We start from the raw sequence: 57,671 nt of genomic DNA on the forward strand, positions 1-57,671 counted from the left end.
AAAAAGCTGGTGATTGGCGATCTGGACAATCCTGGCGATCTGGACAATCCTGGCGCAATGGACTCCATGGCCGGTACCGGCGAAATTATCAAAAATGGCGACGGGGAAGTGGTGCTTAATGCTGATAACAATAGCTTTACCGGTGAGATGAACGTGGCGGATGGCACGCTGACTATCGGGCGCGATAACTCGCTGATGAACGTCGGCGAAACCCAATGTCAGAACGATCCGCAAAACTGCTATGGCCTGTTTGTGGGCAAAGAAGATATGCCGGGTAACGCGGCGCTGCTGAATGTGGGCAGTACACAGCAGACATTCGTTAACTCGCTGACCGGTTATACCAACGGCACGCTGAATATTGATGCGGGCGGTAATGTTACGGTGAATAGCGGAAGTTTTGACGGCACCATTCAAGGCGCGGGCGATTTTACCGTGGCTGCCAATGGAAGCTACAGCCTGAGCGGTGCCGACTCAATGGCGTTAAGCGGTGACATTATTGTTGAAGATAACGCGTTGCTGAGTTTATCCGGTGATGTGGATGATTTGCAGGCGCTGGAAGCTGACCCGCAGTCCATCGTGCTTAACGACGGCGTGCTGGATTTGTCAGATATGGCGATGGCTCCGGGCGCAACGAGCGACCCTGCGCTGAATATCTCCGGCGCGGGCGGCACGGTAATTGGTAACGACGATGTGGCGCATTTGACGGGCGGCACCGATATGCAAATTGGTGGCGATTCCCCTACGGCAGCCGACCAGAACGGTGTGTATGTGGTGGTGGATGCGGGTAGCGGAAGCGTCTCGCTTGCCGACGATAACCACTATCTGGGGGATACGCAGATTGCCTCCGGAACCTTGCAGCTTAGTAACAATTCTCAACTCGGCGACACCACCTACAACCGCGCGGTTATTTTCACCGATCCATCACAGGCCAGCGTGCTGAATGTGACCGATGATGTGAATACCTGGACCGATGAAAGCGGCCATGCGCGTGATTTAGAAATGCGTGCCGATGGGGACTTGAGCGTTGATGACGGCGTGACCACTCAGTGGGGCGCGTTGATGGAAGACTCCACGGGCAACGCGGGGGACCTCAACAGTACCTTCAGCAAAACTGGCGGCGGCACGCTGGAACTCACTGCCAGCGGCACAACCCATTCAGCGGTGCGCGTCGAGCAAGGTACGCTGAAAGGCGGCGCGGTGGATATCTTCCCGTATGCTTCTTCTTTATGGATTGGTAGTGAAGGCACTTTCGAAACCGGTGCGGACCAACACATTCAGTCAATAGATGCCTCGTCGCAGGGCGATATTGTGATTAGCGACCAGACGTCGTTAACGCTCACTAACCAGGATACTCAGCAAGCGCTGGATGCTTCGCTGTTCAGCGGTGACGGTACGTTGGTGAATGAGACGGCAGGATTAACGCTGACCGGCACGTTGGACACCAATCTGACTACCGACAGCGAAACGAATCTGGCTGGCGTAACGGTGAACGGCGACGTCACCAACAGCAGCGGAACCATCAGCATGGCGAATGGTTATGCGGGTGACACTTTCACGGTGAACGGCGATTACACCGGCGGTGGCACGCTAGTGATGGACACCGAGTTTGACGGTGATGACTCGGCAACTGATGAGCTGCTGCTAAATGGCAATACTTCTGGCACGACGACAGTGCAGTTTAACCCGATAACCGGTATCGGCCAGCCAACCCAGGCCGGGATTAAAGTAGTGGATTTCACCGCAGATTCGGCACAGTTTTCCAATGATGCCCAATTTACTATGGCAGGCGATGGCTATTTAAATATGGGGGCGTATGACTACACGCTGGTGAAGGACGACCAGGATTGGTATTTGCGCTCTGAGGTGCTCAAGCCAGAACCGACACCGGAGCCAGAGCCGACTCCAGATCCTGAACCGACCCCAGATCCCACTCCAGCACCGGAACCAACACCAGCGCCAGAACCTGCGCCGGAACCAACACCAGACCCTGTTCCGACACCAGACCCTGTTCCGACACCAGAGCCTGCGCCAGCCCCGCAGCCTGCTTCACAGCCGGTACTTAATCCGAAAACAGGCGGCTACTTTAATAATATTCATAGCGCCAACGATGCTTTTGTTATGCGGCTGAGCGACCATGCGGGCGGGCAAGATCAACAGAAGTTACACCTACGTTTACTGAGCAACCGTACCACCTCAACGTTTGCCGATCAGCTTGATCAAAGCCAAGACCAGAACGTGGTGCAACTCAGCGGTACGCTGGCGGATTTGGCATACGGAAATGATAGTGAGTGGTTACTGGGGGCGGTGGCGGGTTACAGCAATAACAGCGGCGATAGCCATTCAAGCGTGACCGGACGCAAAGCCGATAACGACAGCCAGGGCTACAGCGTGGGGCTGACTTCAACCTGGTATCAACACGGTGCGGGCAACGGCGGAGCCTGGATCGACAGTTGGGCGCAATATGTGTGGTTCGATAACCACGTGAGCGAAAAAGACAGCGGTGACGATAACTACCGTTCGTCAGGTTTACTGGCATCGGTAGAAGCTGGTTACAACTGGCAGGCAATCAACACCGACGCGCTGCGTTGGGAGATTGAACCGCAGGCGCAACTGGTTTATCAGGGCGTTCAACAAGACGCCTTTACTGCCGCCAATCACTCGCGGGTCGAACAGCAATCGCCACACAATATTCAGAGCCGACTGGGTTTGCATAACCAGCTAACGTTTGGCAAAACTTATGAGATCTCACCGTTCGTTGACCTGAACTATCTGCACAATAGCGAAAACACCACTATGAGTATTGATGGCGTCAATTTTAGCGATAACACGGCAAAAAACGTGGGTGAAGTCAGCGTGGGCGTGACCAGCAAGTTAAGTAAAAACGCCAGCCTGTGGGGGAAATTTACCGGCCAAAAAGGCTCAGAGGGTTATCAACAGATGGCGGGAAGTGTCGGCTTTAGCCTGACGTGGTAAACATGCGATTATTCTGCGAAAACAGTGCCGTAGGGTGGATAAGCGTTAGCGTCATCCACCATTTTCGCCTGTTGTTACCGATAAAAGTGTCGGCTGACGCTGCGCTTATCCGACCAGGGAAAAGTCTGACATTGAGTATTAGTCAGCACAAACGGTATGCAGCATATAGTTAACGTCAACGCCCGGTGCCAGTTTGAACACGTTGGTCAGCGGGTTGAAATGCAGGCCTGTCATGTGGCGCTCGCGCAGTGGCGTCTCATCAACCCAGGAGAGTAATTCTGCCGGTTTGATGAACTTCTTAATGTCATGTGTGCCTTTTGGCACCATGCGCAGGATGTATTCCGCGCCAACCACGGCCATCAGCCAGGATTTACCGTTACGGTTAAGCGTGGAGAAAAAGACGTGACCGCCAGGTTTCACCAGTTTTGCACAGGCGTGAACCACTGATTGCGGGTCCGGCACGTGCTCGAGCATTTCCATACAAGTGACGACGTCATACTTTCCGGCAAATTTATCCGCGTGCTGTTCCACGGTTTCTTGCACGTAATCGACCTGAATGCCACTTTCCAGCGCGTGAAGTTTCGCGACTTGTAACGGCTCAAAACCCATATCCAGCCCGGTTACATTAGCGCCTTCGCGCGCCATGCTTTCAGCCAGAATCCCGCCGCCGCAGCCGACATCAAGCACCGTTTTACCAAATAACCCATCCGCACGTTGGTTGATATAACCCAAACGCAGCGGGTTAATACGGTGCAGCGGCTTAAATTCGCCTTCTAAGTCCCACCAGCGTGAGGCAACGGCTTCGAATTTGGCGATTTCATCATGGTCAACGTTGTGGATTACCGGTTGGTTTTCGGCATTCATGGGGCTAGTTACTCCTTACTCATTTCGTGGCGGGAGTATATCAGTCAATTCTCTGCTGGCGAATGTGTTCTGGTTTCCCCACTGTCGGGCGATTGTGTTATAATTTGCGACCTTTGAATCCGGGACACAGTAGAGGGATAGCGGATACATGAGCGACCTTGCCAGAGAAATTACACCGGTCAACATTGAGGAAGAGCTTAAGAGCTCATATCTGGATTACGCGATGTCGGTTATTGTCGGCCGCGCACTGCCAGATGTCCGCGATGGACTCAAGCCGGTACACCGTCGCGTACTTTACGCCATGAACGTATTGGGCAATGACTGGAATAAAGCGTACAAAAAATCCGCCCGTGTTGTTGGTGACGTAATCGGTAAATATCACCCTCACGGTGATACCGCTGTCTATGACACTATCGTGCGTATGGCGCAGCCATTCTCATTGCGTTACATGTTGGTAGATGGCCAGGGTAACTTTGGTTCTGTGGACGGTGACTCCGCCGCGGCGATGCGTTATACGGAAATCCGTATGTCGAAAATCGCTCACGAACTGATGGCCGATCTCGAAAAAGACACAGTAGATTTCGTCGATAACTACGACGGAACCGAGCGTATTCCCGATGTAATGCCAACCAAAATACCTAACCTGCTGGTGAACGGTTCGTCCGGTATCGCAGTCGGTATGGCAACTAACATCCCGCCTCATAACATCACAGAAGTGATCAACGGCTGCCTCGCATTTATTGAAGACGAGGACATCACCGTTGAAGGGCTAATGGAACACATCCCAGGTCCTGACTTCCCGACAGCGGCAATCATCAATGGCCGTCGTGGCATTGAAGAAGCGTACCGTACTGGCCGTGGCAAAATTTACATCCGCGCGCGCGCAGAAGTAGAAGCTGATGCCAAAACAGGCCGCGAAACTATCATCGTTCACGAAATTCCATACCAGGTTAACAAAGCACGCCTGATTGAGAAAATCGCTGAGCTGGTGAAAGACAAACGCGTTGAGGGCATTAGCGCTCTGCGTGACGAGTCCGATAAAGACGGCATGCGCATTGTTATCGAAATTAAACGCGATGCAGTGGGCGAAGTTGTCCTGAATAATCTTTATTCTCAGACTCAGCTTCAGACTTCCTTCGGTATCAACATGGTTGCTCTGCATCAGGGCCAACCGAAGATCATGAACCTGAAAGACATTCTTTCTGCGTTCGTGCGTCACCGTCGTGAAGTGGTTACGCGTCGTACTATTTTCGAACTGCGTAAAGCCCGTGACCGTGCACACATCCTTGAAGGTCTGGCGATCGCCCTGGCGAACATCGACCCAATCATCGAACTGATTCGTCACTCACCAAATGCCGCAGAAGCAAAAGCTGGCCTGATTGCCCGTTCATGGGATCTGGGCAACGTTTCTGCCATGCTGGAACGTGCGGGTGATGACGCTGCGCGTCCTGAGTGGCTGGAGCCAGAGTTCGGTATTCGCGACGGTCAATATTTCCTGACCGAGCAACAAGCACAGGCAATTCTGGATCTGCGTTTGCAGAAACTGACTGGCCTTGAGCACGAAAAACTGCTCGACGAATACAAAGAGCTGCTGGAGCAGATCGCTGAATTGCTGCACATTTTGGGCAGCGCTGAACGTCTGATGGAAGTGATCACCGAAGAGCTGGTTGCGATGCGCGATCAGTTCGGCGACAAACGCCGCACTGAGATCACCGCGAATACCTCTGATATCAACATTGAAGATCTGATCAACCGCGAAGATGTGGTTGTGACGCTCTCGCATCAGGGCTATGTGAAATATCAGCCGCTGACCGACTACGAAGCACAACGTCGTGGTGGTAAAGGTAAATCCGCAGCACGTATTAAAGAAGAAGATTTCATCGACCGTCTGTTGGTTGCCAATACTCATGACACCATTCTGCTGTTCTCCAGCCGTGGCCGTCTGTACTGGATGAAGGTTTATCAATTGCCGGAAGCGAGCCGTGGTGCGCGTGGCCGTCCAATTGTTAACTTGCTGCCACTGGAAGCGAACGAACGTATTACCGCGATCCTGCCGGTTCGTGAATATGCCGAAGGTGTTAACGTATTCATGGCTACCGCCAGCGGTACCGTGAAGAAAACGGCGTTGACCGATTTCAGCCGCCCACGTTCAGCGGGCATCATCGCCGTTAACCTGAACGAAGGTGACGAACTGATTGGCGTTGATTTGACCGACGGTAGCAACGAAGCCATGTTGTTCTCGGCTGCGGGTAAAGTGGTGCGCTTCAAAGAAGACGCCGTTCGTACCATGGGCCGTACTGCAACAGGTGTTCGCGGTATCAAACTGGCGGGTGAAGACAAAGTCGTTTCCCTGATCATTCCACGCGGTGAAGGTTCTATCCTGACCGTGACGCAGAATGGTTATGGTAAACGTACTGCGGCTGATGAGTATCCGACTAAGTCTCGTGCAACTCAGGGCGTTATCTCCATCAAAGTAACCGAGCGTAACGGCAGCGTCGTTGGCGCGGTTCAAGTTGAAGATACCGACCAGATCATGATGATTACCGATGCCGGTACTCTGGTTCGTACTCGCGTTTCCGAAGTGAGTGTCGTTGGCCGTAACACCCAGGGCGTTATCCTTATTCGTACTGCGGATGATGAAAACGTGGTGGGCCTGCAACGTGTTGCAGAACCGGTTGATGAAGAAGAACTGGATGCTATTGATGGCACCGTTGCTGAAGGTGATGATGAAATCGCACCAGAAGCAGACGTAGATGACAACGCTTCCGATGAAGCGGACGATGAAGCAGACGAATAATCTGAATTTTGTTGTTTGAAATAGCTCATAACGCCCGGTGCATTTATTGCATCGGGCGTTTTTTATTTTAATATCAAGTTAGGCTTGGTTTAACTCATAAAGGTAAAACAATGGCAATTCCTGAGAAGTATGAAGATGTAGAACGCTGGGCGTTTGGTGATACAGAAAAACAGGCTGATGAACTAGTTAAATTAGTGCTCGATGGCGTGAAAACGGCGACCTGCGCTAACCTCGATGGTGAAGGTATTGCTCAGGTTGGCGATGTTTTTGTGGTGGTGGATGGCAAAAATAAGCCGGTTTGTGCGATTGAACTGACCACCACAGAGATGACCACTTTTGAACAGGTAAACGAAGCCCATGCTCTGGCAGAAGGTGAAGGTGACCGGACGCTGGCATACTGGCGCAACGAGCATAAACGCTTTTTTGAAGAGTACGATCTGTTCTCACCAGATATGACGTTAGTACTGATGCATTTTAAGGTTATCGAAAAGTTCTAGTTTTATCGCGATAAACCTTACCGGTTTGCCGTTGCGGGCTGCCATTTTTGCGGCTACCTTAACGGCATCCAAAGTTTTGCAATTTCCACGACCAGGCTCAATTTGAAATATCTTGTCTCTTTTCGCACCACACTAAAAGTCTCCCGCTACCTGTTTCGGGCACTGGCTTTATTGCTTTGGCTGTTGATTGCACTCTTTTCCGTGTTCTACATCGTAAATGCACTGCATGAAAAAGAGTCGGAAATTCGTCAGGAATTTAATATCAGCTTTGACCAGGCGCAGCGTTACATACAACGTACGTCTGATGTGGTGAAAGAGCTTAAGTACATTGCGGAAAATCGGCTTTCTGCGACCAATGGCGTGTTGCCTGCCATGGAAAATGATGACAACAAAATCGATCCGCCCAATTTCATGCCGTTATTCCCGGATTCTGACTGTTCAGCCGTCAGTGCTTCCTGGCGTACTTCGCTGCAATCTCTGGCGTGGTTTTTACGTTACTGGCGTGACAATTTCTCTGCCGCCTACGATCTCAATCGCGTCTTTTTGATTGGTGGCGATAACCTGTGTATGGCGGATTTCGGCCTGCGTGAAATGCCGCTCGAGCGCGAAAAAGCGCTGAAAAATCTGCATGAACGCATCATGAAATATCGCAGCGCCCCGCAGGATGAGCACAGCAATAGCATTTACTGGATTGGCCCTGGCGCGCGCCCTGGAGTCGGTTACTTCTATACACTGACACCTGTTTATTTGGCTAACCGCCTGCAAGCTCTGCTGGGTGTTGAGCAAACCATCCGCATGGAAAACTTCCTGTCGCCGGGTTCTATGCCGATTGGTGTGACGATTCTGGATGAAAATAGCCGTCCGCTGATCTCCCTTACTGGCCCCGAAACGCGTATTCAGCCTGAAGAAAAATGGCTTCAGGAGCGCTCGTGGTTTGGTTATACCTCGGGCTTTAAGCAATTCATTCTCAAGAAAAATTTACCGCCTTCATCAATGAGCGTGGTGTATTCAGTACCGGTGGATATGGTTCTGGAACGCATCCGCATGCTGATCCTCAACGCTGTACTGCTCAATATTCTGGTGGGCGCAGTGCTGTTTACCCTGGCGAGGATGTACGAAAAGCGGATATTTATCCCGGCAGAAAATGACGCCCAGCGCCTGGAAGAACACGAGCAGTTCAACCGTAAAATTGTCGCTTCAGCACCGGTCGGCATCTGTATTCTGCGTACTCAGGACGGAACAAATATTCTGAGTAACGAGCTGGCGCACAACTATCTCAACATGTTGACGCATGAAGACCGGCAACGGCTGACGCAAATCATCTGTGGCCAGCAGGTTAACTTTGTCGATGTGCTGACCAGCAGCCATACCAACTTGCAGATTAGCTTCGTACATTCTCGTTACCGCAACGAAAACGTGGCGATTTGCGTGCTGGTGGATGTCAGCGCGCGCGTCAAAATGGAAGAGTCGCTCCAGGAAATGGCACAAGCCTCCGAGCAGGCGAGCCAGTCAAAATCCATGTTCCTTGCCACGGTCAGTCATGAACTGCGCACACCGCTTTACGGCATCATCGGCAACCTGGATTTATTGCAAACCAAAGAGTTGCCGAAAGGGGTGGATCGCCTGGTGACGGCGATGAACAACTCTTCCAGTCTGTTGCTGAAAATCATCAGCGATATTCTCGACTTCTCAAAAATTGAATCCGAGCAGTTGAAAATTGAGCCGCGAGAGTTCTCACCACGTGAAGTGATGAGTCACATCACCGCCAACTATTTACCGCTGGTGGTGCGTAAACAACTCGGCTTGTACTGTTTTATCGAACCCGACGTGCCACTGACGCTGCAAGGCGACCCGATGCGCTTGCAGCAAGTGATTTCCAACTTGCTCAGTAACGCGATCAAATTCACGGATGTTGGCTGTATTGTCCTGCATGTCAGCGTAGCGGGGGATTATCTTTCTTTGCGTGTGCGCGATACCGGCGTGGGGATTCCCGCAAAAGAAGTCACGCGGTTATTTGATCCGTTCTTCCAGGCTGGTACCGGCGTGCAGCACAATTTCCAGGGCACCGGTCTCGGTCTGGCTATCTGTGAAAAGCTTATCAGTATGATGGATGGCGATATTTCGGTTGATACCGAAGTGGGAATGGGTAGCCAGTTTACGATTCGCATTCCTTTATACAGTGCAAATTACGCCGAGCCAGCACAGGTTGAAGGTTTACTGAATAAGCGTTGTTGGCTGGCGGTTCGGAATGCTTCGCTGAGTAAACTCCTCGAGTCGATACTGGCAAGAAACCACTTTGAAGTTTTGCAGTATCAGGGCCAGATACCTGATAACGATGATATTTTAATCACCGATGATGAACTGGAAAAAGTCTGGGAAGGGCGCGCAGCGATTATTTTCTGTCGTCGTCATATCGGTATCCCGATTGAAATCTCCCCTGGTTGTTGGCTGCACAGCCTGGCTGCTCCTCATGATTTACTGTTGTTACTGGGGCGCATTTACAGCGTGACGGTTAACCAGCCAGGCGTTGATTCTGAATCACCTGCGCCATCGGGTAGCAATGAACACAACGATGACATGATGATACTCGTCGTCGACGATCATCCAATCAACCGGCGCTTGCTGGCAGATCAGTTGGGATCATTGGGCTATCAGTGTAAAACAGCGAATGACGGCGTCGATGCATTGAATGTGTTGAGTAAAAATCACATTGATATTGTGCTCAGCGACGTCAACATGCCGAATATGGATGGTTATCGTCTGACGCAACGCATTCGTCAGCTAGGTTTGACACTGCCAGTCGTGGGCGTGACAGCCAATGCGTTGGCTGAAGAAAGACAACGTTGTCTGGAGTCGGGAATGGATAGTTGCCTGTCAAAACCGGTGACGCTGGATATTCTTAAACAGACAGTCGATCTTTATGCGGCACGCGTGCGTAGCGGCAGATAAAAAAATGGTGGATGTCGCTTACGCTAATCCACCTTACAAATGCTTTCTTGTAGGTCGGATAAGCGCAGCGTCATCCGACATTGATTTATTCTTTGTCGGCCGGAGACAGGCTAACGGAAGAAAGATAATTCAGCAGGGCGATATCGTTTTCTACGCCCAGTTTCATCATGGCTGATTTTTTCTGGCTACTGATGGTTTTAATGCTGCGGTTCAGTTTGCGGGCAATTTCGGTGACCAGGAAACCTTCAGCGAACAGGCGCAGCACTTCGCTCTCTTTCGGAGACAAACGTTTGTCGCCGTAACCGCCAGCGCTGATTTTTTCCAGCAGGCGAGAAACGCTCTCTGGGGTGAATTTTTTGCCTTTCTGCAATGCGGCCAGCGCTTTTGGTAAGTCAGTTGGCGCGCCTTGCTTGAGTACAATCCCTTCGATATCAAGTTCTAACACTGCACTCAAAATGGCAGGGTTGTTATTCATCGTCAACACGATGATCGACAGATGAGGGAAGTGACGCTTGATGTATTTGATAAGCGTAATGCCGTCGCCGTATTTGTCGCCAGGCATTGAGAGATCGGTTATCAAAACATGGGCATCAAGTTTTGGCAGGTTATTGATAAGCGCTGTGGAATCTTCAAACTCACCGACAACATTCACCCACTCGATCTGCTCGAGAGATTTACGAATGCCGAACAGGACAATCGGATGGTCGTCGGCAATAATTACGTTCATACTGTTCATGTAATAGGCTACCTTGCTACAGCAAACTCTTGACGTAAGCGTCAATATCGCTGGTGTATTTTTGTATGTTGGCAGCATCACTTTCACGAATGTGATGCTCTAACGTTTCACATAACTGTTTGCCGTGTACCAGGTTGAGCATTGCAAACACCCCTTTCAAGCGGTGAGCTGTCTGCGCTAACGCCACAAAATCGTGCGCTGCAGATTCAGTATACAATCTCCTAACATCTTCCGGTACTGTGTCAACAAACAGCGCGTAATAACCGCTGGCGTGAAGCTGCGCATTTTCATCGCCGCCTAACGGTGACTCAGAAATGCCTTCCTGCGCCAGTTGTTCTTCTATCAGTTGTAGCACTGCATCCTGCATCGCATTGCTGATATTAAAATTAACCCGGAACTGACCTGGGCCGAGTTTACGCATTCCGTTCTCATCATCGCTTAAAAGCAAACCCGAAGATGTAAGATTAGACGGATTATCTGTCAGGAATATATCAAACTCTTGACTTGCTAGTCTTTCATCTGGGGTGACGCATTGTGCACCCCAGTTTTCCAGCAGACGCGTGACGATATTCCGTACTTCATTTGAGGTGATATCGATCATCGCCACCACATCATCAAGCAATTTCTCTTCTTGCTCTTCATGCTGCGGTTCTGCGGTCATCTTTATATGCAGATTGTAGCGGGTACCAATCTCTTCGCGGGTTTTGATATTCAAATGCCCGCCCAATTTGCGTGACAGTTGATCGCACAAATAGAAGGTTAACCCATTCGCGCGCCCGTAACGATCTTCACTGGTTTCGTTCAGGAACGGGAAGTGGAGATTGTCGACTTCACCGCTGCTAATCCCTTCGCCGGTATCCAGAATACGGAATAACAAACGGTCAGTGCCGGACTCTTCTTGCGTGATATCGAGAGTAATTTTGCCAATCTGCGTCGTGGTGACAGAATAGTGCAGCAACAGGAGTAGCACTTTGCGCAGTGCTTCCCGGTCACCGTGGCGCTCTTCATCTGCAGCTAACTGGTTGTTGATAAGCAACTGCAGGCCTTTGCGTTTGATAATCGGCAGCATTTCCAACGCGACTTCATCAATCAATGGCTGAATGGCGAATTGTGTCGCATGGGTTTTCCAGGCGTCAGACTCCAGCGTATTAAGCAGCTGAATCTCATCGACCAGACGCACAATAATTTGCGCTTCATTGGCGATACCACCTGCTTCTGGCGCATTTAGTACACTCACTTGCTCGGCGATATTCTTCACCGGTTGCTGTAGCGCTTCGCCAATATGCTGCATGAACGTTATCCGTCCCTGCTGATTTTTCTCATACAGACGTTGAGCTTGTTTAAGCTTTTTATTGACGAGGATTTCACGATCCTGATCGCGAATCACAAAGATTTGCGTGCGTGGGGCAATCTGGCTGCGGAACTGGCGTATTTCATACAGTTCATTATTGATGGTTGCCTGAATCACGCCCTGATGCTGATCGGCCATCGCAATAATATTTTGCAGATTCAGATGCGGCAGCAGGTGGTCGGCAATTTTATTGCTGATAACGGTGCGGTTTGAGTCCAGGTCATGCACCAACAGGCCAAGCGGCAACTGCGCAACAATCTCTTCATTTAATGCACGCAAAGTTTGTAATTCGGCATTGCCACTTTGAACTTCGGCAGGGCGCGCCGTATGTTGGCGGAAGGTAGTGAAACCGAACAGCGCCAGCGCCAGCAGACCAATATTGAGCAGCAGCGGGAATAAAATATTTTGCAAAGTGTCCATCAGCAAAGTGCCGAGCGATACTTGCCAAACCAGGCGCAGATTAGTGGTGGCGAGAGGGGAGGCTATGTCAATTTTGGCACCATTAAAATTAATGGTGACGCTATCCGGGCCATCTTTCTGTGCGCTGTTAATCGGCTTCTGCGCATCGTTATTTTCCAGACGGAAGTTATCCAACGGCAAGGTCGGCGGAATCAAATCATTAATCGGTAAATCAAATGCCACGACAGTGGCCAAATGGCCCGGCTGATTAAAGGTAGTACGCAGCGTAAAGTAGTGTCCGTTTTGCCAGGCCAAAGTACGCAGCAGAGAAAAGCTTTCGCGTTCGTCCAGGGCGTTTGCCTGCTGGAGCATTTCAGCGCGGCGGGAATCAACAATGGAACTGACGCCACTGTCTTTGAGGCCTGTGGAGAGGTCTTTTAGTGGCAAGGTTGAGACCAGAATCATGCTGTTGTCCTGGCCGTTTAAATAGTACATCGACCAGGGGCTGGTTTCGGCACCCCATAACGTATCGAGGTAAGTCGAGATACGTTGTGTCGTATCCAGTGTTGTACTGTCGTGAGAGCCAAAAATCAGGGCTTCAGTTTTACTGCGCGGCTTATCTAAATAGTAAACATCCTGGCGCAGGCGGGTTTCTTGCAGACCGTCACTGGCAGGGGAAGTGGAGACCGCAATGTTGTCGTAAATTTGCCAGGTCGCGTAACGGTAAACATCAACCCTTTTATGTAGCGCATGGGTGATATCGACAATCTGATAGCTCTTATCTTTCAGCCAGGTGTTGACGGCGCTTTGCACCATGACACCCATGGTGACCAGCAGCACGACAATCAATAGCAGAAAGAAGCGCGTGATATTGCCGGGGATAAGCGAAAATTTATTAGGGATCATACTGTCTGACTGACTCATTGTTAGCGCGCAACCCGGCGAGCATTCGCCACTTAAAAATATCCTCTGCTCTGCAAGGCTAGCAGGCAGGCGTTAAAAGCTGTTAGTAAGATAACCAACGCGCCCTGGGTAAGAATACCTGCAACCAGCGTTGGCGTCATCGTCTGTCTGTCAAAACTCAACGAGTATAATTCGAAATCGCCGCATTTCCAGGTTGTTGATAATTCGCCAAAATAACGACATTAAAAGGTGGATATTTTAAGCAACAAGGTGGGCTATTTTTGTACAAAATAATTTAGGGGGTACAACTATTTTTTCTGAAACGATTGTTTGTCGGGATTATTTTTAGAAGAATATTCCCGCTTCGCTTGTATGATTTTAGGTCAAAAAATGAATGATTTATTAATAGTTGTTACTTTTTGAAGGGAGTAGCACAGAATGATTAAAGTTACGTAAAGAAGCGTAAAAAAAACCGGATGCAAGCACCCGGTCCAAAATAGGTATTAAACAGACATTCAAAGCTGAATGACGGTAATAAATAAAGTTAATGATGATAGCGGGATGTATTTTATATATAAATCATCGCTATGTTTTAACATTCAGTGCTAAGAACGTGTTTGTTGTTTATGTTGTTGATTTTTTATGTGTATTTTATTTTTTTTGATAATTAGTGCTTATATCATTGTCTTTTTGTGCGAAAAAAAGTTCCCTCATATTTACATTTTGCAACACCTATGTGGATAAATGAAACATCTATAGGGTTTTAGTATCATATTCGGATTGGATTAATCTGTATTTGTTTTACACAATGGGTTAGCCGACTGATTAGTAAATTAATCAGTAAGCAGTGGCATATAAAAAGGCATATAACACCTATAACAGAGGGTTAATAACATGAAAGTTAAAGCACTGTCCCTCCTGATTCCAGCATTGCTGGTAGCAGGCACCGCTCAGGCGGCTGAAATTTACAACAAAGACGGCAACAAATTAGATCTGTACGGCAAAGTAGATGGCTTACATTACTTTTCCGACAACGCTGGCGATGACGGCGACAAGACCTATATGCGTATCGGTTTCAAAGGTGAAACTCAGGTTAATGACCAACTGACCGGTTACGGCCAGTGGGAATACCAGATTAATGGCAACACCACTGAAAGTGAAAACAACGCATGGACTCGTCTGGCGTTCGCTGGTGTGCGTGTTAGTGACTACGGTTCTTTCGACTATGGTCGTAACTACGGCGTCGTTTACGACGTAACATCCTGGACCGACGTTCTGCCAGAATTTGGCGGTGACACCTACGGTTCTGATAACTTCCTGCAATCCCGTGCTAACGGTGTTGCAACTTACCGTAACAGCGACTTCTTCGGTCTGGTTGATGGCCTGAACTTTGCTCTGCAGTACCAGGGTAAAAACGGCAGCGTTTCTGGCGAAGACGAATTCGGTGGCCGTAGCGTTCTGAAACAGAACGGTGATGCTTACGGTATGTCCGTAACTTACGATCTGGGTGAAGGTTTCGGTGTTGGTGCAGCGATGTCCTCTTCCAAGCGTACAGCTGACCAGAACGGTGAAAGCGCTGGTACTGCCGACATTTATGGTCACGGCGAGCGCGCTGAGACTTACAGCGGCGCTCTGAAATATGATGCGAACAACATCTACCTGGCCGCTCAGTACACCCAGACTTACAACGCAACTCGTTTCGGCGGTGACTCTGATTCCGCAGCTTACGGTTATGCTGATGAAGCTAAAAACTTCGAAGTGGTTGCACAGTACCAGTTCGACTTCGGTCTGCGTCCATCCATCGCTTACCTGCAATCTAAAGGTAAGAACATCAACAACGGTACCACCAACTACGGTGACCAGGACCTGTTGAAATATGTTGATATCGGTGCGACTTACTACTTCAACAAAAACATGTCCACCTATGTTGATTACAAAATCAACCTGCTGGACGAAAACGAGTTCACTCGTGCATCTGGTACCGCCACTGATGACATCGTAGGTGTTGGTCTGGTTTACCAGTTCTAATTCCTGCTTTTGCAGTGTTAGTGCTAAAAGGCGCCTTAGGGCGCCTTTTTTACGTCTGGACTCTCAACAACTCTGCACTTTTCACCACATTGTTTGCCAGTTGGTGTACCCTTTTGCGCTCAAACAGGAGAGAGAAACAATGGATTTACGTTTATTACGCTATGGCCTGTTTGCCATAGTTTTGGGCGCGTTAGCGGGTTGTGATAACCCAACGGCAAAAGGCAACAGCGGCATGGTGCTGGAAGGTAAAACCATGGGCACGTATTGGCGTGCAAGCCTTGCTGGTGTGGACGATGCACGGCAGGTAGAGCTGCGTGAAAAAATTCAGGCACAACTAGACGGCGACGATCGTTTGATGTCGACCTATAAGTCAGACTCTGCATTATCGCGCTTCAACCAATCCCGCTCGACTGAGCCTTATGCTGTTGATGAAGCAATGAGCGATATCGTGACGCTGGCTCTACGCATTGGTGCGAAAACTAACGGTGCGATGGACATTACCGTTGGGCCGCTGGTCAACCTGTGGGGATTTGGCCCGGATAAACAGCCGGTCAAAACCCCCAACCAGGCGCAAATTGATGCTGCCAAAGCATTGACCGGTTTACACCATCTGACGGTGATCAACCAGGCGGGGAAACAGTGGTTACAAAAAGATCTTCCCGGTTTGTATGTTGATCTTTCAACAATGGGCGAAGGTTACGCGGCCGATCATCTGGCACGCTTAATGGAACAAAACGGCATCAGCCGCTATCTGGTTTCCGTTGGCGGGGCCGTTGTGACGCGAGGGACTAATGCTGACGGTAAAGCCTGGCGCGTGGCGATTCAGAAACCCACCGATCGTGAAAATGCCGTGCAGGCTGTGGTTGATCTCAATGGTCATGGCATAAGCACCTCAGGTAGTTATCGTAATTACTACGAACTGGATGGCAAACGCCTTTCGCATGTTATAGATCCGCAAACCGGGCAACCGATTCAACACAAATTAGTCTCCGCAACCGTGATAGCACCCACGGCTATGGAAGCTGATGGTTGGGATACTGGCCTGATGGTTCTCGGCACTGAAAAAGCCAAACAGGTCGCTCAGAAAGAGGGATTGGCGGTCTATTTGATTACTAAAGAAGGCGATAGTTTTACGACGTGGATGTCGCCGCAATTTAAGACGTTCTTACTCAGCGAGTAATCCTCGTTCACCCAGTCACTCACTGGCGTCAGTGACTGGGTGACTCCAGACCCAAAAGTCGCTCAATTTCTGGCTTCGCCTGCACAAGCGAACGCAGCCCACCTTTTATCCAGATACCTTTACCCGATGCATCCAGCCGGGCAGCATGGTCAAACTGATCAAAATCAACCGGATAAACCAGCGCTGGGATGTGATTTTCCAGGCAGTAATACATGATGCCCGCCCCGCCATGATGAATCACCACGTCGTAATGCCGAATACACGTTTCATAGTTTATCCACGGGACACGAATGAAGTTCTCAGCCTGCTTAAATGTATTTGCTACTGGGTCACCATCGGTGAAATGAAAAATGGTGTCAGGCATGGTACGGGCTAACTGGAAAATGGCATTCGCCACTTCATCCTTATGCCAGGCCAGATGCGTGCCAAGTGTGACTAATACATGGCGGCGACCCGCTGCAAAATGAGGTTCGATTCCTGAATCCGGCGGGGTATATAACGCGGGGCCAATGAAGTGAACACTGGCTGGCCAGCTACGATCAAACTCAATAGATTTGTCACCCAGCGCCAGAATACATTGCGCGGAGTAGGCACTTTCTGTGCCGTCATGGCGATACAATTGGGTGATTCCGGTCCGCATTATCGTCTTGCGGAACAGCCAGAAAATAGTGCTTTTAAACCAGCGTACTTTTTTACGGGCAATCAAATGCTTCAGCCGCTGAAAACGATTTGTGGCAGGCATTAACCCGCCACAGTAGGCTGGCGGTCCATCTGGCGTTTCCAGCACACAAGGTGACGGCAAACTCGTCCACCATTCAATCCCCAATGTTTCTGCCACTTTGCCCACTCCAGGTAACGTAAAGTCAGCAATAACCAGATCGGGGGCATCTCCCTTGCGGTACAAATCTTCCAGTTGGGAGGCAAAATCAACCAGCAATCCGACTGCCTCTTTGAACTGCCGATACAGCTTGAGAGGGTTATTTTTCACGGCGTAATCTGGATTAGCGATCGCCAACAGCGGGCGGTCGAAATCCCCCGGTAAAGCGATACCCCGTAAACCTGCTCCAGTGATACGTTCTTGAGCTCCCTGAGTGCTGATAATGCGCACGTCATAATGAGTGGCGAGCACACGCCCTAGTGCGAGCACAGGATGCAAATGCCCCGAGAATGGCGGTGCCAGTAGATCGATTCTTCGTGTTGCGGGAGGGATTATCGACAATAAGGTATTCATGGCATCGCCTGGTTTGATTCAATACTTGAAATAAAGTGCTCGCACAGCGTGAGTAACTCAGGGTTCACCAGATAGTTCATGTGCCCGCTACGAACTTTGCTGTCAACGTTGCGGAACCATATTTGGGAAATCCGATCGTTATCTCCCTGCACCAGAAAATGGTGACAGACCGGCCGCTTTCGGGCAACCGGCCCATAGGCAAAGACGCTGGTGGTTTTTAACAACGTAGCAGGCAAATTAAGGTTGTTGAATAACTCCAGGCCACAACTCCCCGCAAGGAAAACAGTATGCTGCGCGCGCGCCAACAACCCAGCTACCGGCATTTGATAATTTTTTTCAAATACCGGACGGCGAGAAGCTAAATAGTCGCGGCTGTTATTGAGGCTCGCTGTGAATAAACCCACTGCTTCGAAGGTAGTTGAATCGCTTGCGCCTGTGAAATAAGGGAAATTCAACTGAGCAAGCGTGCGCCCAGGCTTTGCCAGTCGGTTAATAAATGCCGACTGTACCGGGCTTAAATCAGCGCGTCCGGGAAAACTCCGCCCGGTAATATAGGCTATCTGTAACGGAGGTTTATTCATCGGAGATAAATCTTTTGTTGTCTAACACTCGGTAGCGCCGGGTGCGCCATACGATGGTTCGATTACATAAGGCATGAAACAAATGCAGTGGCTGAAGCAACTCAGAAAGTAAGGAAAGAACAGGCCGCGCGCGAATATCTGCCGTCATTTTTTGCTGAACTTTAGCAATAGCAAATTGCCGTATTGCCAGGCAACCAATAAAAATCAATGGATGAGAAAAAGCATTCAATAACATCAGCCATAGCAGCAGGGGATGTAAACCTTGCAGCAAGAAAATGAGAACATTTATTTTCAGTGGTTTTTCGCGCAGCAGTAACGTGGCGAACAAGAACCAGCGGTGCATTTGCTGAATGTATTTTTTACCGTTGGATAAATGGGTCTGGATCTTAACCAGCGCTGTAGATTGAATCAGGCGAATCTGATGCTGATTCAATAAAGAGGCCATTGCCAGGTCATCGGTCAGATGGTGTTGAATAGGGGCAAACCCGCCCACGCTTGCCAGCGTTTTGGTTGTTAACGCATAGCACATGCCATTAATGGTTAATGGCGGCAACCAGGGTAACAGGGGTAAGTAGGTTAGTGCGGAATTATCGTTTACAAATTGAGCCAATAATGCCGAGTAACGGCTTCCTGTTTGTGTGTAATAAGGGAGTGCGGTGACCAGGGTATCTTCACCCATTTCTGCCAGTAATTGCGCCAGGGCAGCCGCCGACAGCATGGCATCGTCGTCCAGCACCAGAATGTCCTCATTGTCGGCCTCGCGCCAGGCGTGCTCGAGTTTAAAGGCTTTAGGATTGATGCCCTCAGGAGCCTGGGGGAAAGAGCGCACCGTGATTTTTTTATCTGGATAGCACTGCTGAATATGATTGACGATATTTTTGGCAACCGCGTCATTATCATCAATGAGCCACATAAAACTCGCTTGTTCGAGAGCAATCACATTGGTTTCCAGAACGCTGGCTAATGTCGGATCACCGCTCAAAATGGGCTGAATAATAGTCACTTTTCCAAACAAAGGTTGATATTTCTGGCGCCGTTCTCGCCGAATAACGTTGAGTGTTAATACCGTTTTCACAAGCAAGATGAGCAGCCAGGCTGTGGCGAGAATAATCATCGGATAGCCTTTGAGTATTGCTGAATAAAAGCATTAAGCCCTGCGGATAACGAACAACAAGGGGCACCAAAATCTTCCAGCGCTGCGCGAATATCCAGGGTTTTGCTATAGCCGAATACGCCAACGCCAAAGCGCGTAATGGGGGGTTCTTTAGTGATTTTTAACAATCGCCAGACTCCTTCAACCACGTTTGCAATAAGCATGGCGTGATTAACCGACAGATGTATTGTGGGGGCAGGCAAGTCGAAACGCTTGAGGACCTGTTGCAAAAAGGTATTTATCTCAACCGGCTCGCTATTCGAAAGATTATAAATCGGGCGCAGTTGCGGCAATGTTGCAGCGCGCAGCAAATATTCACACAGCACGTCAATGTACATAATGTCGCTGCAAGCAGGCGTTGCGTCAGCGGTGATTAATGGCAGCATTTTTTTGCGGGCGGCATTCAGTAATGGCGGAAAGAGTAATTTGTCTCCAGGCCCAAATACCGCACAGGGGCGTAAAATAGTTTTCTCTCCCCGATAAGTCTGCACGCGCTCCTCGCCGCAGAATTTCGTTCGCGCATATTCATTGGCGAAATCAGGCCCAATTTTGCTTTGTTCCGTGAGCCCCAACTGATGTTGATAACGGTAATAAACGGCGGCGGATGAAAGATATATCAGCCGGGGATTTCCCCGATGACGGCAAAACTTTATCGTGTCCTCAGTGGTTAACACATTATCGCGCCAGTAATCTTCGGGCGTTCCCCACGGGCTGGTTCTGCCTGCCGCATGAATCACCACATCGGGAGCAAAATCGAGATCGTCAAGCCTGGCTAAATCGAGCCGCGAGTAGCGAACCGTGTCGGGAAAGTTGTGCACTTCACGTCTTCCCACGCCATACAGTTCCAGGCCATCAACATCTGCAAAATGCCGCAGGAAGGCATTGCCTATAAAGCCAGAGGCGCCGGTTATCAGGATTTTTGTCATGGTTGTTGTCGGCTCAGCCAGTAGTATCCCAGGCAAATCTGGTGTTTCATATAACGACCCTCGCGATTTTCATGCCGCTTCCTTGCGGGTGATACGCCGCCGTTTGCTATCGAACTGTGGGATTAGCGTGGTGGTTTCCAGCTTCCAGCTGAGCTTTTGTGTCTCAATGCCTTGTTGTTGCAGCATCGCCAGTAAAGCAGTTTTGCACTGTTCAAGCTCAGCCGCAGAACAATCGGCTATCAAATGCAGCGTGGCTTCACCGTGCTGAATCAGCCGGTAATCCGCGGTCACAGGCAGCGAAATCGCCAGAACCCGGCTACAGAGATCGGCGAAGACGATTTGTAAATCCCCCTGGCAATTCACCAACTGGAGCTGATCGTCCCAACGGCCTTCAATATGGCTGATAGCCCGCGCGGGGTTACCGCACGGGCAAATTTCGTTGCTGGCAACCAGCACATCATCTAGCCGATAACGCACGATGGGCTGAGTCTGGCGGGTGAAATCCGTGATAATCGGTGTGAAGCGCCGCTCGTCAATCCACTGTGGCTCTATGTGCAGGAATTCTTCATTGAGATGCAGCGTTCCGTGGGCGCAGGTGGCAGCCAAAAATCCTTCTGTGGCCTGGTAGACTTCGCCCACGTCAGCAAAGACTTCGTTAAGCAGCAGGCGGTCTTGTTGCTCCAGCACTTCCGCTACAGAAATCACTTTTTTCACCTGCAACTTCAGTTCACCGCGTTTTACGTTCAATGCCAGTTCGCGCAACACCTGTGCGGGTGCGACAATAATCGTCGGGGACTGTTGCTCAAGTGGGGCGTAATGAGAGCGCATCGGCTGAAACAGATCGTAAAAAGCCAGGCTCAACCAGCGGTTATTCACGCTCTGGTAAAGGTTGTTATTGGCGCGCAGAAACAGCGCCACCCGTTCACCCGCAAACAAACCGTCCGGCAGCATTTTCGCCAGCATGCCTCCCGCCCAAAGTTGTTGTTCCTCTGGGCTGACGACAAACACCCCACGCTGGCCCGATGTTCCTGATGAAAGCCCCACGCTGAATCTGCCACTCTTGCGGGAAAAATCTCGATCCTTTTCGCATTCCAGCGCACACGCCAGCAGTTTTCTGCAGCGCAGCCCCTGGGTGTTCATTTCGTCAAAGTTATTCATCATCAGCGCCTTATCCATCAAAGGCCAGCTGCTGATAGGTTGCGAAACAAAGCGGCTAAACCACAGGCTTTTTGCCTGGAGACGACGGGAAAAGCGCCTGAGCTGTAGCTGCTGGTATTTTTCCAGCGCCTCGCGATTGGAAAAACGCCGGTGGCGGATGCGGAAATAGTGCCAGAGGGTACGAAACGGGATCATAAATCCCCCTCATGACATAACCGAATGTCGCACTTTCCACCCCGCCAGAGTTGGTTGAGTTTTTCTAACGTCTGGTAATACGCAACTGAATTGTCCATCACGATATTGGCGATACGGGATGGGCCACGCAGCGTCTGGTAACTCACTGGCGACCAGGCCGCATCACTGGCAAGCAACACCCAGCCATCATCGGTTTGCACAAACGCCCCTGTGTGGCCGACTGCGTGACCAGGCAGCGGCACCAAAATCACTTGCCCCTGGCTACCCGGCAACTCAAAGCCCTGTTCAAAGGGGGCTAATTCTGCGGGCAATGCAACGCTTGCGAAACCTTCAAAAAATTGTACTGAATCCTCAAACGACTCGGGGATCAGCCCCGGAATAAATGCCTGTCGCAATGCCGTAATCCCCCGTAAACCACGGGTCTTTTGCCAGCCTTCACCGGAGCAAATAAAAGTGAGTTCGGCAAAATCGCGCAGCCCGGCAACGTGGTCGGCATGAAAATGGGACAGGATCACTCCATGAATATCTCCACGGGCGTAGCCTTGCTCGCGCAACTGGGCAGCCAGCGATTCGCGTGGGTCAAAATAAACCGGCGTCACCTGGCGATACAGCCGGAAAATACCCGAACGGGTGTAGTGTTCAAACCAGGTTGCGTAGCCGGTGTCCCACAGCCAGCGCTTATCTCCCGCTTCAATTAAATAAGCGCGAGCCGGAAATTTACAGACCCGAAAACCCGCCCCTTTCAACGCCATACATCCAACATGGGTACAGTAGCCCACTTCAAACGTCGTGATATTAGCCATGGCGGCCTTTTCCTTGTGCCCGCCACCACTCACCGGTTAGCGCAATGCCTTTTTCCAGAGAGTAAAGAGGGTGGTAACCCAGCTCATCTATGGCAAGTTGGGAATTCAGTGTCATATCAAAATAGACTGCACCAACACTGTATCGTGTCAGTAAAGGCTCTTTGCCGGTCACTTTCGCCACCAGTTCCATACCTAAAGCCGCGACATACAGCAGCCACCAGGGTAGTGCTCGCACCGTAAGATTATAATTAAGTTGCTGATTTAATAGTGCATCCAGCATGTCAGCTAACCGCTGCGGCTGGTGGTTTGTGATGTTATAAACCGAGCCGGAGCGCAGGCTTTGATGCTGTGTCGCTAAGTCCATGGCGTGAACCACATTCAGCACAAAAGTGAGATCAAGCAGAGCCATCCCTCCACCAGGCAAATGCAGAACGTTGCGTTTGGCGCTGATTTGTTGCAGCAGGCGAGGCACAATCACGCGGTCGTGCGGGCCAAATAACCCGCGTGGGCGCAGGAGCACATAGATGGTGTCCGGAAAACGCTCAATCGACTTTTGTAGCGCCTGTTCAGCCGCATACTTGCTACTGGCGTAATGGTTTGAAAAACGGGGTGCGCGGCAGGTTTCCGCCAGATTGTGGTGATGGTGAAAATCGAAATAGACGGCGGGTGATGAGATATGCACAAAGCGTTTTACCCCTTCACACCCTGCGGCGAATGCCAGTTTTTCGGTGACAACCACATTGGCATTGAAGAAATCTTGCGCGTCGCCCCAGGGAGATGATTTTGCTGCACAATGCCAGACGGCGTCGCATCCTTGCACCAGATGAGCAAATACTTCATCCGAACAGTGGGTTAAATCCTGGGCGATAAACGTGGCTCCGAGGGATTGTAATTCCGCACCCGCCTGCTGATTGCGCCCGACGGCAATAACTTGATGCCCGGCTTCCAGCAGCCATTGCGCCGCGTTCCGCCCCAGCCCGCTGGTGGCTCCGGTGACCAGAATTTTCATGGCAGAATAATCATTCCCGCCAGCGTCAGCCCTGCCGCAGTACCAATCAGCATCACCGGTTCACCGGCGTTAAAACGACCAGTAATCATCGCTTCATGCAATGCGCTTGGAATAGAGGCGGAGACCTGATTGCCATGATGGCGGTAAATATCAATCAGCACGTCATTCGAGACATGAAGGCGCTTGCGCATATGTTCCAGTGATAAATGGCTGGCCTGGTGGGGAACCACAGTGGCGATGTCGCTCAGCGTTAACTTGCTTTGATCCAGAAGGCGTTGAAAATAACCTTCAATAATAGAAGATGCGTGACGAAACAGTTTTTTCCCCTGCATATGGAACAGGAAGTCGGCATCTTCCATACCTGCTCGCGGGTTACACCGTGTTCCCCCGGCACGTATTTCGCATAGTTCGCTGCCGGATGGATACATTTCCACCAGACTGCCAAGAATACGGCTGCTGCCATCACCGCGTTCAACGATGGCACAGGCCGCGCCGTCACCGAAAATTAGCGAGGACTCTTCATGGTCCCAGTCGATACCGCGTGACGCAATATCGGCGCTGACGATGGCAATGCGTTTATAGCTGCCAGTATTCAGTAAACCGCTGGCGACCTGCAGGGCAGAAATAAAGCTGACGCAGCTACTGTTAATATCAAATCCCGCCGTTCCTGGTGCCAGTCTGGCGGCTTTCAGGATATGTATTGCGGTACATGGCAAGGCCTGGTAGGCGACTGCGGAAGCTGAAATTAAGAGGTCAATGGAGAGAGGATCAATGGAGTGGCGCTCAAGCGCATCGTGCAATGCCGCCGCGGCGAGTTCGGCCTGGCTGGCATTTTCACTGGCATGGAATCGGTATTTTATGCCCGAACGCTGCTCAACATATCCCGCAGTTTTACCGAGCTTGTGATCGAGGGCTGAGGACTCCACCTTACCAGGCGGCAGCGCAACTCCAGTGGCTATAATCCTTAGCGCCTGAAGTGGAGGGGAATACGGTGATGTGGACATGTGTAACGGTTTACCTTTGTTACGGATGGCTAATGAATGATTTTACTCTGTCGAAAGTATAACTTTGCAGAATAAATAGCTTAGTCTTAAATTGTATTTTTAGGATTTATCTTCTATCCACGGAATCCCTGGAATTAAAAAGCAAGATTGCGGGTTTTTCACCCCGGTAAAGCTGCCAAAATCATCCCATGACAGCAAAAGACAGGATCCAGTCATGAAACCATTTTTTGACAATGCCAATGATGAAAGCCGCTGGCAGGCTGTGGAAACCCGTGATCACCGTGCTGACGGGCAGTTTGTTTTTGCGGTAAAAACTACCGGGGTTTGTTGCCGTCCTTCATGCAGCGCCCGCCATGCGTTACGCAAAAATGTCGTATTTTTTGAAAATGTCGGGCAAGCGGTAAACGCCGGTTTTCGCCCGTGCAAACGCTGCCAGCCAGACAAACTTGCCCCTGAGCAACAACGAATTGACCGCATCACCCAGGCTTGCCGCATTCTGGAAACCAGCAATCAACCTATAGCGCTGGCTGAACTGGCTAGCCGTGTTGCCATGAGCCCATTTCATTTTCATCGGCTATTCAAACAAGTCACTGGGTTAACGCCCCATGGCTGGCAAAAAGCGCTACGTGCCAAACGCCTGCGCGAACAACTCACGCAAAGTGAGCCTGTTACGCGGGCTGTTTTCGATGCCGGTTATCAATCGGGCAGTAACTATTATCAGCAAGCTGACGAGGTGTTGGGGATGACCGCGAAGCAGTTTCGTCAGGGCGGGGAACGCGCAGAAATCCAGTTTGTGGTCGGGACTTGCCGGTTAGGGGAATTCCTCGTGGCACAAAGTGAGCGGGGGATTTGCGCCATACTGTTAGGTAGCGATGCGCAACGTTTGATTCAGGAACTGGAAACGTTGTTCCCGCATTCTTCTTTAATGGTGGGTGACGCGTACTTTGCGGCGCGGGTAGCACAGGTCGTCAACTTGCTGGAGCATCCCGGCCAACCCATTTCCCTGCCGCTCGATATTCAGGGAACCGCCTTCCAGCAGCTGGTCTGGCAGGCGCTGCGCGACATTCCCGCCGGGCAGACGGCGAGCTATCGCGATATAGCCCAGCGTATTGGCAAACCGCAGGCCATTCGTGCCGTGGCAGGCGCTTGCGCCGCAAACAAATTGGCGGTGGTTATTCCCTGCCACCGTGTGGTGCGAAACGACGGTGCGCTTTCGGGCTACCGCTGGGGTGTGGAGCGTAAACGCCAGTTGCTTGAAATTGAAGCCGAACAGCAGGAGGAGTGATGCTCGATTTATTTGCCGATGAAGCGCCCTGGCAGGAGCCGCTGGCGGAAGGCGCGGTGATTTTGCGCCGCTTTGCCTGTGCCGACGCGCAGCTACTTATCGCGCAAATATCGGCGCTCGCCGCGGTTTCACCTTTTCGTCAGATGGTCACACCCGGCGGTTACACGATGTCGGTAGCGATGACCAACTGCGGGGAAGTCGGCTGGACAACCGATGCTCACGGTTATCTCTACTCACCGATTGACCCGCTGACGTCACAACCTTGGCCGGCAATGCCGAATCTATTTCGTCAGTTATCTGATGCGGCGTCTAAGGCTGCCGGATATCACGACTTTGCGCCCGATGCCTGTTTGATTAACCGCTATGCGCCGGGCGCAAAACTGTCGCTGCACCAGGACAAAGACGAACTGAACCTGCAACAGCCGATAGTCTCGGTTTCGCTGGGGTTACCTGCGGTGTTTCAGTTTGGCGGCCTTAAACGCAATGATCCACTGACCAGAGTGATGCTCGAACACGGTGATGTGGTGGTGTGGGGCGGGCCTTCACGGCTGTTTTATCACGGAATTTTACCGCTCAAACCTGCGCATCATCCAGCGACCGGCGAGTACCGCTTCAATCTGACCTTCCGCCACACTCGTTAACACGAATATAAATAAGAATTATTCTTGCTGTAGCGAAATTGCCGTTTAAACTGCTCGCTGTTTTCGATTTTGGGTAGTGAGTGATGGAACTTTTGCGTGTGGTTTACCGGCAGTATCGCTGGCCTTTTTTGATGGTGATGGCATTAAGCCTGCTCAGCGCGGCGTTAGGTATTGGTTTGATCGCTTTTATCAATCTGCGGCTGATTGAAACGCCGGATATTTCTCTTTCGGTATTACCCGAATTTCTTGGCCTGTTACTGCTGTTAATGACGGTGACGCTCGGCTCACAATGGGCACTCACCACACTTGGCCACCACTTTGTCTTCCGTCTGCGTAGCGAGTTTATTAAGCGCCTGATGGACACCCATGTTGAACGTATCGAAAAACTCGGCAGCGCCGCGCTACTAGCCGGATTAACCAGCGATGTGCGTAATATTACCATTGCTTTTGTGCGCTTACCTGAGCTGGTGCAGGGCATTATTTTGACTCTGGGTTCAGCGGCTTATCTGGCGTGGCTGTCGCCAAAAATGCTTGGTGTGACCGCTATTTGGGTCGCGATAACCGTCTATGGCGGCTATGTGCTGGTGGCGCGGGTTTACAAACATTTGGCGCAACTGCGTGAAATTGAAGACCAGTTGTACAACGATTACCAGACCGTTATCGAAGGCCGCAAGGAGTTGGCGTTAAACCGTGAACGTGCAGAACGCGTCTTTGAGGATACCTATATTCCTCATGCCAGCGACTACCGTCGCCATATTATTCGCGCGGATACCTTCCATTTAAGCGCGGTAAACTGGTCGAACATTATGATGCTCGGTGTCATTGGCCTGGTGTTCTGGATGGCAAATAGCCTTGGCTGGTCTGACACCAATATTGCGGCCACTTTTTCTCTTACTCTGCTGTTTCTGCGCACGCCAATGTTGTCGGCGATTGGTGCTTTACCTACGTTACTGACCGCGCAGGTAGCGTTCAACAAACTGAACCAATTCAAGCTTGCGCCCTACGATGCTAAATTCCCGCGCAGCAAAGAACCGGCAGACTGGCAAACCCTTGAGATGCGTGATGTTGTGTTCCAGTATGCCGATAACACCTTCTGCGTTGGGCCGCTCAATCTCACCATTAAACGTGGCGAACTGCTGTTCCTGATTGGCGGAAACGGTAGCGGGAAATCGACGCTGGCAATGCTGCTGACCGGGCTTTATCAGCCGGTGTCCGGCGCAATCTATCTGGATGGCAAAAAGATTGATGCCAGTAATCAGGACGACTACCGCAAACTGTTTTCTGCGGTGTTTACCGATGTCTGGCTGTTTGACCGTCTGCTTGGCCCGCAGGGTAAGCAAGCCAACTCAGCATTAGTTTCAAGCTGGCTTGAACGCCTGAAAATGAGTGAAAAGCTCGAGCTGGAAAACGGCACCATCCTGAATCTGAAACTCTCGAAAGGGCAGCGCAAACGTGTCGCGTTGCTGCTGGCGCTGGCAGAAGAACGCGATATCATTTTGCTGGATGAATGGGCCGCCGACCAGGATCCGCATTTCCGCCGTGAGTTTTATCAGGTGCTGTTGCCGCTAATGCAGCAAATGGGGAAAACCATTTTTGCCATAAGCCATGACGATCACTACTTTGTTCATGCCGATCGGTTGCTGGAAATGCGCCAGGGGCAACTCAGTGAATTAACCGGACATGAACGCGAGCATGCTTCGCGAGATGCGGTCGCCCGAACCGAGATTTGATCAATAAAACCAGCCTTAATCGGCTGGTTTTTTGTTTTATGCGCCTGAAAGGACTATAACTTAGCACGTCGCAATTAGGGAAAACCGCCAGATGTCTGTCACTCGTAAGCTCAGCACTAACAAGTACAGCACTAAACAGCGTGCGCAAGATCGAGCGCGAATCCTCCAGATTCTGTTAACCAACAAAGCGGTTGCCACCGGTATTCTCGGCAAGTTTCCGCAGCCAGATGCCCATACCCCAGAGCAAGATATTGCCGAAATCGTCAAGCTGGTAGCAAGACTGCCCGCCGCCGATCTGGCCGACGTACTGGAAGCACTTCCCAGCGAAGAGCGCCATGCGTTGTGGAGCCTGGTCAAAGATGATGAACGCGGCAAAGTACTGATCGAAGCCTCCGAAACCGTCTGGGACGACTTGATCGAAGGCATGAGCGATAAAGCTTTATTGAATATTATTCGCCCACTGGATATCGACGACCAAATCTATCTTGCACAATATTTGCCTCGTGATCTGATGGGGCGCTTGCTGGCCACTCTGCCGCAAGAGGAACGGGCTCGCGTCAGGCAAGTCCTGCACTACGAAAAACACAGTGTTGGCGCGATCATGGATTTCGAAGTGATCACCGTGCGTGCTGATGTCACGCTGGCGGTGGTGCAACGCTTTCTACGCCTACGCGGAAAAGTGCCGCAAAACACCGATAAAGTTTTTGTTACCACGCGTGATAAAACGCTGCTCGGGGAATTGGGGCTAACCACCATTTTGCTGCACGCGCCGCAAACGTTGGTGCTTAACGTGATGGACGATAACCCCACCTGTTTTGCCCCCGAGGATGATGATGAGGCTGCGGCGCGAACCTTCGAACGTGATGACTTAATCAGTGCGGCAGTTATCGACAGCAGCGGTAAACTGATTGGCCGTTTGACCATCGATGAAATCGTTGATGTGGTTTATGAAGAAACCGATAACGATTTGCGCCGCATGGGTGGCTTGAGTGCTGAAGAAGATGTTTTTGCTCCAGTCAGCAAAGCAGTCAAAGCACGTTGGGCGTGGCTTGCGATTAACTTGTGCACCGCGTTTGTTGCTTCACGCGTTATCGGCCTGTTTGAACATACTATCTCGCAACTGGTGGCACTGGCATCACTAATGCCGATTGTCGCGGGTATCGGCGGGAATACCGGAAACCAGACTATCACCATGATTGTGCGCGCATTAGCGCTACAACATATTCAGCCGGGTAACTTTTCGTTCCTGGTGCTGCGTGAACTGGGCGTTGCGCTGTTCAACGGTATCATCTGGGGTGGCGTGATGGGTTGTGTCACCTGGCTACTCTACGACGACCTCGCGTTAGGCGGCGTGATGACGCTGGCGATGGTGCTCAATTTATTGGTGGCATCGCTGATGGGCGTGCTGATCCCGATGATTATGATGCGGTTGGGAAAAGATCCGGCAGTCGGTTCGAGTGTGTTGATTACCGCTATCACCGACACCGGAGGCTTCTTTATTTTCCTTGGGCTTGCGACAATCTTTCTACTTTAAACGCGGTTATTTTACCGTCCAGGCTTGTGAGAACTGGCGATGGCTAAACAGTTCGAACAGGCCGCAAACCTGCTTGAGTCGCAACACTTCGTCCGTATCCATTCCCAACTCAATACCGATTTTCGAGTCATCCCAACCCAGTTGTGACAACTCGCGCACGATTTCAGCCATCGCATTAATTTGATGACGCCCGCGAGCACGGTTATGACGAATAGTGGCTGCCATGCGGCGGTTCTTGTCATTATTTACCTGAGGCATCAGAACAACTGGCACATACCCCTTGAGTCGTTTGTTCAATTCACCGGCTTTGCTGCTGATTTCAAAACGATGAAAACCATCAATGATAACGAATTGATCGGTACTCTCATCGCATGTCGCGACAATCGGGTGAGTAAACCCGTCCTGTATCAGCGAGGTATTTAACAGCGCTTTCTCCGCAGGTGCCACGTTATTCGGGTTGTAATCATTCGCTTTTATTTCTTGTGTTTTCATCCAGATAACGCAATCAACTGGCTCATTTTTGAAAGGGCTACATTCATGCAATGCGACTTTCACTTGATTGATCGACGCGATGCGCTGAGCTTCCGGCATTGCAGTTAGAAGAGTGCGTAATGAAGCGGTAATTTCTTCAACTGTCATATTATTTTCCATATCTGACGTTTCTCCTGAATACGTTGGATGTAACGTTTGTAACTACTTGATTTATTAGGGCTGAATGAAAGTGTTCGGCACCAGTAATCGTTGTTTAATAACACTTTGCAGATACGCCGCCATGAGGGCATATCCTTGCTTCCGGTATCTTTTTCTTGGGTATCAGGAATATCGTCGGGGAAGCCTCGTGTCTGATACCAGCGCAAGTAAACTGCTATTTTATTGCGATAATGCTCGGCGGTGGTGTCGGGAATACTGTCGAGCAGCGCCATGGCGTACTCACGCCAGGTGAGGTGTTCTGGTTTATTAATCTGCCGACGGGCGTAGAAATCCCCTTTTTCTGAGGCGTATAAACAGCCGCTATTTGCCCCGCTGACGCGTGTGCACATCAACGCCCATTTTTCCGGCTCGAGTACGTGGTAAAGCCATAAACCTTGCCGCTGATCCATGCCAAATGGTTCGCAAATTCGCATATGGCGCATGGGAACCCCAGCCTGATACATCAGAGAATACAGTGTGTTGCAGGTTTCATTTGTCTGGGAAAACCACGTCCAGATATCGGCAGTTTTCCAATCATAGATGGGATAAACATTATAAGCGTGTCCCTTTGCGGTGGCGGTCGTCCAGGGCTTGTCGTCGGCATAACGTAATTTTTTGTTTGAGGCGATGCTCAGGAAACGGTGATAGGACTCATCCGCACGAATACCAATCATCACAGCCGCTGGGTTTGATGCGGAAAACCATTCAGAAAATGCACCGACAAAGGCTTCAAAGCTCATTGCATACTTATAAAAGGGGAAAAAGTTACCATCAGTAATGGCATCTGATGGGGGTTGGCGAACCCAGGAAACGCCCTCCTGCCAGCACGTCCATTCTGGTTGAAATTGTGAAACTGAATTCGGTGTAGTAAGGGGAAGGGCAACCCAGTAAAAGTCATCGACTACATCTTTGTACTGTTCACGCATCTTTTCGATAACCGAAATGGTGTGGCTAAATTGTGCTTCCCAGTCGACAAACAGAATGCTGATTTTCCGCTTGAGTTGGCGTGCGACCATAGCGGTTAAATGAAACATTAACGTGGAATCTTTTCCGCCGGAAAATGAGATGCAAATGCGGTCGAAGTTAGTGAATGTCCAGTGAATACGTTCAAGGGACGCCTGTAACACATTTTGCTGGAGAGGAATTTTATGCGAAGACATTATTGTTGGTCATGTAATAATTAAAGATATTTATGATATATCAATATAAACATAATGTTATGTGGCATTTTTTTGTTTTTTTATTTTTAGCTCTAATATCTAAAAATAAATTTAATGGTAATTTAAAAATATATTTAGCATTGATTTATATATTATCTGAATATAATTCAGGTGCCATATTGGTATTGAATGAAACTTGTCTGGCTTCATGCTCATGTAACAGGCAACCAGGATTTGGATCAAGTTTCCGGCTTTCTTGCCGATAAGTTCTGTAAATTCCTTCTTAGCATCGTTATATTGTGCGATACATAACGAAACTCAATGGAGTAAAACATGGCTAAGCAGTGGGTACGTCTGGCATTCGGCGCGGCACTGAGTGTCACAATGGCCGCGCAAGCATTCGCCGATAACAACAAAATTACCGTTTTTGCTGCCGCATCGTTAACTAACGCGATGCAGGATATTGCGACCCAATATCAGAAAGGGAAGACGGTCGAAATTGCCTCTTCTTTCGCTTCATCTTCAACGCTGGCGCGCCAAATTGAAGCTGGTGCACCTGCTGATTTATTCATTTCTGCCGACCAGAAATGGATGGATTACGTGGTCAGCAAAGATGTGATTAAAGCCGATTCCCGTGAAACACTGCTCGGCAACAGTCTGGTAGTGGTGGCACCTAAAGCCAGCAATATTGGCGATGTTGCGATTAATGCTAAAACTGACTGGGCTGCGTTGCTGAAAGGTGGCCGTCTTGCTGTGGGTGATCCAGACCACGTTCCGGCAGGCATTTATGCCAAAGAAGCGCTGCAAAAATTAGGTGCCTGGGATACGCTATCACCACAATTAGCTCCGGCAGAAGATGTACGCGGCGCCCTGGCATTGGTTGAACGTGACGAAGCACCTATAGGTATCGTGTATGGTTCCGATGCCGTAGCCAGTAAAGGTGTGAAAGTGGTGGGCACATTCCCTGAAGATTCCCACAAAAAAGTGGAATACCCGATTGCCATTGTGAAAGGCCACGACAACCCAACGGTAAGTGCGTTTTACACTTATCTGAAAGGACCGGAAGCGGCTGCTATCTTCCAACGTTACGGATTTACGACCAAATAATGATATTGACCGATCCCGAATGGCAGGCGGTACTGCTGAGCCTGAAAGTCTCAACCCTGGCGGTGTTGTTTAGTCTTCCTTTTGGGATCTTCTTTGCCTGGGTGCTGGTGCGTTGCCGGTTCCCTGGCAAAGCCCTGCTCGACAGCATTATCCATCTTCCCTTAGTGCTCCCGCCCGTGGTGGTCGGTTACTTATTGCTGATTGCAATGGGGCGACGTGGCGTGATTGGCGCCTGGATTTACGATGTTTTTGGTATCACTTTTGCTTTCAGTTGGCGCGGAGCGGTACTGGCTGCCGCGGTGATGTCCTTCCCGCTGATGGTACGAGCGATTCGCCTGGCGCTGGAAGGCGTAGATATGAAACTCGAACAGGCTGCTCGCACATTGGGAGCCGGGCGCTGGCGGGTATTTTGCACCATCACGCTACCGTTGACCCTACCGGGCATTATTGCCGGAACGGTGCTGGCGTTTGCCCGTTCACTTGGCGAATTCGGCGCAACTATTACCTTCGTTTCAAATATTCCCGGCGAAACCCGCACTATTCCTTCGGCGATGTACACCCTGATTCAAACCCCTGGCGGCGAAAATGCGGCAGCACGTTTGTGCGTGATTTCGATTGTATTAGCGCTGGTGTCTTTGCTGGTGGCGGAATGGCTGGCACGACAGAGCCGTAAGCGGATAGGGGCAGTCTGATGCTGGAACTCAATTTTGTTCAGACGCTGGGCGAACATCGTCTTGAGATAAACGAAACCTTACCCGGCATGGGCATTACGGCAGTATTTGGCGTTTCAGGTGCCGGGAAAACCTCGCTGATTAATGCGATTAGTGGTCTGACACATCCGCAACAAGGCCGGATCGTGCTTAATGATCGGGTGTTGAGCGACGCAGAAAAGAAGCATTTTCTGGCCCCGGAAAAACGTCGTATTGGTTATGTATTCCAGGACGCACGCCTGTTCCCGCATTACCGCGTGCGTGGCAATCTGAAATACGGTATGCACAGATCCGCCGCAGGGCAGTTCGACAAAATGGTCGCGTTACTTGGTATTGAACCGTTGCTTGAGCGCTTCCCGTGGAGCCTTTCGGGCGGTGAAAAACAGCGTGTGGCGATTGGCCGTGCCTTGCTGACATCTCCAGAACTGTTGTTGCTTGATGAGCCGCTCGCCTCGCTGGATATTCCGCGTAAGCGTGAATTGCTGCCATATTTGCAGCGGCTGGCGCGAGAAATTAACATCCCGATGCTTTACGTCAGCCACTCGCTGGAAGAAATTCTCCACCTGGCAGATAAAGTGCTGGTGCTGGATGCGGGTAAAGTGAAAGCCTTTGGCAATCTGGAAGAAGTGTGGGGCAGTAGCGTGATGCACCCGTGGTTACCGAAAGAGCAGCAAAGTAGCGTGCTCAAAGTGACCGTACTGGAACATCATCCGCATTACGCGATGACTGCACTGGCGCTGGGCGATCAGCATTTGTGGGTCAATAAACTGGATAAACCGTTGCAGGCGTCGTTACGCATTCGCATCCAGGCCTCAGACGTTTCATTGATTCTCCAGCCGCCAGTCAACAGCAGCATTCGTAATGTGTTGCGGGCGAAAGTCGCGCAATGTTATGACGATGAAGGGCAGGTGGAAGTGCAACTGGAAGTCGGGTCGAGAACGTTGTGGGCGCGGATTAGCCCGTGGGCGCGGGACGAGCTAATGATAAAACCGGGGCAATGGTTGTATGCGCAAATTAAGAGTGTTTCGATAACCGCGTGAATTACTGGCGGGCGTGTTTCGCTGCCCGCCAATAAAATTCATTACAACAAATGCTTATAAATCGTCTCGGCGATACCGGTTTCCAGATTGGTGCCAATCACCAAATCGGCACGGGCTTTAATTGCCTCATCGGCATTGCCCATTGCCACACCGAGTCCGGCAGTTTCCAGCATACTCAAATCGTTAAAATTATCGCCAAAGGCAATGACCTGGCTCATTGATAAACCTTGAGATGCAACCCATTGCGCTAAGCGATTGCCTTTGCTGTTGCCGCGTTGTGCTACATCAACCTGATCATGCCATGACCACTCACACGACAGACCTAGTTCTTGCTCCACAACCTGTGTGAAGTTTTGCAATTTCACAGTGTCTTCATCAGTCAGCGCAAACTTCCAGATAGCATCCACTTCATGTGCGGCTTCGCGCAGAGAATTCACATGGCGGAACACCGGGCGCTGAGATTCTGGCAAGGATTTAGCCCAGTTCTCGGTACGCAAAACATGACCTGTTGGTTCCTGATACAGCATCGCATCATCGACATACATCAACCCATGAACGTTATGGGTATCCAGTAGGTCAATCAACTGGTTAGCTTGTTGAGGCTGCAAAGGATCGGATGAAAGCACCTTTTTTGCATGATAATCATACAAATAAGTCCCATTACAGCAAATTGCAGGTGTTTCCAGAGCCAGTGCCTGATAAAAAGGATGGATGGCAACGTGATGGCGGCCCGTCACAATGACAACTTTCACGCCAGCGTCACGCGCGCGTTGTAAAGCTGTCAGTGATTCAGGAAGAATGGTTTTTTGCGGCGTGAGTAACGTGCCGTCAAGATCAAGGGCGATTACGCGATAAGTCATTTAGGGTTCCAGTCAAATTCAGAATCATAAGGCCTGTGCCGATGTTACACCGCTTGCGGCGTTGTTCAAAATGACAACACGAAGCGGCAAAACGCACTACCCTTGTGACTATTACTCAAGACGTTGGGAGGAGAGATAATTCATGAAACAAACCGTTTATACCGCCAGCCCGGAAAGCCAGCAAATCCACGTTTGGCAACTTAATTCTGGTGGCGAGCTTACGCTGGTTCAGGTAGTGGACGTGCCAGGACAGGTTCAGCCGATGGTGATAAGCCCTGACAAACGTTATCTGTATGTGGGAGTGCGCCCCGAGTTTCGTGTGATTGCCTTCCGCATTGCGCCAGATGACGGCATGCTTACCGAAGCCGGTGTCACGTCAATTCCGGGCAGCCCAACGCACATTTCGACCGACCATCAAGGCCGTTTCCTGTTCAGCGCATCTTACAATGCGGGCAGCGTCAGTGTGGTGAGCCTGGCTAACGACGGTCTGCCTGGCGAGGTTGTCGATGTGGTGGAAGGTTTAGAAGGTTGCCACTCCGCTAATATTTCCCCGGACAACCGCACCTTGTGGGTTCCGGCATTGAAGCAAGATCGCATCTGCCAGTTTACTCTGTCTGACGACGGCCATCTGGTCGCGCAAACCCCGGCAGAAGTGACCACCGTTGAAGGTGCTGGGCCACGTCATATGGCGTTCCACCCGAATCAGCAATACGGTTATTGCGTTAACGAATTGAACGGTTCTGTGGATGTGTGGGAACTGAAAAATACCCTGGGGAAAATTGAATGCGTGCAGACGCTGGATATCATGCCTCCAGGTTTCTCTGATACCCGTTGGGCGGCTGATATCCATATCACGCCTGATGGTCGTCATCTCTACACTTGCGACCGCACTGCCAGCATTATCACGGTATTTAGTGTTTCTAAAGATGGCAGCGTTCTGGCAGTGGAAGGCTACCAGCCGACTGAGAGCCAACCGCGTGGCTTCAACGTTGATCACTCTGGTAAATATCTGATTGCCGCAGGTCAGAAATCGCACCATATCGCGGTTTATCAAATCACGGGTGAGCAAGGTTTGCTTGAAGAGAAAGGCCGCTATGCTGTAGGGCAGGGACCGATGTGGGTGGTGGTTAACGCACGCTAATATTTTTATTAAGTGACAGCAATCAACTTCGTTTGCTTAATAAATGAAGTCGCACGTAGTGGTTTGCCAGATAGCTTATTTTGACATTTTGAATGCCCCCGGCCTTGATGGTCGGGGGCATTTTTTTTGGTTATGAGCAGATATGGCTAAGGGGAAGCAGCGGATTGCGGAATGCATGTAACTCTAAGAGCAAGGATGACAGCGCTTTTAATTCACAAGGTGAATTCCTTTATTTGATTCATATCTTTAACTAATTAAATAATTGATATTTAATTGTTTTATTTCGAATCTTTCTGATTTACAGCCTGTAAAATTGATAACTGTCACACTATAAAAAACCAGACTGCTTATTCTTCATCACCTGTTAACCATGTTTATCATTTGTCCGGCAGCGCGTCGGCACAGGGAAGAATTATGTCAGTAAAAGGACTGCGTTTTACGCTACAGGTGGCGGGGCTTGAGCCGGACACCTTTGCGGTGGTGAGTTTCTTCCTCCGCCAGCATTATTCCTCCTCCTTTATCCTCGACGTCGATGTTGCCAGCGACTCCTTCCGCCAGACTGCCGAACAGTTACTTGAGCAGAATGCCATGCCTGGAGATGATGATATGCAAGTTGCTGACAATAGCGATGAAAATGATAGTCAGGGTGGTGTGTCATGAAACATTTTTATATATCTATTTTTTCATTTTTTTTGATTTCGTCATTTGATGCGCTCAGTCAGGACTGGAAAAATGAGTGCGTGGGTTATTATAAATTGCAATTGCCAGACAATCTTGAAGTGGCGTTATATCCGGTTGATTTAATTATTAACCCACTGAAAAATCCAGCGTGGAGAAAGGATGAGTTTGTTCGTCGTTATTTATTCCCACAAATCTCTTTTGGTGAAGACCGGTATCAAAATAGCTTAGGCAGGGTGCAGGCGCAGTTTTCAAATTTTTATTATAGAGGTTATGAGATTAATATTTCATCTGAAAATAAAACGATTATCGATTTTTTGACATATAAAAGGGAGTTTAAGGTCAGAACTGATGTTCATATAAAGGACTACTGGGATGAAAGGGATTACAGAGTGTCATTGAAGCTTTCAGTCTTGTCAAAGGAATTAGCTGAACAATCGCTGGCCTATCATATAGATGATTATGCTGATGCTTTTTCGGCCTCCGATTCTGGTGGTTATTCACTATTTATCAATAAAAATAAACGAATATATATCTTTGAGAATTTAAAAGAAACTTCGTCACTTGATGAACAATTGAAGATAAACAAGCCCGAAATTCTTTCACTGCTTAACCGCTTCCAACCCCGTAACCTTTATGAGGTTCCCACAGAACAAGGGTTCTGTTTCCCCTATGGTTTTATTGCCGGGGACTCCGGGCATGAGAAACGCAATATGGGCGTCACGTACCGTCTGAAAGATCACCCTGATGTGACCATATTCTTCCAGGATTTAGGGACAAATGGCGAAATACCGACGGACAAAGGCAGTATGAAAGAAGCGATGACTCGCATGTGGAATAGTCGCTATTTAATGGGGGCAAGTAAAAAAGAGTTACTCTTCCCAAAATGGAAGTTTATTAAAATGGATAGTCGAGAGGGCATGAGAACCTTTGTTAAGGCAACTTACGATAATGTTCCTGTATATGACTATAAAGGACATGTGACTGAACGCCTTAATTATATTAATTATGGTTACCTGGCTTATGTCAGAGGTGATAAAGAAGCCAGAAATAAAGAGCCAGACTTATTACTCTATGTTTCACAAGATAGCGAGCAGGCCAAAGGACAGCCACCAATGGATAAGGATGAACTGGAAAAAATGGCAGAGCGTATAGTCCGTTCGGTAAAACGAAGATAGCCTACCTGAACTGAAATTCAGTAGATCATTAGGTCGTCACATAATAAAACGGCTTCCCAATATGGAAGCCGTTGTTACTTTTCAATTGCGAGGTTCTCTACCCTAATCGCAATACTTATTTCGCTTCAGCAACCACTGCGCTACCTACGCCGCGGTTGTTGAATTCCCACAGGCGGTTTGCGTTAGCGTCGTTCAGGTCGCGCTGGATTTCGCCTTTCTCGCCTTTAGTACCGATGTTACCGGTGAACGGACGTTTAGAACCTACGGCATCGCCCCACGGTTTCGCGTTGTTGAAACCTTCGTTGATCACACTGTCACGGATAACCACCTGGCCGTTTGAAGTCTGGCCTGCGGCATAACCGTTTTCAGTGGCTTCAACATCCCAGGCGCGGCCCAGTTGTGCAACGTTCTCGCCAGCAGCTGAGAAGCGGCTGTTAATTGCCAGGAAGCCGTAATAAATGTTTGGCTGAGTTGCCGGAGCAAATACCGAGCCTTCTTGCGTACGGCTGTTTACCAGGCGGAAATCGGTGTTATCAAACACCACTGCACCTCGGCCGGCAACCACATCTACATCGCCTTCAATGTAGCTGTTAGTTACCAGGGTGCGAGGTTGACGGTCAGTCAACAGGCGGTTTTGCACGTCGCTGTTGGTGACGAAGAAGGTGTTCTGACGGCCCAGCAGGTGAACATTGTTCAACTGCACTTTGTCGCCATCAGTACGCAGCGCGACGGCCTGATGATTAGACGCATCAACGCTGTCACCCAGGGTGTTGGCGATAGTCAGGTTCTGCATCTGCAAACCATTGTTCTGTGACCAGACTGCGGCAGAACACATGATGCCGACGGTTGCAGTGCGCTTGCTCTGGCAGCTATCAAACATGTACCAGGCTGGTTTACCCGGCATATATTTGCCTGCTGGGTTAACGGCACGGCGCCAGGTATTCACGTCGATTTCAGAATCCAGTGGCATGGTGATTTTGACATCAGCAGCGTTATCAGTGGTGCCGTACAGCGTCACGCTGCCAGAACCCGCAGGAATATAAACGGTACCGGCGTACTCGCCCGGCTGAATCGCAATGTACAGGCGATTGTTGCTGTGTTTCATCATGGCGGCATCAACGGCGGCCTGAATAGACGTATGCGTTACGCCTGCGCCACCCGCGGTACCGACAACAAAGTCAGGCTGCTGAGGAAGGCGAATCGAGGAAGGAGTCCATGGAGCTTCATCTTTATTCTTAGATGAGAAGTAGCGCGCCTGAACAAAGTTCTGCGCTTCATCGGACGATAAAATCGGGCGAGATTGAGTGCCTGGTGCTGCTTGTGTAGAAGGACGTTCTGCCGACGGTGTTGAGCTACAGGCCGACAAAGCCACAGCAAAAGCGAGCACAGCTGCCCGACGAGAAACCGAAAATGTGTTCAAGGCTTGCTCCTTGCAATGCAATTTTAAAATGGGGTCTTAAAGCCTGCTTTTTTATACTAAGTTGAGTGAAACAGGAAGCCGATTGTGCAAATCGGCTTCATAAAAAGCGGACTATCTGAACATTGCGGTGATAGAGGCACTGGCTAAAGAGTGGAAATGGACGTTAAAGCCGACCATGGCGCCGGATGCATTTTCATCAACCTCAAGCTGTTCCACGTCGAGGGCATACACGGTAAAGATATAGCGATGAGTTTCGCCTTTCGGCGGTGCTGCTCCACCGTATCCCGCTTTGCCGAAATCGGTGCGTGTCTGAATCGCAGGTTCGGGTAACTCCACTAAATTTGAGCCAGAACCTTGCGGCAATACGCGGGTATCAGCAGGAAGATTCACCACTACCCAGTGCCACCAGCCGGAGCCCGTCGGCGCGTCCGGGTCATAACAGGTGACGACAAAACTTTTGGTTCCGCTCGGGACTTCATCCCAGGCAAGATGCGGGGAAATGTTGTCGCCCTGGTAACCCATGCCGTTAAAAACGTGGCGTGCGGGAAGTTTGTCGCCTTCCTTAATATCCTGACTAAAGAGTTTCATAGCCGAACCTTCCTTACTAGAGTTTCAATAGTTTAAGCAGTTCTTCGGCCGCTACAGCTGACGACGCCGGGTTTTGCCCGGTCACCAGATGCCCGTCGACCACCGCGTACTCGGCCCAGTCATCAGTGCGCTCAAATAGCCCACCGGCTTTTTTCAGCTCATCTTCCACCAGGAATGGCACGATGGCGGTTAAGCCAACGCCATCCTCTTCGCTATTGGTAAAACCGGTCACCCGTTTGCCTTTCACCAGCGGTGACCCATCCGGTTTTTTCACCTTGCGTAACACGCCTGGCGCATGACAAACCGCGGCAACAGGCTTACCCGCCGCCCAAAACTGTTCAATCAATGTGATCGAGTGTTCATCTTCTGCCAAATCCCACAATGGCCCGTGGCCGCCGGGGTAAAACACCGCATCAAAATCTTCAGCGCGGATGGTGGCAAGCTTTTCAGTATTAGCTAACCGCTTTTGTGCGTCAGTATCATGACGGAAACGGCGAGTGTCGTCGGTTTGTGCATCCGGCTCATCACTTTTGGGATCAAGCGGCGGTTGGCCACCTTGTGGTGAAGCGAGAGTAATATTCAGACCTGCGTCACGAAAGACATAATACGGCGCGGCAAACTCCTCAAGCCAAAAGCCTGTGGGTTTGCCGGTATTGCCCAGTTGATTGTGCGAGGTTAAAACCATGAGGATTTTCATTTGACTCTCCCGGTTGGGCGCATGAAAAGATCCTCGAAGTGTAGTGCATCTGTGAGCGGCTTGCTGGTGCTCAGCTTTTGAAGAAGGCAGGGTTTTCTACCGCATTCGTTACGGCGGTGATCAATTTTGCTAGCTGTTCATGCGTGATGACGTAAGGTGGCATCAGATAAATCAGGCGGCCAAATGGACGGATCCACACGTCTTGCTCAACAAAGAACGCCTGAAGTGCAGCCATATCCACCGGATGATGCGTTTCCACCACGCCAATGGCCCCAAGCACGCGCACATCTGCTACTTGCTCACAATTCTGCAAGGGTTTAAGCCCTTCCAGTAACTGCTGTTCCAGAGCATTAACTTGCTGCTGCCAGTGGCCTTCTTCCAGCAAGGTGAGGCTTTCGGTCGCGACCGCACAGGCCAGCGGATTGCCCATAAACGTCGGGCCGTGCATAAAGCATCCGGCTTCGCCGTCGCTAATGGTATCGGCAACCTGGCGCGTGGTGAGCGTGGCGGAAAGCGTCATCGTGCCGCCGGTCAGCGCTTTACCAAGGCACAGAATATCCGCTGAAATCCCTGCATGTTCGCAGGCAAACAATTTGCCTGTACGACCAAAGCCGGTCGCTATCTCATCGGCAATCAGCAATATGCCTTCGCGGTCGCACATGCGGCGGATTCGACGCAGCCATTCAGGGTGATAAAAGCGCATGCCGCCCGCGCCCTGGACGATGGGTTCGAGGATAACGGCGGCAATTTCATGGCGATGAGCGGCCATCAAACGGGCGAACGGCACGATGTCCATTTCATTCCATTCGTCGTCAAAACGGCAATCTGGTGCAGGGGCAAATAAATGTTCAGGGAGATAACCTTGCCACAGGCTGTGCATCGAGTTATCCGGGTCACACACTGACATCGCACCAAAGGTATCGCCATGATAACCATGACGGAAAGTCAGGAAACGCTGGCGTGGTTCGCCTTTTGCGTGCCAGTACTGCAACGCCATTTTCATCGCCACTTCAACGGCGACAGAGCCGGAGTCGGCAAGGAAAACGCATTCAAGATTTTCCGGCGTCATGGCGACCAGTTTACGACACAGTGCCACCGCGGGTGGGTGGGTGATACCGCCGAACATCACGTGTGACATCTGGTCAATCTGGTCTTTCATCGCCTGGTTTAAACGCGGGTGATTGTAGCCATGAATCGCCGCCCACCAGGACGACATCCCGTCAATAAGGGCTTTACCATCAGCAAGTTGCAGTTCGCAGCCCGTAGCCGCCACCACCGGATAAACCGGTAACGGTTGGGTCATAGACGTGTACGGATGCCAGATATGTTGTTGGTCGAACGCTAAATCAGCAGGGGTCATAGGGTGACTTGTAAACCATTTAAAAAAGATTTAGGTTTACAAGTATAACGTCAATCAACGGCTAACAACACCCTTTTTGGAGACGCCCAATGGCTCACCACGCACGCTGGTCAATGTCGCAGGTCACTGCTTTATTTGAAAAACCTTTCCTCGAACTGATGTTTGAAGCACAACAAGTTCACCGTCAGCACTTCGATCCCCGCCATGTTCAGGTCAGTACCTTGCTGTCGATTAAAACCGGCGCATGCCCGGAAGATTGCAAATATTGCCCTCAAAGTGCGCGATACAAAACTGGGCTGGCATCCGAACGCTTGATGGAAGTTGAGCAAGTTCTCGACTCGGCGCGTAAAGCGTTGAACGCCGGTTCTACCCGTTTCTGCATGGGTGCTGCCTGGAAAAACCCTAACGATCGCGACATGCCGTACCTTGAGCAAATGGTGCAAGGCGTGCGCGAAATGGGGCTGGAAACCTGTATGACGCTAGGCACGTTAACCGGTGCGCAAGCAGATCGCCTGGCTGCCGCAGGGCTGGATTACTACAATCACAACCTCGATACCTCGCCAGAATTTTACGGCAATATTATTACCACGCGTACCTACCAGGAGCGCCTCGACACGCTCGACAAAGTGCGCGATGCCGGGATTAAAGTCTGCTCCGGCGGCATTGTTGGGCTGGGTGAAACCGTAACCGACCGCGCAGGGCTGTTGCTGCAACTCGCCAATCTGCCGACGCCGCCTGAGAGCGTGCCAATCAACATGCTGGTGAAGGTGAAGGGCACACCGATGGCCGATAACGAAGACGTCGATGCGTTTGATTTTATTCGCACCATCGCGGTGGCGCGCATCATGATGCCAGGGTCTTTCGTGCGCCTTTCTGCCGGGCGCGAGCAGATGAGTGAACAAACTCAGGCCTTGTGTTTCATGGCGGGTGCCAATTCCATTTTCTACGGCTGCAAACTGCTGACCACGCCAAATCCGGAAGAAGACAAAGACCTGCAATTGTTCCGCAAGCTGGGCCTAAACCCGCAGCAAACCACCACCCACGCGGGCGATAACGAACAGCAACAACAACTGGCCGAACAGTTGCTCACCGCGGATACGGAGAATTACTACAATGCGGCGGCTGTATGACCTGGCAGCAACGTATCGACAGTGCGCTTGAGCAACGGCGGGCAAATGACAGTTTCCGAATCCGCCAGGTTAATCAACAAGGTAGCGGGCGCTACATTGTGCAAAACCAAACCCGCTATCTGAATTTTTCCAGCAATGACTATCTGGGAATGAGCCACCATGCGCAGGTGATTCAGGCCTGGCAGCAGGGAGCCGAGACTTACGGTGTCGGCAGCGGCGGTTCCGGGCATGTCACGGGCTACCACGAGGCGCACCAGCAATTTGAACAACAGCTTGCCGACTGGCTTGGGTTTCCCCGTGCGCTGCTGTTTATTTCCGGTTTTGCGGCGAACCAGGCGCTGATTGCCGCGCTAACGGAAAAATCGGATCGAATTATTGCCGATAAACTCAGCCACGCCTCGCTGCTGGAAGCGGCAATAAACAGCCCTGCACAGTTGCGGCGCTTTACACATAATGATGTGCCATCGTTGCAAGCTTTGCTGGCGCATCCCCATGAAGGCCAACAACTGGTGGTAACCGAAGGGGTCTTCAGCATGGATGGCGATGCCGCACCGCTGGCTGAAATCACGCAGATAAGCCGTAATGCAGGGGCTTTGCTGATGGTCGATGATGCGCATGGCATCGGGGTTATGGGCGAAGAAGGGCGCGGAAGTTGTGACCAGCAACAGATCAAACCGGATTTATTAGTCGTCACTTTTGGCAAAGCTTTTGGTGCCAGCGGGGCCGCGGTACTGTGCAGTGAATCACTGGCTGATTATTTGCTGCAATTTGCCCGTCATCTGATTTACAGCACCGCCATGCCGCCCGCACAGGCGTGCGCGTTATCGGCGGCATTGAATGTTATTCGTCACGATGAGTCCAGACGTGCGCAATTACGCGCCAATATTGCCCATTTCCGATCTGGGGCGGCACAGCTGCCGTTGAAATTAATGGCTTCGCAAACCGCGATCCAGCCATTAATTGTGGGTGAAAATCAGGCTGCGGTGAACCTCGCTTCCACCATGCGTGAGCGCGGATTTTGGATGACGGCGATTCGCCCGCCAACGGTTCCACCGGGCACCGCCAGGCTGCGTGTGACGCTGACCGCCAGCCACACCGCTGATGATATCGACAAGCTTCTGGAGGCGCTGTATGACGCAACTCGTTAACAAAGCCGCTGTCGCTGCCGCTTTTGGACGCGCGGCACCCACCTATGACAGCCACGCCGAGCTACAGCGCATCAGCGGCGGATTTCTTACCGACATGCTTGAAGGCCGACGTATCTCCACGATGCTGGACGCCGGGTGTGGTACCGGCTGGTACAGCCGCGTATGGCGTGACAAAGGCTGCCATGTGACGGCGTTAGATCTCTCGGCTGCAATGCTGAATTATGCGGCACAACGTGAGTCGGCAGATTGTTATCTCGAAGGTGACATCGAAGCCATCGCACTTCCTGACGGGCAAGTCGATTTAGCCTGGAGCAACCTGGCGGTGCAATGGTGCAGCGATTTACACAGTGGATTGAGTGAGCTTTATCGCATCACCCGATCGGGAGGATGTGTGGCATTTACTACGCTTGCGGCGAACTCATTAAGTGAGCTACATACCGCATGGCATGCGGTGGACGAACGTTCACATGCCAATCAATTCCTGTCGATTGAGCAGATTCAGCAGGCTTGTGAAGGCTGGCGTTGTTCTCTACAAATTCATGAGATTAGCCAATTTTACCCAAGCGTAATGAGTGCCATGCACTCGCTAAAAGGCATTGGCGCAACACACCTTCATGACGGACGAAAAGCGTCATTGATGACCCGTCAGCAATTGCAAAAATTAAGTCTCGCCTGGCCGCAAAAAGAGGGGCAATTCCCTCTGACATGGCAGCTCGTTTGTGGAGTAATAGAACGTGATTAAACGATGGTTTGTGACCGGAACCGATACTGAAGTCGGTAAAACAGTCGCCAGTTGCGCTTTGCTGCAAGCCGCCACACAGGCGGGTTACCGTACGGCAGGTTATAAGCCGGTAGCGTCGGGAAGCGAAATGACGGCTGCGGGTATCCGCAATAGCGATGCACTGGCATTGCAGCGCAATAGCAGCGTCAAAGTAGACTATGACCAGGTGAACCCTTTTGCTTTTTTGGAACCGACGTCACCACACATTGTCAGTGCGTTGGAAAAGCGGCCTATTGAATTTTCACAGCTATCTCTGGGGCTGGAAGCACTGGCTTCGCAAGCTGACTGGTTACAGGTTGAAGGAGCGGGAGGCTGGTTTACGCCACTTTCGCAGACCGCCACTTTTGCTGATTGGGTTATCCAGCAGCAACTGCCGGTGATCCTGGTTGTTGGGGTGAAACTGGGATGTATTAACCACGCCATGCTAACGGCACATGCGGTGCGGAGTGCAGGGCTGCATCTGGCGGGGTGGATTGCCAACGACGTTCAGCCAACAGGCAAACGTCACGCAGAATACATCGCGACGTTACGTGACGTTTTAAACGTCCCGATGTTGGGTGAAATTCCGTTTTACCCGCAACTTAATGAGCAAAGCCCTCTCGGCAGCCATCTGGATATTTCACTTCTTTCTGTATAACTCGCAAATCTTGTGTTCCTTTCTGCAACGCCCGATAAATTTTTCGGGCGCTATTCCTGAATCCGTTGTTGCCCAAAACATCTCCTTGAAGAAACGCTGAGTGCGAGTAAATTACTTTTCAATTCCATGTTGTCACATGACAACTTTTTTGAGAGTATAGCCAGGAGGTTTTTATGAAGCGGCGTTTGCACCCGAATAAGGATATTGAAGCAGCATTGAGTTATGCGGAGTGTCAGGGCTGGCGGGTCCAGCCTGGTGGTTCGCATTGCTGGGGGAAGATGTATTGTCCGTGGAATGACAAAGCCTGCCGGTGCGGTGAGTTTTGTATCAGTTGTATCAGTTGTATATGGAGTACGCCGCGCAGTGCATACAACCATGCCAGGCAAATACGTCTTGTCGTTGATAACTGTAGTCAGCAAAGTACGCCGGCCATTATCAGACATTAAGTTTCAAGGAGCAGAACATGTCAGAATTTAGTTTCACATTGATTTTTACCTTGCCAGAAAAAAGCCAGGATCCTGCTGAGTGGGTAGAGGCGTTAGGCGCACAAGGCTGCGATGACGCACTGGTTGGCGTGGGGGTGACCGGGCGCATTGCATTGAATTTCATGCGTGAAGCGCAAGAGGCAAAGCAGGCCGTTGTTTCCGCCATTAAAGACGTGAAACGTATTATTCCAGGTGCGGTGTTGGTCGAAGTGATGCCTGACCTGGTTGGACTAACCGATATTGCCGAACTGCTGGGGTTTTCGCGTCAGTACATGCGTAAAGTGATGGTCAGCCGGAACGCGTTTCCTCAACCAGTGCACGACGGTAAAACCGCTATTTGGCATCTGGAACCGGTGTTGCGCTGGATGCGTGAAGCTGGGGTGTCAAAAGTCCCTTTGCCGTTGGTAGAGCTTTCAGCCGTGACACGGCAATGCAATTTACAACGGGAACTCGCCGATCTCGATGATGATTTACAGAAGCAACTCGGGCAGTTGTGACGGCAGAACCGGATTAACCCATCATGCCGTCGATTGATACACCATCATGGGTCAATCCAACTAGAAACCAGTTTGTCGTCCAGCATTGCGACATGACCCTGAGCGACGTTTCGTCCACGGTGGAGCAAACAGAAACGGTCTGCTACACGACGAATAAACGGCAACCGCTGTTCTACTAACAGGATAGTTAATCCAAAGTCACGGCTTAAACGTCGGATGATATTGCTGAGATCATGAATAAACCGCTGGCCGCTGCCAAAAGTCGGTTCATCCAGAATCAACAGTTTCGGCTCGGTCACCAGCGCCCTTGCTAATGCCAGTTGCTGCTGAAGATCGCCTGACAGCTCGCCACCGCGCACATGGCGCAAGCTATAAAGTTCAGGGAACAGTTCATAGATCATCGATGGGATCGCCCGCGTCCGCACACGGGCAGCTAACAGCGCAATTTGCAGGTTCTCCTCAACGCTCAGTTGGGAAAAGATGCGTCTGTCCTGGGCGACATAACTCATCCCAAGAGCCGCCCGGCCTTCAATAGGTTGGGTCAGCAAATCTTGTGGAGGATGCCCTGCCTCAAGCCAGGTCATACTGCCACTTTGTACGGGCAGGTAACCAGTGATGCAGTTAACCAGCGTTGTTTTGCCCATTCCTGGCGCACCTAACACACAGGTACATTCGCCTGGAGTCAGCTCAAGATCCAGGTTCCACAGAATATGGCTCTCACCATAAAACTGATTAACAGCTCGCAGACTCAACATCGATATTCTCCTTCGGATTGGGTTAACAGCGCAGCGTGGCGTCCACTACTCAAACCAGGACAAGTAAAACTGTGCAATTCCCTTGCCATGAACCTTTTTGCGCGGCAGAACATGGCAACTTTGAGAAAAGGCTCATGAAAAAGGTTGAAGAAACCTTCGTCGCCTACAACTCGAAAAGACGAATGCACTCTGTCAGTGCTGGTCACTGCCAGGGATGGTGCAAGAGAGCAGAGTTGCTCCATGATAATGCGCAATTCGTGAGCAGGATCATAAGAAAAGGTGGCTCATCTTTAAGCAAAAATAAGACAAAAATAATGATGAAAAATATTTTTGATGCCACTCACAGAGATTTTAGGGTTTTTTGCGGTCTGCGCTGCAAAAGGGCTGAGAGCAGTTATCCACTATTCCTGTGGATAACCATGTGCATTAGAGTTAGAGAACTTGCGGTAAGCGAGGACTGGCGCGGCTTGCACATGAATTGGCGCTAAACCAGACTTTATCAAATAGCTGTTTAAAATTAATGAGTTGAATAAAATCAATCGCTGCAATAAAAGTGCCACAGATGTTCCTTGCGCTTTTATGACACTGCTTGACAAATGTTAAAAGGTAAAAAAATCTGGGGATAACCATTTTGGTCAGCTGAAATATCTGAGGGAGGAATGTTTTACCGGTAAACCAAACGGCAAAAAGAGGCCGTATCATAAACTTTTGTGCAAGGAACTGGTTTTTCATCCAGTATCTTTTTCTGGCAAAATTTCCTGTGCTGAGTAAAATTATCCTCCGGCCCGCTCGTTTCTTCATCAGGTAGCCTCTTCATGAGTAAAGCATTCAAATTAAATTCAGCATTCAAACCTTCTGGCGATCAGCCAGAGGCCATTCGCCGCCTTGAAGAGGGGCTACAAGACGGGCTTGCCCATCAGACACTGTTAGGTGTGACAGGCTCCGGTAAGACCTTTACCGTGGCGAACGTGATTGCAGATTTGCAACGCCCCACCATGGTGCTGGCACCGAACAAAACCCTTGCGGCGCAGTTGTATGGCGAGATGAAAGAGTTCTTTCCGGATAACGCGGTTGAGTTCTTTGTTTCCTACTACGATTACTACCAGCCTGAAGCCTACGTCCCGAGCTCCGATACTTTTATCGAAAAAGATTCCTCGGTGAATGAACATATCGAGCAGATGCGCCTGTCAGCCACCAAAGCGTTACTCGAAAGGCGTGATGTGATTGTGGTGGCTTCGGTGTCGGCGATATACGGCCTGGGCGACCCGGATCTCTACCTGAAAATGATGCTGCATCTCACCAAAGGGATGATCATCGATCAGCGCTCTATTTTGCGCCGTTTGACCGAACTGCAATACACCCGTAATGACCAGGCTTTCCAGCGCGCGACTTTCCGTGTGCGTGGGGAAGTCATCGACATCTTCCCGGCAGAGTCAGACGATTTAGCGTTACGGGTCGAATTGTTTGATGAAGAAGTGGAACGGCTTTCACTATTCGACCCCCTGACCGGGCAAATAGACCAGGTGATTCAGCGCTTCACCATTTACCCTAAATCACATTACGTCACCCCGCGTGAACGTATTGTGCAAGCCATGGAAGAAATTAAGGTGGAACTGGCTGACCGTAAAAAGGTCTTGCTGGCGAACAACAAACTGCTTGAAGAGCAGCGCCTGTCGCAACGTACTCAATTCGATTTAGAGATGATGAACGAACTGGGCTACTGCTCTGGGGTAGAAAACTATTCGCGCTTCCTGTCGGGGCGTGGCCCTGGCGAGCCACCACCAACGCTTTTCGATTATTTGCCTGCTGATGGCCTGCTGGTGGTCGACGAATCCCACGTGACTATTCCGCAAATCGGCGGCATGTACAAAGGTGACCGGGCGCGTAAAGAAACCCTGGTGGAATACGGCTTCCGTCTGCCATCAGCACTCGATAACCGCCCGCTGAGATTTGAAGAGTTTGAAGCGCTGGCTCCGCAAACCATCTATGTTTCGGCAACACCCAGCAATTACGAGCTGGAAAAATCAGGTGGTGATGTTGTCGATCAGGTTGTCAGGCCAACGGGTTTGCTGGACCCGATTATCGAAGTGCGTCCGGTTGGCACCCAGGTTGACGACTTGCTTTCCGAGATTCGTAAACGTGTTGAAATCAACGAACGTGTTTTGGTCACCACGCTGACCAAACGTATGGCCGAAGATTTGACAGAGTATCTGGAAGAGCATGGCGAGCGGGTGCGTTATCTGCACTCAGATATCGATACCGTCGAGCGTATGGAGATCATTCGTGATTTGCGCCTTGGCGAGTTCGACGTGCTGGTAGGCATCAACTTGCTACGTGAGGGGTTGGATATGCCTGAAGTGTCGCTGGTGGCCATTCTGGATGCCGATAAAGAAGGTTTCCTGCGTTCTGAGCGTTCGCTCATTCAGACCATTGGTCGTGCGGCACGTAACATCAACGGTAAAGCCATTCTGTATGGTGACAAAATCACCCCGTCCATGGCAAAAGCGATTAGTGAAACGGAGCGTCGCCGTGAGAAACAGCAACGATACAACGAAGAAAATGGCATTACGCCGCAGGGGCTGAACAAGAAAGTGGTGGATGTGCTGCAGCTTGGCGAAGGCATGGCGAAAACCAAAGGCCGGATGAAGAGCAAAGCGCGCAGCGTGATTGAAGATGATGAAATCATCCTGACGCCGAAAGCCCTGCAACAGAAAATTCATCAACTGGAAGCGAAGATGCTGGAGCATGCGCAGAATCTGGAATTTGAAGAAGCTGCACAACTCCGTGACCAGTTGCACGAGTTACGGCAATTGTTTATCGCTGCGTCGTAACGGGTGGCTGTAGCTAACGCTAATCCACCTCACGAAATCATGCACTTGTAGGTCGGATAAGCGCAGCGTCATCCGACAAAACTGACGCAAACGGTGGATGACGCTATCGCTTATCCACCCTACAACGACTCACGAAAATCATGCACTTGTAGGTCGGATAAGCGCAGCGTCATCCGACAAAACTGATGCAAACGGTGGATGACGCAATCGCTTATCCACCCTACAACGACTCACGAAATCATGCACTTGTAGGTCGGATATGCGCAGCGTCATCCGACAAAACTGACGCAAACGGTGGATGACGCAATCGCTTATCCACCCTACAACGACTCACGAAATCATGCACTTGTAGGTCGGATAAGCGCAGCGTCATCCGACAAAACTGATGCAAACGGTGGATGACGCAATCGCTTATTCACCCTACAACGACTCACGAAATCATGCACTTGTAGGTCGGATAAGCGCAGCGTCATCCGACAGCAATCGCTCATCCTATCCCAGTTGCTGAACAGCTTTTTCCAGCGCCTGGCGTAGCAATTGACGGTCGTGACGATAGCGAATATCACAGGCTTCCAGAGGCTCCTGAATCACCACACGGTCGGTGATTTCAGCAACATCTACCTGCGGGCCAACCACCACGGCATCAATAATGCGCTTACCAACACGCTGTTCCATGATGTCCAGAGTTTGCCCAAGCGACAGGCTTGCCGCAGCGGTGCTTAATTCCTTGCCTAAATTACCGATAAACACCACCGGCGCAGGTGTGCGACGCAGCGCCTGATCCATATCTTCCAGCAGCAGTAACGGCATCAGGCTGGTATAAAAACTACCCGGGCCAATCAGAATCAAATCGGCTTCACCAATGGCCTGCAACGCTTCGCGTGTGGCGCGGGCTTGCGGGTATAACGACAACTCCTGCGGCGGTGAGGAAAGCTGGTCAATATTCACTTCCCCGTAAATAAAATGGCCATCTGCATCCGTCGCCATCAAATCCACTGGCTGTTCAGACATCGGAATCAGAAACGCATCCACTTTGAGAAGGTTACGAATCAGATTGATGGCTTCCAGAGGCCGCACGCTCAGGTGGTCAAGTGCCTTTAACATCAAGTTTCCAAGGTTATGCCCTGAAAGTTCGCCATTACCGCCAAAACGGTACTCAAACATGGCCGAAGCAACGCTCTGTTCAGTAATTAACTGATTTAAACAGTTACGCATATCGCCCCAGGCAATGCCACCTTCAGAGCGCCGGATTCTCCCGGTAGAACCGCCGTTATCAGTGGTGGTAACAATGCCGGTTAAACGGGAACCTAAAGAGGAGAGAGAGGACATAACCCTGCCCAGGCCGTGTCCACCGCCCAGTGCAACCACTCTATCCAAATCCGCAAGCGTACGATTGCGCATAACTTTTCCTTATGACGAACTATCGAAATAAGGTAGCGTAAAAGATCTCAAAATACGATCCTGGCTAGGGCGATAATGATGTATATCAAAGCAAAAGATCGCTTTTGGCGTAGTCTGTAGCGAAATTGAGCGATTGTCTCGCTATGTATATATTTATATAGCGAAAGCTGTTATGGCGTTGAACTCCATCACGCGCTACTATCGCTCTAACACACACTAAGCCTCTGGACCTAAGTCGAAAGATACGGTGCTTTGGCCGTGACCTTGAGTCACCAGGGTGCAGAAAGAAATGCCTGCATCTCCCGTATTTGGAAGGTGTACATGGCTACTCAACTTACCGACGCATTCGCTCGTAAGTTTTTTTACCTGCGTCTGTCTATTACCGACGTTTGCAATTTTCGTTGCAACTATTGCCTGCCGGATGGCTACAAGCCTCACGGTGTGGCAAATAAAAGTTTCCTCAACGTCGATGAAATTCGCCGCGTTACGCGCGCTTTCGCCGCCCTGGGTACTGAAAAAGTACGCCTGACGGGTGGTGAACCCTCTTTACGTAAAGACTTCACTGACATCATCGCTGCGGTACATGAAAACGCCAGCATTCGCCAGATTGCCGTAACAACCAACGGTTATCGCCTTGCGCGCGACATCCAGCAATGGCGTGATGCCGGGCTGACGGCAGTGAACGTTAGCGTAGATAGTCTTGATGCTCGTCAGTTTCACGCGATTACCGGACAGGATAAATTCCGTCAGGTAATGGACGGCATTGACGCCGCGTTCTCTGCCGGTTTTGAGCGTGTAAAAGTGAATACCGTGCTAATGCGCGATGTGAACCACCACGAACTCGATACCTTCCTTGCCTGGATCAAACCGCGTCCTATCCAGTTGCGTTTCATCGAATTGATGGAAACCGGCGATGGCGGCGAATTGTTCCGCAAACACCACATCTCGGGCAAAATCATTCGCGACCAGTTGTTGGCTCGCGGCTGGGTACATCAACTCCGCAGCCGTAGTGACGGCCCGGCGCAGGTCTTTTGCCATCCAGATTATCAGGGCGAAATTGGCCTGATCATGCCTTACGAAAAAGACTTCTGTGCCAGTTGTAACCGCCTGCGCGTCTCATCCGTTGGCAACCTGCATCTATGCTTATTTGGCGAGCAGGGCATTTCATTGCGTGATTTGCTGGCGAGCGACGAGCAAATCACGGAGCTTGAAGCGCGTATCGCTGAAGCCCTGACCCACAAAAAACAGACCCATTTCCTGCATGACGGTGAAACCGGCATTACCCAAAACCTGTCCTACATCGGCGGTTAAAATCATATACATAGGGAAATCTCAATGAGCCAGACGAGTAGTGAATTTATCCCGCTACATATTGCCATTCTGACTGTTTCAAGCCGCCGCGGTGAAGACGACGACACTTCAGGGCATTATCTGCGTGAGGCTGCCACTGACGCGGGTCACAAAGTGGTTGCCAAAGCGATTGTTAAAGAAAACCGCTACGCCATTCGCGCGCAGGTTTCTCAATGGATTGCTGAGGATGAAGTCCAGGTGGTGCTAATCAACGGTGGGACAGGTTTTACCGATGGCGACCAGGCGCCCGAAGCGTTACTGCCGTTGTTTGACCGTGAAATCGAAGGTTTTGGTGAAGTTTTCCGCATGCTCTCTTTTGAAGAAATCGGCACCTCGACGCTGCAATCTCGTGCCCTGGCCGGTATTGCGAATCGCACGCTTATTTTTGCCATGCCAGGTTCCACGAAAGCGTGCCATACCGCGTGGGAAAATATCATCCAGCCTCAACTGGATGCTCGCGTGCGCCCTTGTAATTTCCATCCACATCTCAAGAAATAAATTATGTCGCAACTGACTCATATTAATGCCGCTGGCGAAGCGCACATGGTTGATGTTTCCGCCAAAGCAGAAACCGTGCGTGAAGCGCGTGCCGAAGCGTTTATCACCATGGAAGCCGCAACATTAGCGATGATTATTGAAGGCAGCCATCATAAAGGTGATGTCTTTGCCACGGCGCGAATCGCCGGGATCCAGGCCGCAAAACGCACCTGGGATTTGATTCCTCTTTGCCACCCGCTAATGCTCAGTAAAGTCGAAGTCAATTTAGCGGCTGAACCTGAACATAACCGTGTGCGCATCGAATCTGTCTGCCGTTTGACCGGTAAAACCGGCGTGGAAATGGAAGCGTTAACTGCTGCGTCGGTTGCCGCGTTGACCATCTACGACATGTGCAAAGCGGTGCAGAAAGATATGGTGATCGGCCCGGTTCGCCTGCTGGCGAAAAGCGGCGGTAAATCTGGCGACTTTAAGGCGGATAGCAAGGTGGCAGAACATGATTAACGTGCTGTTTTTTGCCCAGGTACGTGAACTGGTTGATTGCGACAACCTGAAACTGGACGCGAGTTTTAGCAATGTCGAACAACTGCGCCAGAATCTGGCTGCGAAAAGCGAGCGCTGGGCGCTGGCGCTCGAGTCAGGCAAACTACTGGCTGCCGTCAACCAGACACTGGTAAGTTTCGATCACCCGCTAAGCGACGGTGATGAAGTCGCCTTTTTCCCTCCGGTCACAGGCGGTTAAAATGGAAAACACTCGAATCCGTGTCAGCCACGAGAATTTCAACGTCGGCGACGAATACCAGTGGCTCGCGCAGTGCGATGAAGACGGCGCGGTGGTGACGTTTACCGGCAAAGTACGCAATCACAATCTTGGCGATAGCGTGAGCGCATTGACGCTGGAGCATTATCCGGGCATGACCGAAAAGGCGCTGGCGGAAATTATTGAAGAAGCACGTCTTCGTTGGCCGTTACAGCGCGTTAGTGTGATTCACCGCATTGGTGAATTGTGGCCTGGTGACGAGATCGTGTTTGTTGGCGTGACGGGCGCACATCGCAGTTCAGCGTTCGAATCCGCACAATTCATTATGGATTATCTGAAAACGCGCGCGCCGTTCTGGAAGCGCGAAGCCACGTCTGAAGGGGAGCGCTGGGTAGAAGCTCGCGAAACTGATAAGCAAGCGGCCAAACGCTGGTAACAAGCACCTTCATACAGTTGTGTTAATCTTAAAGTACAGGCCTTCGAGCCTGAAATTCGGTCAACGTAATTAACTTAAGGAAGCATCATGGATCGATTCCCACGTTCCAATGACACTATTGTCCAGCAGGCCCGTACAGGCTTGCAGGCATATATGGCACAAGTATATGGCTGGATGACCTGCGGCCTGTTACTGACGGCATTTGTCGCCTGGTATGCTGCAAATACGCCAGCGGTGATGGAATTCGTCTTTTCCAGCAAAATCACTTTCTTCGGGTTGATCATCGTGCAGTTGGGGCTGGTATTTGTGCTCTCCGGCATGGTGCATAAGCTCAGCGCGGGTATGGCAACCAGCTTGTTCATGTTGTACTCGGCACTGACTGGCTTGACGCTTTCAAGCATTTTTATCGTCTACACCTATTCATCCATCGCCAGTACTTTTGTGGTCTCCGGCGGCATGTTCGGTGCGATGAGCCTGTACGGTTACACCACGAAGCGTGATTTAAGCGGTTTTGGCAACATGCTGTTTATGGCACTGATCGGCATTGTGCTGGCATCGCTGGTGAACATTTGGCTGGAAAGCACGGCGATGATGTGGGCGATAACCTATATCGGCGTCATTGTGTTTGTCGGCCTGACGGCTTATGACACGCAGAAGCTGAAAAACATTGGCGAGCAAATTGATACTCGCGATACGCAAACCATGCGTAAGTATTCGATTCTTGGCGCACTGACGCTGTATCTCGACTTCATCAACCTGTTCCTGATGTTGTTGCGTATTTTCGGTAACCGCCGCTAAGTCCTGTCACCCTCATCCTAACCCTTTCTTTTCCCCCTCTCTCGCAGGGAGAGGGCTGGGGTGAGGGTTGTTTTCTTCCAGGCTCTTCTCATTTTTCACCCGCATCGTCTTCGCCCGACTCTCCAGTACTAAATAGCAAACAATCGCCAGCAGCAGTGGGGCAATAAAGTAAAGCATGCGATACGCCAGCAACGCGGCAATAATCGTCCCATTGCTGACATGTTCACCCGCCAGCAACGCAATGAACACCGCCTCCAGCACGCCAATCCCCGCAGGAATATGCACAATGACGCCCGCAATACTGCTTACTAAAAGCACGCCTAAAACAAAGAAATAGTTGCTCTGCTGGCCCAGCAACAGCCAGATAATCGCCCCCATCACCATCCAGTTACAGCTTGAAATCGCCATCTGCATCAGTGCGAATTTAAACGATGGCAACACCAGACGCTGGCCTTTGATCGTCATATGGCGATGCTTCGCAAAGGCACAAAACCACAGATAAACCGCAATGATTGCCAGTAGCACGCCGCCTAAAATGCGCAGCGTGGTTTCGTCTATGTACCAGTGAGCCGGTAATTGCACCACGCCAACGGTAAAAATCACCCCTGCCAACAGGATGTAACCCAGCCAGTTAGTGGAGATACTTAACGAGAAAATGCGCGTAATCGTGGCGCTCGGCAGGCCAAGGCGCGAATAAAGCCGGTAACGCATACCAATGCCGCCAACCCAGGTGCTCAATGTCAGGTTAAAGGCGTAACAGATAAACGACACCAGCATGACCTGCCGCTTTGCCAGTTTATGCCCGCAATACGCCCGCGCAAGCAGGTCGTAGCAGCCATAAATCAGATAACTCAGAATCACCAGACCGACCGCACTAAACAGCGCCAGACGGTTGTAATTGCGGATCACTTCCCAAACTTCCGGCCAGTCCACTTTTGTGGCATACACCACCAACAGCACGATAACTGCAATAAAAAATAGCCAGGTGAGGATTTTCTTCGCTTTGCGCCATTTTGGGTGCGAGTGCGACATCAATATTTTACCCCCGGGTTTTCAGCCTCAACTTCTGTGTCTATTCGGTCCTGGGTTTCCAGTTGCGGCTGTGCCGGCGGCATCACCTGGGCAAGTTTTGGGGTGTGTGCGGGTAACCAGCCAACCATCGCCGGGAAGTGGCGCAAAAAGTGGAACGCCAGCACGCTTTTCCCCAGATTCCACCAGGTTCGTTTTGGTAGCATGGACTCGTCGACGGGCTGACAATCCTGGGCTATCAGGCAGCTCAGGTTTTGGCGCAGAGTTTCGTTAAAGGTACGATCGTAAATAATCAGGTTGGCTTCAAGGTTGAGCGACAAACTCAGCGGATCAAGATTGCTGGAGCCGACGGTTGCCCAGTGGTCGTCCATCAGCGCGACTTTGCCGTGCAGCGGGCGGCGCTGGTACTCGTAAATCTTCACGCCCGAGCGCACTAAATAATTGTACAGCAGGCGAGCACCCACTTTGACAATCGGCATATCCGGCTCGCCTTGCACGATTAACTTCACTGAGACACCGCGTCGTGAGGCATTGCGCATCGCATGAAGCAGCCGGTAACCGGGGAAAAAATAGGCGTTAGCA

The 57,671-nt window shown here is 50.7% G+C and carries 52 protein-coding genes and 1 riboswitch (2 of these 53 cut by a window edge); of the genes, 29 read left to right on the forward strand and 23 right to left on the reverse strand.

The genetic code is table 11. The features are described from left to right. Window positions 1-2,973, forward strand: the 3' portion of a protein-coding gene (locus EC843_RS14190; RefSeq protein ID WP_133522427.1) for an autotransporter outer membrane beta-barrel domain-containing protein. 885 nt of this gene lie to the left of the window's left edge; 2,973 of the gene's 3,858 nt are visible here — the last part of the coding sequence; the start codon falls outside the window, past its left edge; its stop codon occupies window positions 2,971-2,973. A gap of 138 nt (window positions 2,974-3,111) precedes the next feature. Here the strand turns inward: EC843_RS14190 and ubiG are convergent, their stop codons facing one another. Beyond that, window positions 3,112-3,837 carry a bifunctional 2-polyprenyl-6-hydroxyphenol methylase/3-demethylubiquinol 3-O-methyltransferase UbiG gene (gene ubiG, locus EC843_RS14195; protein ID WP_121814089.1) on the reverse strand — a complete coding sequence of 242 codons (726 nt, stop codon included), beginning with the start codon at window positions 3,835-3,837 and terminating at the stop codon, window positions 3,112-3,114. A gap of 148 nt (window positions 3,838-3,985) precedes the next feature. Here ubiG and gyrA point away from each other — a divergent pair, with 148 nt between their 5' ends. The 3 genes from gyrA (at window position 3,986) to rcsC (ending at window position 10,080) form a co-directional block, all read left to right on the forward strand. Next, entirely contained in the window at window positions 3,986-6,634 is a 2,649-nt protein-coding gene (gene gyrA, locus EC843_RS14200) for a DNA topoisomerase (ATP-hydrolyzing) subunit A (RefSeq protein WP_064548583.1), read from the forward strand. A 110-nt stretch (window positions 6,635-6,744) separates the two neighbouring features. Then, window positions 6,745-7,131: an ASCH domain-containing protein gene (locus EC843_RS14205; RefSeq protein ID WP_064548581.1), complete on the forward strand. Its 387-nt coding sequence runs from the start codon at window positions 6,745-6,747 to the stop codon at window positions 7,129-7,131. Between the two features lie 102 nt (window positions 7,132-7,233). Then, window positions 7,234-10,080 carry a two-component system sensor histidine kinase RcsC gene (gene rcsC / locus EC843_RS14210; RefSeq protein WP_133522428.1) on the forward strand — a complete coding sequence of 949 codons (2,847 nt, stop codon included), beginning with the start codon at window positions 7,234-7,236 and terminating at the stop codon, window positions 10,078-10,080. Between the two features lie 85 nt (window positions 10,081-10,165). Here the strand turns inward: rcsC and rcsB are convergent, their stop codons facing one another. Together rcsB and rcsD are read right to left on the reverse strand one after the other, a co-directional pair. Beyond that, entirely contained in the window at window positions 10,166-10,816 is a 651-nt protein-coding gene (gene rcsB / locus EC843_RS14215; RefSeq protein ID WP_064548567.1) for a response regulator transcription factor RcsB, read from the reverse strand. A 16-nt stretch (window positions 10,817-10,832) separates the two neighbouring features. Then, complete coding sequence (gene rcsD, locus EC843_RS14220; protein WP_133522429.1) at window positions 10,833-13,490, reverse strand: phosphotransferase RcsD; 2,658 nt, start codon at window positions 13,488-13,490, stop codon at window positions 10,833-10,835. An 873-nt stretch (window positions 13,491-14,363) separates the two neighbouring features. On the opposite strand from rcsD, the gene EC843_RS14225 reads away from it, so the two are divergent. Together EC843_RS14225 and apbE are read left to right on the forward strand one after the other, a co-directional pair. After that, a complete protein-coding gene (locus EC843_RS14225; protein ID WP_133522430.1) occupies window positions 14,364-15,497 on the forward strand; it encodes a porin OmpC in 1,134 nt (377 codons plus the stop codon). A gap of 139 nt (window positions 15,498-15,636) precedes the next feature. Beyond that, complete coding sequence (gene apbE, locus EC843_RS14230; RefSeq protein WP_064548562.1) at window positions 15,637-16,677, forward strand: FAD:protein FMN transferase ApbE; 1,041 nt, start codon at window positions 15,637-15,639, stop codon at window positions 16,675-16,677. A 28-nt stretch (window positions 16,678-16,705) separates the two neighbouring features. On the opposite strand, the gene EC843_RS14235 is transcribed toward apbE, so the two are convergent. From EC843_RS14235 to EC843_RS14270, 8 genes are all read right to left on the reverse strand, one after another. Then, on the reverse strand, window positions 16,706-17,908 hold the full coding sequence (locus tag EC843_RS14235) for a glycosyltransferase (protein WP_133522431.1): 1,203 nt from the start codon (window positions 17,906-17,908) through the stop codon (window positions 16,706-16,708). Continuing rightward, window positions 17,905-18,489 carry a hypothetical protein gene (locus EC843_RS14240; RefSeq protein ID WP_133522432.1) on the reverse strand — a complete coding sequence of 195 codons (585 nt, stop codon included), beginning with the start codon at window positions 18,487-18,489 and terminating at the stop codon, window positions 17,905-17,907. Before EC843_RS14240 ends, EC843_RS14235 begins: the two co-directional genes overlap by 4 nt. Then, the gene (locus EC843_RS14245) at window positions 18,482-19,603 is read right to left on the reverse strand and encodes a glycosyltransferase (protein WP_133522433.1); all 1,122 of its coding nucleotides are present in this window, start codon (window positions 19,601-19,603) and stop codon (window positions 18,482-18,484) included. The genes EC843_RS14240 and EC843_RS14245 overlap by 8 nt, the downstream gene beginning before the upstream one ends. Then, window positions 19,600-20,568: an NAD(P)-dependent oxidoreductase gene (locus tag EC843_RS14250; protein ID WP_133522434.1), complete on the reverse strand. Its 969-nt coding sequence runs from the start codon at window positions 20,566-20,568 to the stop codon at window positions 19,600-19,602. Before EC843_RS14250 ends, EC843_RS14245 begins: the two co-directional genes overlap by 4 nt. 69 nt (window positions 20,569-20,637) lie before the next feature. Then, the gene (locus EC843_RS14255) at window positions 20,638-21,921 is read right to left on the reverse strand and encodes a F390 synthetase-related protein (protein ID WP_133522435.1); all 1,284 of its coding nucleotides are present in this window, start codon (window positions 21,919-21,921) and stop codon (window positions 20,638-20,640) included. After that, window positions 21,918-22,724 (reverse strand): MBL fold metallo-hydrolase, encoded by an 807-nt coding sequence (locus tag EC843_RS14260; protein ID WP_064548551.1) that lies wholly within the window; start codon window positions 22,722-22,724, stop codon window positions 21,918-21,920. Before EC843_RS14260 ends, EC843_RS14255 begins: the two co-directional genes overlap by 4 nt. Then, entirely contained in the window at window positions 22,717-23,733 is a 1,017-nt protein-coding gene (locus EC843_RS14265) for an NAD(P)-dependent oxidoreductase (RefSeq protein WP_133522436.1), read from the reverse strand. The genes EC843_RS14260 and EC843_RS14265 overlap by 8 nt, the downstream gene beginning before the upstream one ends. Continuing rightward, the gene (locus EC843_RS14270; protein WP_133522437.1) at window positions 23,730-24,737 is read right to left on the reverse strand and encodes a 3-oxoacyl-[acyl-carrier-protein] synthase III C-terminal domain-containing protein; all 1,008 of its coding nucleotides are present in this window, start codon (window positions 24,735-24,737) and stop codon (window positions 23,730-23,732) included. Before EC843_RS14270 ends, EC843_RS14265 begins: the two co-directional genes overlap by 4 nt. 214 nt (window positions 24,738-24,951) lie before the next feature. On the opposite strand from EC843_RS14270, the gene ada reads away from it, so the two are divergent. From ada to mgtE, 4 genes are all read left to right on the forward strand, one after another. Then, complete coding sequence (gene ada / locus EC843_RS14275; RefSeq protein WP_133522438.1) at window positions 24,952-26,022, forward strand: bifunctional DNA-binding transcriptional regulator/O6-methylguanine-DNA methyltransferase Ada; 1,071 nt, start codon at window positions 24,952-24,954, stop codon at window positions 26,020-26,022. Beyond that, window positions 26,022-26,663: a DNA oxidative demethylase AlkB gene (alkB, locus tag EC843_RS14280; RefSeq protein WP_133522439.1), complete on the forward strand. Its 642-nt coding sequence runs from the start codon at window positions 26,022-26,024 to the stop codon at window positions 26,661-26,663. The genes ada and alkB overlap by 1 nt, the downstream gene beginning before the upstream one ends. 83 nt (window positions 26,664-26,746) lie before the next feature. Further along, a complete protein-coding gene (locus EC843_RS14285; RefSeq protein WP_133522440.1) occupies window positions 26,747-28,393 on the forward strand; it encodes a multidrug ABC transporter permease/ATP-binding protein in 1,647 nt (548 codons plus the stop codon). Between the two features lie 91 nt (window positions 28,394-28,484). Continuing rightward, window positions 28,485-29,927, forward strand: a complete 1,443-nt coding sequence (mgtE, locus tag EC843_RS14290; protein WP_133522441.1) for a magnesium transporter — start codon at window positions 28,485-28,487, stop codon at window positions 29,925-29,927. Window positions 29,928-29,933: 6 nt separating this feature from the next. Here the strand turns inward: mgtE and EC843_RS14295 are convergent, their stop codons facing one another. Together EC843_RS14295 and EC843_RS14300 are read right to left on the reverse strand one after the other, a co-directional pair. Continuing rightward, entirely contained in the window at window positions 29,934-30,566 is a 633-nt protein-coding gene (locus EC843_RS14295) for a ParB/RepB/Spo0J family partition protein (RefSeq protein WP_243739144.1), read from the reverse strand. After that, window positions 30,563-31,777 (reverse strand): DUF3440 domain-containing protein, encoded by a 1,215-nt coding sequence (locus EC843_RS14300; protein WP_121814021.1) that lies wholly within the window; start codon window positions 31,775-31,777, stop codon window positions 30,563-30,565. The genes EC843_RS14295 and EC843_RS14300 overlap by 4 nt, the downstream gene beginning before the upstream one ends. A gap of 333 nt (window positions 31,778-32,110) precedes the next feature. Here EC843_RS14300 and modA point away from each other — a divergent pair, with 333 nt between their 5' ends. Genes modA through modC form a run of 3 tightly spaced genes read left to right on the forward strand, consistent with a single transcriptional unit; the run spans window position 32,111 to window position 34,634 of the window. Beyond that, a complete protein-coding gene (modA, locus tag EC843_RS14305) occupies window positions 32,111-32,884 on the forward strand; it encodes a molybdate ABC transporter substrate-binding protein (RefSeq protein WP_133522443.1) in 774 nt (257 codons plus the stop codon). After that, entirely contained in the window at window positions 32,884-33,576 is a 693-nt protein-coding gene (gene modB / locus EC843_RS14310) for a molybdate ABC transporter permease subunit (protein ID WP_064548533.1), read from the forward strand. Before modA ends, modB begins: the two co-directional genes overlap by 1 nt. Further along, window positions 33,576-34,634 carry a molybdenum ABC transporter ATP-binding protein ModC gene (gene modC / locus EC843_RS14315; protein ID WP_064548531.1) on the forward strand — a complete coding sequence of 353 codons (1,059 nt, stop codon included), beginning with the start codon at window positions 33,576-33,578 and terminating at the stop codon, window positions 34,632-34,634. The genes modB and modC overlap by 1 nt, the downstream gene beginning before the upstream one ends. A gap of 41 nt (window positions 34,635-34,675) precedes the next feature. On the opposite strand, the gene EC843_RS14320 is transcribed toward modC, so the two are convergent. Continuing rightward, entirely contained in the window at window positions 34,676-35,494 is an 819-nt protein-coding gene (locus EC843_RS14320; RefSeq protein ID WP_064548528.1) for a pyridoxal phosphatase, read from the reverse strand. 142 nt (window positions 35,495-35,636) lie between these two features. Between EC843_RS14320 and pgl the strand changes: the two genes are divergently transcribed. From pgl to EC843_RS14335, 3 genes are all read left to right on the forward strand, one after another. Next, window positions 35,637-36,635, forward strand: a complete 999-nt coding sequence (gene pgl, locus EC843_RS14325) for a 6-phosphogluconolactonase (protein ID WP_133522444.1) — start codon at window positions 35,637-35,639, stop codon at window positions 36,633-36,635. A 414-nt stretch (window positions 36,636-37,049) separates the two neighbouring features. Continuing rightward, on the forward strand, window positions 37,050-37,295 hold the full coding sequence (locus EC843_RS14330) for a hypothetical protein (RefSeq protein ID WP_133522445.1): 246 nt from the start codon (window positions 37,050-37,052) through the stop codon (window positions 37,293-37,295). Next, on the forward strand, window positions 37,292-38,491 hold the full coding sequence (locus EC843_RS14335) for a T6SS immunity protein Tli4 family protein (protein ID WP_166642061.1): 1,200 nt from the start codon (window positions 37,292-37,294) through the stop codon (window positions 38,489-38,491). Before EC843_RS14330 ends, EC843_RS14335 begins: the two co-directional genes overlap by 4 nt. 115 nt (window positions 38,492-38,606) lie before the next feature. On the opposite strand, the gene EC843_RS14340 is transcribed toward EC843_RS14335, so the two are convergent. The 4 genes from EC843_RS14340 to bioA form a co-directional block, all read right to left on the reverse strand. Further along, window positions 38,607-39,911, reverse strand: coding sequence for a putative acyl-CoA thioester hydrolase (locus EC843_RS14340; protein ID WP_133522446.1), 1,305 nt, complete (start codon window positions 39,909-39,911; stop codon window positions 38,607-38,609). Window positions 39,912-40,022: 111 nt separating this feature from the next. Then, window positions 40,023-40,499, reverse strand: coding sequence for a kinase inhibitor (locus EC843_RS14345; protein WP_064548522.1), 477 nt, complete (start codon window positions 40,497-40,499; stop codon window positions 40,023-40,025). A gap of 16 nt (window positions 40,500-40,515) precedes the next feature. Further along, window positions 40,516-41,196, reverse strand: a complete 681-nt coding sequence (locus tag EC843_RS14350) for a type 1 glutamine amidotransferase domain-containing protein (protein WP_133522447.1) — start codon at window positions 41,194-41,196, stop codon at window positions 40,516-40,518. 70 nt (window positions 41,197-41,266) lie between these two features. Next, entirely contained in the window at window positions 41,267-42,556 is a 1,290-nt protein-coding gene (gene bioA, locus EC843_RS14355; protein ID WP_133522448.1) for an adenosylmethionine--8-amino-7-oxononanoate transaminase, read from the reverse strand. Between the two features lie 89 nt (window positions 42,557-42,645). Here bioA and bioB point away from each other — a divergent pair, with 89 nt between their 5' ends. From bioB to EC843_RS14385, 6 genes are all read left to right on the forward strand, one after another. Next, window positions 42,646-43,686: a biotin synthase BioB gene (gene bioB, locus EC843_RS14360; protein ID WP_133522449.1), complete on the forward strand. Its 1,041-nt coding sequence runs from the start codon at window positions 42,646-42,648 to the stop codon at window positions 43,684-43,686. After that, a complete protein-coding gene (gene bioF, locus EC843_RS14365) occupies window positions 43,683-44,834 on the forward strand; it encodes an 8-amino-7-oxononanoate synthase (RefSeq protein ID WP_133522450.1) in 1,152 nt (383 codons plus the stop codon). Before bioB ends, bioF begins: the two co-directional genes overlap by 4 nt. Next, window positions 44,818-45,576: a malonyl-ACP O-methyltransferase BioC gene (gene bioC, locus EC843_RS14370; RefSeq protein ID WP_064548512.1), complete on the forward strand. Its 759-nt coding sequence runs from the start codon at window positions 44,818-44,820 to the stop codon at window positions 45,574-45,576. The genes bioF and bioC overlap by 17 nt, the downstream gene beginning before the upstream one ends. Beyond that, entirely contained in the window at window positions 45,569-46,252 is a 684-nt protein-coding gene (bioD, locus tag EC843_RS14375) for a dethiobiotin synthase (RefSeq protein ID WP_133522451.1), read from the forward strand. The genes bioC and bioD overlap by 8 nt, the downstream gene beginning before the upstream one ends. 173 nt (window positions 46,253-46,425) lie before the next feature. Then, on the forward strand, window positions 46,426-46,698 hold the full coding sequence (locus EC843_RS24830) for a hypothetical protein (protein ID WP_133522452.1): 273 nt from the start codon (window positions 46,426-46,428) through the stop codon (window positions 46,696-46,698). 17 nt (window positions 46,699-46,715) lie between these two features. Continuing rightward, window positions 46,716-47,234 (forward strand): DNA-binding protein, encoded by a 519-nt coding sequence (locus EC843_RS14385; protein ID WP_133522453.1) that lies wholly within the window; start codon window positions 46,716-46,718, stop codon window positions 47,232-47,234. Window positions 47,235-47,278: 44 nt separating this feature from the next. Here the strand turns inward: EC843_RS14385 and EC843_RS14390 are convergent, their stop codons facing one another. Together EC843_RS14390 and EC843_RS24560 are read right to left on the reverse strand one after the other, a co-directional pair. Continuing rightward, on the reverse strand, window positions 47,279-47,989 hold the full coding sequence (locus EC843_RS14390; protein ID WP_064548506.1) for an ATP-binding cassette domain-containing protein: 711 nt from the start codon (window positions 47,987-47,989) through the stop codon (window positions 47,279-47,281). A gap of 432 nt (window positions 47,990-48,421) precedes the next feature. After that, window positions 48,422-48,790, reverse strand: a complete 369-nt coding sequence (locus EC843_RS24560; protein ID WP_064548504.1) for a hypothetical protein — start codon at window positions 48,788-48,790, stop codon at window positions 48,422-48,424. A gap of 14 nt (window positions 48,791-48,804) precedes the next feature. Between EC843_RS24560 and uvrB the strand changes: the two genes are divergently transcribed. Next, the gene (gene uvrB, locus EC843_RS14395) at window positions 48,805-50,820 is read left to right on the forward strand and encodes an excinuclease ABC subunit UvrB (protein WP_064548502.1); all 2,016 of its coding nucleotides are present in this window, start codon (window positions 48,805-48,807) and stop codon (window positions 50,818-50,820) included. A 492-nt stretch (window positions 50,821-51,312) separates the two neighbouring features. Here the strand turns inward: uvrB and yvcK are convergent, their stop codons facing one another. Beyond that, window positions 51,313-52,221: a uridine diphosphate-N-acetylglucosamine-binding protein YvcK gene (gene yvcK / locus EC843_RS14400; protein ID WP_064548497.1), complete on the reverse strand. Its 909-nt coding sequence runs from the start codon at window positions 52,219-52,221 to the stop codon at window positions 51,313-51,315. 205 nt (window positions 52,222-52,426) lie between these two features. Continuing rightward, a riboswitch (molybdenum cofactor riboswitch) is annotated at window positions 52,427-52,555 on the forward strand. Between yvcK and moaA the strand changes: the two genes are divergently transcribed. From moaA to EC843_RS14430, 6 genes are all read left to right on the forward strand, one after another. Beyond that, window positions 52,543-53,532 (forward strand): GTP 3',8-cyclase MoaA, encoded by a 990-nt coding sequence (gene moaA, locus EC843_RS14405; RefSeq protein ID WP_064548495.1) that lies wholly within the window; start codon window positions 52,543-52,545, stop codon window positions 53,530-53,532. It overlaps the preceding riboswitch by 13 nt. Window positions 53,533-53,556: 24 nt before the next feature. Continuing rightward, window positions 53,557-54,069 (forward strand): molybdenum cofactor biosynthesis protein B, encoded by a 513-nt coding sequence (gene moaB / locus EC843_RS14410; RefSeq protein WP_064548493.1) that lies wholly within the window; start codon window positions 53,557-53,559, stop codon window positions 54,067-54,069. A gap of 3 nt (window positions 54,070-54,072) precedes the next feature. After that, window positions 54,073-54,570 carry a cyclic pyranopterin monophosphate synthase MoaC gene (moaC, locus tag EC843_RS14415; RefSeq protein ID WP_064548491.1) on the forward strand — a complete coding sequence of 166 codons (498 nt, stop codon included), beginning with the start codon at window positions 54,073-54,075 and terminating at the stop codon, window positions 54,568-54,570. Then, entirely contained in the window at window positions 54,563-54,808 is a 246-nt protein-coding gene (gene moaD, locus EC843_RS14420; RefSeq protein WP_121814010.1) for a molybdopterin synthase sulfur carrier subunit, read from the forward strand. The genes moaC and moaD overlap by 8 nt, the downstream gene beginning before the upstream one ends. 1 nt (window position 54,809) lies before the next feature. Then, complete coding sequence (gene moaE, locus EC843_RS14425) at window positions 54,810-55,262, forward strand: molybdopterin synthase catalytic subunit MoaE (RefSeq protein ID WP_121814009.1); 453 nt, start codon at window positions 54,810-54,812, stop codon at window positions 55,260-55,262. Window positions 55,263-55,349: 87 nt separating this feature from the next. After that, entirely contained in the window at window positions 55,350-56,060 is a 711-nt protein-coding gene (locus tag EC843_RS14430) for a Bax inhibitor-1/YccA family protein (protein ID WP_064548485.1), read from the forward strand. Between the two features lie 12 nt (window positions 56,061-56,072). On the opposite strand, the gene EC843_RS14435 is transcribed toward EC843_RS14430, so the two are convergent. Continuing rightward, complete coding sequence (locus EC843_RS14435; RefSeq protein WP_064548482.1) at window positions 56,073-57,092, reverse strand: YbhN family protein; 1,020 nt, start codon at window positions 57,090-57,092, stop codon at window positions 56,073-56,075. Continuing rightward, window positions 57,092-57,671, reverse strand: the 3' end of a protein-coding gene (gene clsB / locus EC843_RS14440; protein ID WP_064548480.1) for a cardiolipin synthase ClsB. 677 nt of this gene lie beyond the right edge of the window; only the last 580 of its 1,257 coding nucleotides appear in the window; its start codon lies beyond the right edge, outside the window; it ends in the stop codon at window positions 57,092-57,094. Before clsB ends, EC843_RS14435 begins: the two co-directional genes overlap by 1 nt.

Origin of the sequence: Buttiauxella sp. JUb87, from assembly GCF_004361975.1 — a bacterium.
Taxonomy (GTDB): Bacteria; Pseudomonadota; Gammaproteobacteria; order Enterobacterales; family Enterobacteriaceae; genus Buttiauxella; species Buttiauxella ferragutiae.

Excerpts from the sequence above, each read along its gene's own strand:
- modC (WP_064548531.1), top strand. The coding sequence starts at position 33,576 with ATGCTGGAACTCAATTTTGTTCAGACGCTGGGCGAACATCGTCTTGAG.
- rcsB (WP_064548567.1), bottom strand. The coding sequence starts at position 10,816 with ATGAACAGTATGAACGTAATTATTGCCGACGACCATCCGATTGTCCTG.
- EC843_RS14250 (WP_133522434.1), bottom strand. The coding sequence starts at position 20,568 with ATGACAAAAATCCTGATAACCGGCGCCTCTGGCTTTATAGGCAATGCC.
- modB (WP_064548533.1), top strand. The coding sequence starts at position 32,884 with ATGATATTGACCGATCCCGAATGGCAGGCGGTACTGCTGAGCCTGAAA.
- EC843_RS14345 (WP_064548522.1), bottom strand. The coding sequence starts at position 40,499 with ATGAAACTCTTTAGTCAGGATATTAAGGAAGGCGACAAACTTCCCGCA.
- moaA (WP_064548495.1), top strand. The coding sequence starts at position 52,543 with ATGGCTACTCAACTTACCGACGCATTCGCTCGTAAGTTTTTTTACCTG.
- gyrA (WP_064548583.1), top strand. The coding sequence starts at position 3,986 with ATGAGCGACCTTGCCAGAGAAATTACACCGGTCAACATTGAGGAAGAG.
- apbE (WP_064548562.1), top strand. The coding sequence starts at position 15,637 with ATGGATTTACGTTTATTACGCTATGGCCTGTTTGCCATAGTTTTGGGC.
- moaC (WP_064548491.1), top strand. The coding sequence starts at position 54,073 with ATGTCGCAACTGACTCATATTAATGCCGCTGGCGAAGCGCACATGGTT.
- EC843_RS14430 (WP_064548485.1), top strand. The coding sequence starts at position 55,350 with ATGGATCGATTCCCACGTTCCAATGACACTATTGTCCAGCAGGCCCGT.
- EC843_RS14245 (WP_133522433.1), bottom strand. The coding sequence starts at position 19,603 with ATGATTATTCTCGCCACAGCCTGGCTGCTCATCTTGCTTGTGAAAACG.
- ubiG (WP_121814089.1), bottom strand. The coding sequence starts at position 3,837 with ATGAATGCCGAAAACCAACCGGTAATCCACAACGTTGACCATGATGAA.
- EC843_RS14205 (WP_064548581.1), top strand. The coding sequence starts at position 6,745 with ATGGCAATTCCTGAGAAGTATGAAGATGTAGAACGCTGGGCGTTTGGT.
- EC843_RS14270 (WP_133522437.1), bottom strand. The coding sequence starts at position 24,737 with ATGTCCACATCACCGTATTCCCCTCCACTTCAGGCGCTAAGGATTATA.
- EC843_RS14235 (WP_133522431.1), bottom strand. The coding sequence starts at position 17,908 with ATGAATACCTTATTGTCGATAATCCCTCCCGCAACACGAAGAATCGAT.
- uvrB (WP_064548502.1), top strand. The coding sequence starts at position 48,805 with ATGAGTAAAGCATTCAAATTAAATTCAGCATTCAAACCTTCTGGCGAT.
- EC843_RS14255 (WP_133522435.1), bottom strand. The coding sequence starts at position 21,921 with ATGATCCCGTTTCGTACCCTCTGGCACTATTTCCGCATCCGCCACCGG.
- pgl (WP_133522444.1), top strand. The coding sequence starts at position 35,637 with ATGAAACAAACCGTTTATACCGCCAGCCCGGAAAGCCAGCAAATCCAC.
- bioB (WP_133522449.1), top strand. The coding sequence starts at position 42,646 with ATGGCTCACCACGCACGCTGGTCAATGTCGCAGGTCACTGCTTTATTT.
- EC843_RS14330 (WP_133522445.1), top strand. The coding sequence starts at position 37,050 with ATGTCAGTAAAAGGACTGCGTTTTACGCTACAGGTGGCGGGGCTTGAG.
- moaD (WP_121814010.1), top strand. The coding sequence starts at position 54,563 with ATGATTAACGTGCTGTTTTTTGCCCAGGTACGTGAACTGGTTGATTGC.
- EC843_RS14295 (WP_243739144.1), bottom strand. The coding sequence starts at position 30,566 with ATGACAGTTGAAGAAATTACCGCTTCATTACGCACTCTTCTAACTGCA.
- EC843_RS14265 (WP_133522436.1), bottom strand. The coding sequence starts at position 23,733 with ATGAAAATTCTGGTCACCGGAGCCACCAGCGGGCTGGGGCGGAACGCG.
- ada (WP_133522438.1), top strand. The coding sequence starts at position 24,952 with ATGAAACCATTTTTTGACAATGCCAATGATGAAAGCCGCTGGCAGGCT.
- EC843_RS24830 (WP_133522452.1), top strand. The coding sequence starts at position 46,426 with ATGAAGCGGCGTTTGCACCCGAATAAGGATATTGAAGCAGCATTGAGT.
- bioA (WP_133522448.1), bottom strand. The coding sequence starts at position 42,556 with ATGACCCCTGCTGATTTAGCGTTCGACCAACAACATATCTGGCATCCG.
- EC843_RS14350 (WP_133522447.1), bottom strand. The coding sequence starts at position 41,196 with ATGAAAATCCTCATGGTTTTAACCTCGCACAATCAACTGGGCAATACC.
- EC843_RS14240 (WP_133522432.1), bottom strand. The coding sequence starts at position 18,489 with ATGAATAAACCTCCGTTACAGATAGCCTATATTACCGGGCGGAGTTTT.
- yvcK (WP_064548497.1), bottom strand. The coding sequence starts at position 52,221 with ATGCGCAATCGTACGCTTGCGGATTTGGATAGAGTGGTTGCACTGGGC.
- EC843_RS14335 (WP_166642061.1), top strand. The coding sequence starts at position 37,292 with ATGAAACATTTTTATATATCTATTTTTTCATTTTTTTTGATTTCGTCA.
- moaE (WP_121814009.1), top strand. The coding sequence starts at position 54,810 with ATGGAAAACACTCGAATCCGTGTCAGCCACGAGAATTTCAACGTCGGC.
- EC843_RS14225 (WP_133522430.1), top strand. The coding sequence starts at position 14,364 with ATGAAAGTTAAAGCACTGTCCCTCCTGATTCCAGCATTGCTGGTAGCA.
- mgtE (WP_133522441.1), top strand. The coding sequence starts at position 28,485 with ATGTCTGTCACTCGTAAGCTCAGCACTAACAAGTACAGCACTAAACAG.
- EC843_RS24560 (WP_064548504.1), bottom strand. The coding sequence starts at position 48,790 with ATGAAGAAACGAGCGGGCCGGAGGATAATTTTACTCAGCACAGGAAAT.
- bioC (WP_064548512.1), top strand. The coding sequence starts at position 44,818 with ATGACGCAACTCGTTAACAAAGCCGCTGTCGCTGCCGCTTTTGGACGC.
- EC843_RS14320 (WP_064548528.1), bottom strand. The coding sequence starts at position 35,494 with ATGACTTATCGCGTAATCGCCCTTGATCTTGACGGCACGTTACTCACG.
- EC843_RS14435 (WP_064548482.1), bottom strand. The coding sequence starts at position 57,092 with ATGTCGCACTCGCACCCAAAATGGCGCAAAGCGAAGAAAATCCTCACC.
- EC843_RS14285 (WP_133522440.1), top strand. The coding sequence starts at position 26,747 with ATGGAACTTTTGCGTGTGGTTTACCGGCAGTATCGCTGGCCTTTTTTG.
- EC843_RS14390 (WP_064548506.1), bottom strand. The coding sequence starts at position 47,989 with ATGTTGAGTCTGCGAGCTGTTAATCAGTTTTATGGTGAGAGCCATATT.
- EC843_RS14260 (WP_064548551.1), bottom strand. The coding sequence starts at position 22,724 with ATGGCTAATATCACGACGTTTGAAGTGGGCTACTGTACCCATGTTGGA.
- bioF (WP_133522450.1), top strand. The coding sequence starts at position 43,683 with ATGACCTGGCAGCAACGTATCGACAGTGCGCTTGAGCAACGGCGGGCA.
- EC843_RS14385 (WP_133522453.1), top strand. The coding sequence starts at position 46,716 with ATGTCAGAATTTAGTTTCACATTGATTTTTACCTTGCCAGAAAAAAGC.
- rcsD (WP_133522429.1), bottom strand. The coding sequence starts at position 13,490 with ATGAGTCAGTCAGACAGTATGATCCCTAATAAATTTTCGCTTATCCCC.
- EC843_RS14300 (WP_121814021.1), bottom strand. The coding sequence starts at position 31,777 with ATGTCTTCGCATAAAATTCCTCTCCAGCAAAATGTGTTACAGGCGTCC.
- moaB (WP_064548493.1), top strand. The coding sequence starts at position 53,557 with ATGAGCCAGACGAGTAGTGAATTTATCCCGCTACATATTGCCATTCTG.
- alkB (WP_133522439.1), top strand. The coding sequence starts at position 26,022 with ATGCTCGATTTATTTGCCGATGAAGCGCCCTGGCAGGAGCCGCTGGCG.
- modA (WP_133522443.1), top strand. The coding sequence starts at position 32,111 with ATGGCTAAGCAGTGGGTACGTCTGGCATTCGGCGCGGCACTGAGTGTC.